The 56,846-nt window shown below is 36.0% G+C and carries 58 protein-coding genes and 4 pseudogenes; 24 read left to right on the top strand and 38 right to left on the bottom strand.

The window, feature by feature from the left end; translation table 11 throughout:
- The first annotated feature begins 47 nt into the window (after window positions 1–47).
- On the top strand, window positions 48–224 hold the full coding sequence (locus tag CN288_RS28955) for a hypothetical protein (RefSeq protein ID WP_176527714.1): 177 nt from the start codon (window positions 48–50) through the stop codon (window positions 222–224).
- A 26-nt stretch (window positions 225–250) separates the two neighbouring features.
- On the opposite strand, the gene CN288_RS21495 is transcribed toward CN288_RS28955, so the two are convergent.
- From CN288_RS21495 to CN288_RS21535, 8 genes are all read right to left on the bottom strand, one after another.
- A complete protein-coding gene (locus CN288_RS21495; protein WP_098303062.1) occupies window positions 251–997 on the bottom strand; it encodes a YjbA family protein in 747 nt (248 codons plus the stop codon).
- A gap of 434 nt (window positions 998–1,431) precedes the next feature.
- Window positions 1,432–2,220: a DUF2268 domain-containing protein gene (locus tag CN288_RS21500; protein ID WP_026590457.1), complete on the bottom strand. Its 789-nt coding sequence runs from the start codon at window positions 2,218–2,220 to the stop codon at window positions 1,432–1,434.
- A 254-nt stretch (window positions 2,221–2,474) separates the two neighbouring features.
- Window positions 2,475–2,978 carry an SMI1/KNR4 family protein gene (locus tag CN288_RS21505; RefSeq protein ID WP_026590458.1) on the bottom strand — a complete coding sequence of 168 codons (504 nt, stop codon included), beginning with the start codon at window positions 2,976–2,978 and terminating at the stop codon, window positions 2,475–2,477.
- 299 nt (window positions 2,979–3,277) lie between these two features.
- The gene (fabF, locus tag CN288_RS21515) at window positions 3,278–4,516 is read right to left on the bottom strand and encodes a beta-ketoacyl-ACP synthase II (RefSeq protein WP_026590459.1); all 1,239 of its coding nucleotides are present in this window, start codon (window positions 4,514–4,516) and stop codon (window positions 3,278–3,280) included.
- A gap of 30 nt (window positions 4,517–4,546) precedes the next feature.
- Window positions 4,547–5,479 (bottom strand): beta-ketoacyl-ACP synthase III, encoded by a 933-nt coding sequence (fabH, locus tag CN288_RS21520; RefSeq protein ID WP_026590460.1) that lies wholly within the window; start codon window positions 5,477–5,479, stop codon window positions 4,547–4,549.
- A gap of 118 nt (window positions 5,480–5,597) precedes the next feature.
- Entirely contained in the window at window positions 5,598–5,771 is a 174-nt protein-coding gene (locus CN288_RS21525; protein WP_026590461.1) for a ComZ family protein, read from the bottom strand.
- A 53-nt stretch (window positions 5,772–5,824) separates the two neighbouring features.
- Window positions 5,825–6,685: an NAD-dependent epimerase/dehydratase family protein gene (locus tag CN288_RS21530; RefSeq protein ID WP_026590462.1), complete on the bottom strand. Its 861-nt coding sequence runs from the start codon at window positions 6,683–6,685 to the stop codon at window positions 5,825–5,827.
- A gap of 57 nt (window positions 6,686–6,742) precedes the next feature.
- Window positions 6,743–7,477, bottom strand: coding sequence for an alpha/beta hydrolase (locus CN288_RS21535; RefSeq protein ID WP_098303063.1), 735 nt, complete (start codon window positions 7,475–7,477; stop codon window positions 6,743–6,745).
- A 157-nt stretch (window positions 7,478–7,634) separates the two neighbouring features.
- Between CN288_RS21535 and CN288_RS21540 the strand changes: the two genes are divergently transcribed.
- Entirely contained in the window at window positions 7,635–7,817 is a 183-nt protein-coding gene (locus CN288_RS21540; RefSeq protein WP_016113766.1) for a YjzD family protein, read from the top strand.
- Between the two features lie 36 nt (window positions 7,818–7,853).
- On the opposite strand, the gene clpB is transcribed toward CN288_RS21540, so the two are convergent.
- Together clpB and CN288_RS21550 are read right to left on the bottom strand one after the other, a co-directional pair.
- Entirely contained in the window at window positions 7,854–10,454 is a 2,601-nt protein-coding gene (gene clpB, locus CN288_RS21545) for an ATP-dependent chaperone ClpB (protein WP_098303064.1), read from the bottom strand.
- Window positions 10,455–10,631: 177 nt separating this feature from the next.
- On the bottom strand, window positions 10,632–10,811 hold the full coding sequence (locus CN288_RS21550; RefSeq protein WP_026590465.1) for a YjzC family protein: 180 nt from the start codon (window positions 10,809–10,811) through the stop codon (window positions 10,632–10,634).
- Between the two features lie 492 nt (window positions 10,812–11,303).
- Here CN288_RS21550 and CN288_RS21555 point away from each other — a divergent pair, with 492 nt between their 5' ends.
- The 3 genes from CN288_RS21555 to CN288_RS21565 all read left to right on the top strand — a co-directional run bounded on the left by CN288_RS21555 (window position 11,304) and on the right by CN288_RS21565 (window position 12,552).
- Window positions 11,304–12,113, top strand: a complete 810-nt coding sequence (locus tag CN288_RS21555; RefSeq protein ID WP_026590466.1) for a Cof-type HAD-IIB family hydrolase — start codon at window positions 11,304–11,306, stop codon at window positions 12,111–12,113.
- 100 nt (window positions 12,114–12,213) lie between these two features.
- Window positions 12,214–12,354, top strand: a complete 141-nt coding sequence (locus tag CN288_RS21560; protein WP_003195901.1) for a hypothetical protein — start codon at window positions 12,214–12,216, stop codon at window positions 12,352–12,354.
- Entirely contained in the window at window positions 12,355–12,552 is a 198-nt protein-coding gene (locus CN288_RS21565) for a DUF3813 domain-containing protein (RefSeq protein WP_026590467.1), read from the top strand. It abuts the gene before it with no gap.
- Window positions 12,553–12,579: 27 nt separating this feature from the next.
- Here CN288_RS21565 and CN288_RS21570 read toward each other — a convergent pair whose 3' ends face one another.
- On the bottom strand, window positions 12,580–13,437 hold the full coding sequence (locus CN288_RS21570; protein WP_090693300.1) for a YitT family protein: 858 nt from the start codon (window positions 13,435–13,437) through the stop codon (window positions 12,580–12,582).
- 109 nt (window positions 13,438–13,546) lie between these two features.
- On the opposite strand from CN288_RS21570, the gene CN288_RS21575 reads away from it, so the two are divergent.
- Window positions 13,547–13,678, top strand: a complete 132-nt coding sequence (locus tag CN288_RS21575; protein WP_081810956.1) for a DUF3941 domain-containing protein — start codon at window positions 13,547–13,549, stop codon at window positions 13,676–13,678.
- 124 nt (window positions 13,679–13,802) lie between these two features.
- Entirely contained in the window at window positions 13,803–14,657 is an 855-nt protein-coding gene (gene prsA, locus CN288_RS21580) for a peptidylprolyl isomerase PrsA (protein WP_026590469.1), read from the top strand.
- A gap of 118 nt (window positions 14,658–14,775) precedes the next feature.
- Here prsA and CN288_RS21585 read toward each other — a convergent pair whose 3' ends face one another.
- Entirely contained in the window at window positions 14,776–15,642 is an 867-nt protein-coding gene (locus tag CN288_RS21585; RefSeq protein ID WP_026590470.1) for a CvfB family protein, read from the bottom strand.
- 142 nt (window positions 15,643–15,784) lie between these two features.
- Between CN288_RS21585 and CN288_RS21590 the strand changes: the two genes are divergently transcribed.
- Window positions 15,785–16,276, top strand: coding sequence for a YajQ family cyclic di-GMP-binding protein (locus CN288_RS21590; protein WP_026590471.1), 492 nt, complete (start codon window positions 15,785–15,787; stop codon window positions 16,274–16,276).
- 226 nt (window positions 16,277–16,502) lie between these two features.
- On the opposite strand, the gene CN288_RS21595 is transcribed toward CN288_RS21590, so the two are convergent.
- The 3 genes from CN288_RS21595 to CN288_RS21605 form a co-directional block, all read right to left on the bottom strand.
- Window positions 16,503–16,859, bottom strand: a complete 357-nt coding sequence (locus tag CN288_RS21595; protein WP_026590472.1) for a hypothetical protein — start codon at window positions 16,857–16,859, stop codon at window positions 16,503–16,505.
- A gap of 78 nt (window positions 16,860–16,937) precedes the next feature.
- Window positions 16,938–17,294 carry a hypothetical protein gene (locus tag CN288_RS21600; RefSeq protein WP_026590473.1) on the bottom strand — a complete coding sequence of 119 codons (357 nt, stop codon included), beginning with the start codon at window positions 17,292–17,294 and terminating at the stop codon, window positions 16,938–16,940.
- Between the two features lie 385 nt (window positions 17,295–17,679).
- A complete protein-coding gene (locus CN288_RS21605; RefSeq protein WP_098303087.1) occupies window positions 17,680–18,960 on the bottom strand; it encodes an alpha-amylase family glycosyl hydrolase in 1,281 nt (426 codons plus the stop codon).
- Between the two features lie 237 nt (window positions 18,961–19,197).
- On the opposite strand from CN288_RS21605, the gene CN288_RS21610 reads away from it, so the two are divergent.
- Window positions 19,198–20,436, top strand: coding sequence for an ammonium transporter (locus CN288_RS21610; RefSeq protein ID WP_098303065.1), 1,239 nt, complete (start codon window positions 19,198–19,200; stop codon window positions 20,434–20,436).
- Window positions 20,437–21,201: 765 nt separating this feature from the next.
- Here the strand turns inward: CN288_RS21610 and CN288_RS21620 are convergent.
- The 8 genes and pseudogenes from CN288_RS21620 to CN288_RS21645 form a co-directional block, all read right to left on the bottom strand.
- Window positions 21,202–22,662 (bottom strand): flavin monoamine oxidase family protein, encoded by a 1,461-nt coding sequence (locus tag CN288_RS21620; protein ID WP_098303088.1) that lies wholly within the window; start codon window positions 22,660–22,662, stop codon window positions 21,202–21,204.
- 216 nt (window positions 22,663–22,878) lie between these two features.
- Entirely contained in the window at window positions 22,879–24,345 is a 1,467-nt protein-coding gene (locus CN288_RS21625) for a catalase (protein WP_098303067.1), read from the bottom strand.
- A 190-nt stretch (window positions 24,346–24,535) separates the two neighbouring features.
- Window positions 24,536–24,831 (bottom strand): annotated as a pseudogene (locus CN288_RS30100) (ferrochelatase); the annotation flags it as partial.
- A 353-nt stretch (window positions 24,832–25,184) separates the two neighbouring features.
- Window positions 25,185–25,265, bottom strand: a pseudogene (locus CN288_RS29780) (IS6 family transposase); the annotation flags it as partial.
- Between the two features lie 11 nt (window positions 25,266–25,276).
- The gene (locus CN288_RS21640; protein ID WP_026590479.1) at window positions 25,277–25,912 is read right to left on the bottom strand and encodes a hypothetical protein; all 636 of its coding nucleotides are present in this window, start codon (window positions 25,910–25,912) and stop codon (window positions 25,277–25,279) included.
- Window positions 25,913–26,158: 246 nt separating this feature from the next.
- Entirely contained in the window at window positions 26,159–26,302 is a 144-nt protein-coding gene (locus CN288_RS28960; protein WP_176527715.1) for a hypothetical protein, read from the bottom strand.
- A 313-nt stretch (window positions 26,303–26,615) separates the two neighbouring features.
- Window positions 26,616–26,759, bottom strand: coding sequence for a hypothetical protein (locus CN288_RS28965; RefSeq protein WP_176527716.1), 144 nt, complete (start codon window positions 26,757–26,759; stop codon window positions 26,616–26,618).
- A 364-nt stretch (window positions 26,760–27,123) separates the two neighbouring features.
- Window positions 27,124–28,392: a helix-turn-helix domain-containing protein gene (locus CN288_RS21645; protein ID WP_098303068.1), complete on the bottom strand. Its 1,269-nt coding sequence runs from the start codon at window positions 28,390–28,392 to the stop codon at window positions 27,124–27,126.
- A gap of 691 nt (window positions 28,393–29,083) precedes the next feature.
- Here CN288_RS21645 and CN288_RS21650 point away from each other — a divergent pair.
- Window positions 29,084–29,881, top strand: a complete 798-nt coding sequence (locus CN288_RS21650; RefSeq protein ID WP_098303069.1) for a LysM peptidoglycan-binding domain-containing protein — start codon at window positions 29,084–29,086, stop codon at window positions 29,879–29,881.
- A gap of 159 nt (window positions 29,882–30,040) precedes the next feature.
- Here CN288_RS21650 and colA read toward each other — a convergent pair whose 3' ends face one another.
- The 3 genes from colA to CN288_RS21665 all read right to left on the bottom strand — a co-directional run bounded on the left by colA (window position 30,041) and on the right by CN288_RS21665 (window position 34,003).
- Window positions 30,041–32,677, bottom strand: coding sequence for a collagenase ColA (gene colA, locus CN288_RS21655; RefSeq protein WP_026590482.1), 2,637 nt, complete (start codon window positions 32,675–32,677; stop codon window positions 30,041–30,043).
- Window positions 32,678–33,234: 557 nt separating this feature from the next.
- On the bottom strand, window positions 33,235–33,582 hold the full coding sequence (locus CN288_RS21660) for a hypothetical protein (RefSeq protein ID WP_026590483.1): 348 nt from the start codon (window positions 33,580–33,582) through the stop codon (window positions 33,235–33,237).
- A 196-nt stretch (window positions 33,583–33,778) separates the two neighbouring features.
- The gene (locus tag CN288_RS21665) at window positions 33,779–34,003 is read right to left on the bottom strand and encodes a DUF2187 family protein (protein ID WP_026590484.1); all 225 of its coding nucleotides are present in this window, start codon (window positions 34,001–34,003) and stop codon (window positions 33,779–33,781) included.
- 296 nt (window positions 34,004–34,299) lie between these two features.
- Between CN288_RS21665 and CN288_RS21670 the strand changes: the two genes are divergently transcribed.
- The gene (locus tag CN288_RS21670; protein WP_098303070.1) at window positions 34,300–35,547 is read left to right on the top strand and encodes a helix-turn-helix domain-containing protein; all 1,248 of its coding nucleotides are present in this window, start codon (window positions 34,300–34,302) and stop codon (window positions 35,545–35,547) included.
- Between the two features lie 136 nt (window positions 35,548–35,683).
- Here CN288_RS21670 and asnB read toward each other — a convergent pair whose 3' ends face one another.
- The gene (gene asnB / locus CN288_RS21675) at window positions 35,684–37,537 is read right to left on the bottom strand and encodes an asparagine synthase (glutamine-hydrolyzing) (protein ID WP_098303071.1); all 1,854 of its coding nucleotides are present in this window, start codon (window positions 37,535–37,537) and stop codon (window positions 35,684–35,686) included.
- Window positions 37,538–37,809: 272 nt separating this feature from the next.
- Between asnB and CN288_RS21680 the strand changes: the two genes are divergently transcribed.
- Entirely contained in the window at window positions 37,810–38,364 is a 555-nt protein-coding gene (locus tag CN288_RS21680; RefSeq protein WP_026590487.1) for a DUF2777 domain-containing protein, read from the top strand.
- A gap of 56 nt (window positions 38,365–38,420) precedes the next feature.
- On the opposite strand, the gene CN288_RS21685 is transcribed toward CN288_RS21680, so the two are convergent.
- Complete coding sequence (locus CN288_RS21685; RefSeq protein WP_026590488.1) at window positions 38,421–38,789, bottom strand: YisL family protein; 369 nt, start codon at window positions 38,787–38,789, stop codon at window positions 38,421–38,423.
- A gap of 148 nt (window positions 38,790–38,937) precedes the next feature.
- Between CN288_RS21685 and rocD the strand changes: the two genes are divergently transcribed.
- On the top strand, window positions 38,938–40,128 hold the full coding sequence (gene rocD, locus CN288_RS21690) for an ornithine aminotransferase (protein ID WP_026590489.1): 1,191 nt from the start codon (window positions 38,938–38,940) through the stop codon (window positions 40,126–40,128).
- A 34-nt stretch (window positions 40,129–40,162) separates the two neighbouring features.
- Here the strand turns inward: rocD and CN288_RS21695 are convergent, their stop codons facing one another.
- Together CN288_RS21695 and CN288_RS21700 are read right to left on the bottom strand one after the other, a co-directional pair.
- Window positions 40,163–40,666 carry an HXXEE domain-containing protein gene (locus CN288_RS21695; RefSeq protein ID WP_255260030.1) on the bottom strand — a complete coding sequence of 168 codons (504 nt, stop codon included), beginning with the start codon at window positions 40,664–40,666 and terminating at the stop codon, window positions 40,163–40,165.
- The gene (locus tag CN288_RS21700) at window positions 40,638–41,537 is read right to left on the bottom strand and encodes a fumarylacetoacetate hydrolase family protein (RefSeq protein ID WP_141527995.1); all 900 of its coding nucleotides are present in this window, start codon (window positions 41,535–41,537) and stop codon (window positions 40,638–40,640) included. Before CN288_RS21700 ends, CN288_RS21695 begins: the two co-directional genes overlap by 29 nt.
- Before the next feature lie 241 nt (window positions 41,538–41,778).
- Between CN288_RS21700 and CN288_RS21705 the strand changes: the two genes are divergently transcribed.
- From CN288_RS21705 to gerPF, 7 genes are all read left to right on the top strand, one after another.
- Window positions 41,779–41,958, top strand: coding sequence for an aspartyl-phosphate phosphatase Spo0E family protein (locus CN288_RS21705; RefSeq protein WP_026590492.1), 180 nt, complete (start codon window positions 41,779–41,781; stop codon window positions 41,956–41,958).
- Window positions 41,959–42,128: 170 nt separating this feature from the next.
- Window positions 42,129–42,350 carry a spore germination protein gene (locus CN288_RS21710; RefSeq protein WP_026590493.1) on the top strand — a complete coding sequence of 74 codons (222 nt, stop codon included), beginning with the start codon at window positions 42,129–42,131 and terminating at the stop codon, window positions 42,348–42,350.
- 16 nt (window positions 42,351–42,366) lie between these two features.
- Window positions 42,367–42,558, top strand: a complete 192-nt coding sequence (locus CN288_RS21715; protein ID WP_026590494.1) for a spore germination protein GerPB — start codon at window positions 42,367–42,369, stop codon at window positions 42,556–42,558.
- Between the two features lie 83 nt (window positions 42,559–42,641).
- Complete coding sequence (locus CN288_RS21720) at window positions 42,642–43,256, top strand: spore germination protein GerPC (RefSeq protein ID WP_098303074.1); 615 nt, start codon at window positions 42,642–42,644, stop codon at window positions 43,254–43,256.
- A 6-nt stretch (window positions 43,257–43,262) separates the two neighbouring features.
- A complete protein-coding gene (locus CN288_RS21725; RefSeq protein ID WP_098303075.1) occupies window positions 43,263–43,457 on the top strand; it encodes a spore gernimation protein GerPD in 195 nt (64 codons plus the stop codon).
- An 11-nt stretch (window positions 43,458–43,468) separates the two neighbouring features.
- A complete protein-coding gene (locus CN288_RS21730; protein ID WP_098303076.1) occupies window positions 43,469–43,855 on the top strand; it encodes a spore germination protein GerPE in 387 nt (128 codons plus the stop codon).
- 45 nt (window positions 43,856–43,900) lie between these two features.
- A complete protein-coding gene (gerPF, locus tag CN288_RS21735; protein ID WP_001141566.1) occupies window positions 43,901–44,116 on the top strand; it encodes a spore germination protein GerPF in 216 nt (71 codons plus the stop codon).
- 84 nt (window positions 44,117–44,200) lie between these two features.
- On the opposite strand, the gene CN288_RS21740 is transcribed toward gerPF, so the two are convergent.
- From CN288_RS21740 to CN288_RS21765, 6 genes and pseudogenes are all read right to left on the bottom strand, one after another.
- Window positions 44,201–44,494 carry an RNA polymerase alpha subunit C-terminal domain-containing protein gene (locus tag CN288_RS21740; RefSeq protein ID WP_098303077.1) on the bottom strand — a complete coding sequence of 98 codons (294 nt, stop codon included), beginning with the start codon at window positions 44,492–44,494 and terminating at the stop codon, window positions 44,201–44,203.
- Between the two features lie 76 nt (window positions 44,495–44,570).
- Window positions 44,571–48,296 carry a helicase-exonuclease AddAB subunit AddA gene (gene addA / locus CN288_RS21745; RefSeq protein WP_098303078.1) on the bottom strand — a complete coding sequence of 1,242 codons (3,726 nt, stop codon included), beginning with the start codon at window positions 48,294–48,296 and terminating at the stop codon, window positions 44,571–44,573.
- Window positions 48,293–51,805 (bottom strand): helicase-exonuclease AddAB subunit AddB, encoded by a 3,513-nt coding sequence (gene addB / locus CN288_RS21750; protein WP_098303079.1) that lies wholly within the window; start codon window positions 51,803–51,805, stop codon window positions 48,293–48,295. The genes addA and addB overlap by 4 nt, the downstream gene beginning before the upstream one ends.
- Before the next feature lie 122 nt (window positions 51,806–51,927).
- Window positions 51,928–52,491: a signal peptidase I gene (gene lepB / locus CN288_RS21755; protein WP_026590501.1), complete on the bottom strand. Its 564-nt coding sequence runs from the start codon at window positions 52,489–52,491 to the stop codon at window positions 51,928–51,930.
- Window positions 52,492–52,548: 57 nt separating this feature from the next.
- Window positions 52,549–53,142, bottom strand: a complete 594-nt coding sequence (locus tag CN288_RS21760; RefSeq protein WP_026590502.1) for a TVP38/TMEM64 family protein — start codon at window positions 53,140–53,142, stop codon at window positions 52,549–52,551.
- 224 nt (window positions 53,143–53,366) lie between these two features.
- Window positions 53,367–53,771, bottom strand: a pseudogene (locus CN288_RS21765) (competence protein ComK); the annotation flags it as partial.
- Between the two features lie 221 nt (window positions 53,772–53,992).
- Between CN288_RS21765 and CN288_RS21770 the strand changes: the two are divergent.
- From CN288_RS21770 to CN288_RS21785, 4 genes and pseudogenes are all read left to right on the top strand, one after another.
- Window positions 53,993–54,826, top strand: coding sequence for a cytosolic protein (locus CN288_RS21770; RefSeq protein WP_098303080.1), 834 nt, complete (start codon window positions 53,993–53,995; stop codon window positions 54,824–54,826).
- A 90-nt stretch (window positions 54,827–54,916) separates the two neighbouring features.
- Window positions 54,917–55,162 (top strand): annotated as a pseudogene (locus tag CN288_RS21775) (helix-turn-helix domain-containing protein); the annotation flags it as partial.
- Window positions 55,140–55,388 (top strand): hypothetical protein, encoded by a 249-nt coding sequence (locus CN288_RS21780; RefSeq protein ID WP_098303082.1) that lies wholly within the window; start codon window positions 55,140–55,142, stop codon window positions 55,386–55,388. The pseudogene CN288_RS21775 and the gene CN288_RS21780, both read left to right, overlap by 23 nt.
- Before the next feature lie 66 nt (window positions 55,389–55,454).
- The gene (locus CN288_RS21785; RefSeq protein WP_098303083.1) at window positions 55,455–55,790 is read left to right on the top strand and encodes a hypothetical protein; all 336 of its coding nucleotides are present in this window, start codon (window positions 55,455–55,457) and stop codon (window positions 55,788–55,790) included.
- Window positions 55,791–55,830: 40 nt separating this feature from the next.
- Here CN288_RS21785 and CN288_RS21790 read toward each other — a convergent pair whose 3' ends face one another.
- Window positions 55,831–56,034 (bottom strand): hypothetical protein, encoded by a 204-nt coding sequence (locus tag CN288_RS21790; protein WP_098303084.1) that lies wholly within the window; start codon window positions 56,032–56,034, stop codon window positions 55,831–55,833.
- Window positions 56,031–56,714 (bottom strand): AbiTii domain-containing protein, encoded by a 684-nt coding sequence (locus tag CN288_RS21795; protein WP_098303085.1) that lies wholly within the window; start codon window positions 56,712–56,714, stop codon window positions 56,031–56,033. Before CN288_RS21795 ends, CN288_RS21790 begins: the two co-directional genes overlap by 4 nt.
- Window positions 56,715–56,846 lie beyond the last annotated feature (132 nt).

Below are 56,846 nucleotides of genomic sequence, written 5' to 3' on the forward strand. Positions count from 1 at the left end.
TTTTCAGGGTTCACTTCATTCCCACAGAGGGTGCTTTTTACCTTCTCGTGGGGAAGGTTCTTAGACGCGAAGGGCTAGGAGCCGGAGCTAGATTACTACAAAAAGCGGAAGTGGCTCGTTTAAAATGTGAGGAGGATGGAGCTCCTGACGCAGGGGCGCTTTTTACCTCGCAGGAAGGCGCGAAGCCACTGAACATTCTTCCCACTGGAGCTCGACTAAATTAAAAAAACCGCCAAATTTGGCGGTTTTTTTAATTTACCTTTTGCTCATTTTCCATTTCCCATAGCTTTTCAAAGAATGGTTGCCCTTTTACAAGGCGTTCACATAGCTGTTCATGCTTCTCTGACCAGCCATATTGCGCTTCTTCATAAAGGCGCTCCCAAACATCTTCAAATTTCATATGTTGAACAGTTCCATATGCAGATGGATCCCATTCTGTATACCAATAGCGAATCTCAGCTGGATTTTTCGTTGTATGTAGTTGATCTAGCGCCATAAAAAGCAATTGTTTTAATTGTCTTTCTTTACGCGTTAAGCCATTCATAATATATGGCGATGGCGATAAAATATGATGTTCTTTTTGTGATTCTTCCATTTGAAACTCATAGTTTTCTGCTTGTACATTTTCTACCATCTCATATACCATCTGCTCTTGACGTGGAATAAGCCTACTTTTTCGAATCGGCACATTGTAGCCAATTGAATCCACTGCAATAATTCCTTTTCCATCTGTTACAACAAAACAATACTCCTGTTGCAAACGCTCATGATTTTTACGAATATACGCCTTATGATGTACGTCTTCCAATAATTTTTGCGGAAGTTCCAATAATTCGTTCTCGATGTAATGATATAATGTAGAATCTACTTTTAATAATGGCACTTGATCTAATAATTCGATCGTATCATCCTTCCGCCATTCGTAAAAATTACAAACGTTATACCCATTTTCTTCACCTTCAAACCAATTTACCCATACATCATGTAGATATAACATTTTCTACCCCTCACTTTATTACTGTTTGTACATCTCATTATGTTCAGTTTTTAAAAAATTTATTCCACTAAAGGAAATATATTCTATTCATATATCCATTTTGTTTTTTCGACATATAAGCCGTGGCTATAATAACAAAAAGCGGCAGCGGCTCGCTTAGAATGTGAGGAGGATGGAGCTCCTGACCTAGAGGCGATTTTTGCCTCGCTGGAAGGCGCGAAGCCACCAGAAGTGAAATTGTACTTTTATCTCCTTTTGTTTCACTCGGCACGAAGAGAAACAAGGCCTTAACCGCTTCTACGCATGATCGGACACTCTCTTCCACCTAGAAAGAAAGGCTTTCTTTCGTTTTATATTATTTCTCCACTGCTCCTTACTTCCATTTTCATCATGCAAAAAAACTTGGCAGCGCCAAGTTTCTTATTTATTCCTTATCAAGAAGTAAATGTTTTCGCTTTATTTAATATGCGGACTGCATCTAAAGACAATAAAGAAAGCGTATTATCTTTTTCAAGTTCCACACAATCTTTTACAATATGAAATCCGACGCCATATCCCAGCATCTTTGGGTACAGTTGCACTCCATTTAATAAATAATCATGCTCCCTTGTTCCTCTCTGAATATCTTTTCTGTTTTTTACAATCTTCTCCCAATAATGAATCGCTTCTTCTTTTGTAAAGTACGATGTCCATGGTGCATAACTCTTTTCTGAGTGCCTTTCATACACCGCTTGCTCTGCAAGCCCTTCCATTATCATCGTATCAAGTAATGTATAATCCTTTTCTGTCTTTTCAATTTGGTGTAACCGGCATATGTGATGATATTCATGTGTAAGTAAAGCTTTTAATTCCTCTACCGTATTTCGCCCACATACGAATAAGAAAATCACGTGACGCATTGTTAAGCCAGATTTTCCATTATATTCCGTTTGCACAGTGCGATTATATGAATCTGATAATAAAATAAAGACAGGGACATCCGGGCCTTGCAACCAGTTCTTAAGTTCTTCATACTCCTTGGCAAGCTCTTTCCAAATCTGTTTTTCCTCTAACTGCTCAATTTCCTTTTTTCCTTCCATCACTGGTCGATACATACCTTTAGAAATTAAAAAACGATATAATCTTTCTTTTGGCAATGGAATATATTTTGTAAACTTCTCACAAAGTTTTTCTGGGCGTCCATAATAAAGATGCAACCAATCTGCAGTTTGAATAATCCCCATCTTCACCTCTCCCCTCTCTTCTATACATATGCAAGAAAAGGAGCGAACGCGAAGTGATGAAGTGAAACTTTTGATTGGCTTTGATTTGTTTCGAATTGCACAGCTTCATCTTTCCTGCATGTGCTTGCTGAAGGGAACTTCTGTTGGAGCACTGTTAAACTGAAGGGAAAAGGCGGGTATAAGAATTATAATTTGGTTTTTGTTCATACAAGCAGGCCCTTCAAAAAAGAGCCTGTTTGTCGACAATCAAACATTTAATCCTTGTCAAAATGAGAGTACGGGAGTAACCCTTCTAAAAAAGTTTGGAAATCGTCCGCTAAGAACGTAATGATTGGATCTTGATAATTTTCTACATTCACATGAATTACTCTTGGTTCGCCTTGTTTTCCGCAATCGCTATAGTCTAACAAAACAGCATCGTGTCCAGCTGTAGGCGATTCTCCTACATATATACAAGAAGGTGGATATTCAAATTCCTCTATCATGTAAATTCCCTCCGTATCAATTCCATGCTCTCCACCAATGCCATAGAATCCTGCTACGTAAATATGATCCTCAGCCCAAGAGGTAGGTACGGTAGTAGGAAAACAATTCTGTACAGGTGTACCACCATTTTGCGATTTGATTAAGCAAATGTAGGAATCTGGTAATTTATAACCTAATTTTTCTTCTGCAATCCGAATCATTTCATCTGTAACTGGATTTGGGTTTACGAACTCATCAGAGTCCTCCCAAAAGGTATGCAATGTGTTCACCATGTGAGTTTCACTTCCTTTTCATCGTGTGCTTTTTCTTTATACCCCAACCTGATAACTAAAAGGAGCATCATGTTTTTGACATTTTTATAAAATTTAGAATGACTTCTGTTATATGTAACATAGGTATCTTGTTGTTTACTTCCATCATACCGTTCATTATAAAAAAAGAGAAGAATAAGATAAATGAAAAAAAGCCGATCGATTCTACGTATGATCGGACGATCTTTCCCACCTAAAAAAGGGTGTTTTAAGAAACAACCCCTTTGCTGCTTCTCAAAACACCCTCTTACTACAATATATTATTGATACTTTTTAAATACTAATACTGCGTTATGGCCACCGAATCCTAATGAGTTACTTAAAACCGTACGTACTTCTTGATGTCTCGCTTTGTTTGGTACGTAATCTAAATCACATTCTGGATCTGGTGTTTCATAGTTAATTGTTGGCGGAATTACGCCATCTGTAATCGATTTAACAGAGAAAATCGCTTCAACAGCACCAGCTGCTCCTAATAAGTGTCCAGTCATTGATTTTGTAGAGCTAATTGCTACTTTATATGCATGGTCACCAAATGTTTCTTTAATTGCCATCGTTTCGTATTTCTCATTCGCATCTGTACTTGTGCCATGGGCATTAATATAATCGATATCCTCCGGCTGAAGACCTGCATCTGCTAGTGCTTGACGCATCGCACGAACACCGCCCTCACCGCCAGGGGCAGGCATTGTAATATGGAACGCATCACCTGTTGCACCATATCCAGCAATTTCAGCATAAATATGCGCACCACGTGCTAATGCATGTTCTAACTCTTCAAGGATAAGAATACCTGATCCTTCTCCCATTACAAATCCACTTCTGTTTTTATCAAATGGACGACATGCTGTTGCTGGGTCTTCATTAAATGTTAATGCTTTAGCTGAACTGAATCCAGCAAACGCCATAGTTGTTAACGGCGCTTCTGCTCCACCTGTAATCATCGCATCTGCATCACCACGCTGAATCACTTTAAAAGCATCACCAATTGAGTTTGCACCTGATGCACAAGCTGTTACAGAGCAAGTATTAATTCCTTTTGCACCTGTTGCAATCGATACTTGACCAGCAGCCATATCAGGGATCATCATTGGTACGAAGAAAGGACTAACGCGGCGTGCCCCTTTTTCTGTATAGATTTTAAATTGCTCCTCGTATGTTTCCATACCACCGATTCCAGAACCAATCCATACCCCGATGCGCGGGCCGTTTTCTTCTGTAATTTCTAATTTCGCATCTGCAACAGCCATTTTTGCTGCTGCCACAGCATATTGTGTAAAGCGATCCATACGGCGTGCTTCTTTTTTATCTATATATTTCTCGACTTCAAAGTCGTTAATTTCCGCTGCTACTTTTGCAGGAAATTGTTCAGGATCTAAGCGTGTAATACGTCCGATTCCAGATACACCCTTTTTAATGTTATTCCAAGCTGTCTCAACATCTGTTCCAATCGGCGTAACAGCTCCTAATCCTGTAATTACAACACGCTTCTTTTCCATACAAAATACACTCCTTTTTTCTCTCAGTCCTTATTTACCCCAACGAAGAGCAACTGCTCCCCATGTTAATCCGCCACCAAAGCCAACTAATATGATTAAATCACCATCTTGAATACGTCCATTTTGCAATTCCTCTACGATCGCAATTGGAATTGAAGAAGCTGACGTATTTCCGAACTTTTCAATCGTTGTACTCATTTTCTCTTGTGGTAAATTTAATCGTTCCCTTGCCGATTCCATAATGCGAATATTCGCTTGGTGCGGAACTAAAAAGTCCACATCTTCTTTCGTAAGACCGGCTTTTTCAATAACGCGAAGACAAGAGTCACCAAGTTGACGAACAGCAAATTTAAAGACTTCTCTACCATTCATCATAACATATTCATCTTGATAAAGATGCTTGCCACCACTTCCATCTGCTCCTAATTCAAATGAAAGAACACCTTTCCCTTCTGAAACAGCTCCCATGACAACAGCACCTGCTCCATCTCCAAATAATACGGCTGTATTGCGGTCGTTCCAGTCAACAATTTTAGATAGTTTATCACTACCAACTACTAATATATTTTTGTAAGTTCCCGTTTGAATAAATTGCTGCGCTGTAATCATTCCGTACATAAATCCAGCACATGCCGCACTTAAATCCATCGCCGCTGCATGCTTAGCACCAATTTGTTCTTGAATCACGCAAGCAACTGCTGGGAAAGATTGATCTGGCGTTACCGTTGCCACCAAAATAAGATCAATTTGTTCTCCACTAATTCCTGCATCTTCAAGTGCTTTCTTGGCAGCTTCTACCGCCATATATGAAGTATCTATTGTATCATCGGCAATGCGTCTTTCTGCAATTCCCGTTCTCGTACGAATCCATTCATCTGATGTATCCATTATTTTCTCTAAATCCTGATTAGTGACTACTTTTTCTGGCACATATCTCCCAATTCCTAAAATGCCTACGTTCACATCGCAGCCCTCCGCTTTATATCAATTATTATGACTTGGTACTAATTCTAAAACATAAATGTTTATTTGTCTAGAATATATTTCTAAGTAAAAAAATAAGGCCGACATATTGTCGACCTTATTTTCCCGCTTTTCCAAGTTCATATGCTTCATCCATTACTTTCATTAATAGCTCTAGTACTGGTTGTGCTTTTTCCATATCAAGTGCAATCCCATTATCATCTAAAATTGCCTTTGCTTCTGGCAGGTGTTTCATAGCGATTTGTAAAAACTGCATATTTTTTTCATTCATAGTTCTTCATCCTTTCCATAAAGGAGTAACAAACTCCTTATTTCTACACTAGTTTACCATGTGTTTTGTCCTTCGTATAACTCTTTATATCGTTTTAAATGTGCCAGTTGTTTATTTAAACCGAATTCTAACGGTGTGTTTTTCTCAATACAAATACTCTTTATCGCTTCTCTACTTTCCTCTTTAACAGTTTTCTTCACTTTATCCTCGGCATTTAAAAGCATAATTCCTTTTTCCCATAAATTCTTTTTACCACTGACCATATTATATACCCCTAAATTTTCTACACTTTTGCCTTTTTCCCATAAATATTCACACACATCTTCTACATAAAGAAGATCCGCTCCATTTTCATTTTGGGCAAGTTGATATTCCTTTTCCATAATTTCAGAAAGAATGAGCCTATGGTACGTCATAAAAGAAGGTTGCCATGGGCCATATAAAACTGGAACACGTAGAATACTATAATGGATATTTCCCTTTTCTACCTCTTCCTCTACTTTCATAAATAACCGTTTATTTTCAGATTCATCTTCCATATTTGCTACTTCAATAGAAGAAAGTAGATTTAGCTTCACTTTCTTTCTCTCGCACATATGGATAACACGTTTCAAATATTGTAAAATGATTCGTTCATTCCGAAATCCATTTTGCTGATTCGGTTCACATAAGCAAAAGTAAGCCGCATCAAAATGGTCGGTTTCTATCGTCTTCCATCCATTTTCACCTCTTATAGACGAATACACAAACAGAGCATTCCGCCCAATTAAATATAACTTTTCTTCACTTACCTTTGACATACTTTCTAGATCAGCAAAATCAAGGCCATACACTTCCACTTCTTCCGCAAGCATTTTATTTACAAGATGAAAGCCTACAAACGAAAGTGCCCCTATAATCAGTACGCGCTTCATGTCACCAATCCTTTCCCTCTCTAAACAAATAGCTCCTCATCTATGTATATTGGAGCTTCATAAATCTTCCTCATACTTTTTAAAGAAACGACATGTATGTTGAACCATTTTATATTTTACATCTTGTAAATGAAACGATAATGATGTCTCACAATTTTCATTTATTCGCTTTTTTTCATATTCTCGTACCAACTGCTTACGCGCTTTTTTTTCTTGGGTCGGTACAAATATTTTTACAGGTACACAAGAAGGTAAATAAGAAAAGGACTTCTTGGAAATTTTCGCTTCTAACAAAGCTTCCTTCACATCATACGCAAGTGATAACTCTCTCACTAGCCTTTTATAGAAAAATTTGTGCTCTTTCTCAAATTCCACATGTGCAGGCAAATCTAAGCATGGAGTAAGCATCACCACAGATCGGATACACTCTGGGTACCGATTCATCATTTCAAGAGCCACAAGTGCTCCCATTCCATCTGCAATGATATGAATTTGTTCGTTTAGTGTTTCTTTCTTCATCACAACATGATACAATCGCTTCGCTAAACGAACCGATTGATCATTCCCCCAATGTCTTCCGTATAAATTAGATGAAAAAACCGTATATCCATTCTCTATGAGCCCATTTAAAAAATGAGCGCGCCCCGCATGCTGCATCCATAAACTTGTACCATTCTCAATAAAATAATTGTAATCACCAAGTAGCATGACACCGAATCCATTTGGCTTCTCTGGCAAATAAATTACACACGGTTCTTGCTCTAAGTAAAAAAAACGTTCCGTAACACTCATTATTCTCCCGCCTTATTTTCTAAACATAAAAAACTACTCTTTTATAATGTATGAACAGAATCCGAATTTGCGTTGAAAAATCCACAAATATTTTTCTATATTCTGTTTTCAATTGTGTTACAATAAGGACAGATTGAACGAATAGGGGTGTGAAAAGATGCGTGTAATTTGGGCCTTTATTTGGTCGTTTATGCTTGTACATATGATGAGCTACGTAATTAGCTCTATGACTGGCGGTGTATACGATTTCGCGCTAGCGTCTAAATTCTCAATTGTTCTTGCTGTACTTGTAATGGCAATTGCTGCTGCAATTCCAAACGAACCAGTAGAACAACACTAATAAAAAGAGAGTCCGGATTACATCCGAACTCTTTTTTTACTCTACATGAATAACTAATTCATTGTTCCCTACATCAACAACGACATGACTATTATCTGTAATCGTTCCTGCAATTAATTCTCTTGCTAATTTCGTTTCAATTTGACGCTGTACATATCGTTTTAACGGGCGTGCGCCATACATTGGATCAAATCCAGATTCTACAACAAATTCTTTTGCAGCTTCTGTCAATTCCACCGTGATATGACGATCTACTAAACGTCCTTGCAATTCTTTCACAATTTTATCAACGATGCCTTTAATTTCATTTGTTGTAAGTGGTTTAAATAAAATAATTTCATCCACACGGTTTAAAAATTCAGGGCGGAAATGTCCTCTAAGCTGCCCCATAACAAGCTCTCTCGATTCTTCTTTAATCGCACCATCTTCTTGTAAACCTTCTAGTAAATAGCCTGAACCAATATTTGATGTCATAATAATAACTGTATTTTTGAAATCTACAGTTCGTCCTTGTGAATCTGTAATACGCCCATCATCTAACATTTGTAATAAAATGTTGAATACTTCTGGATGCGCTTTTTCAATTTCATCTAATAAAATAACGGAATACGGTTTACGACGCACTGCCTCTGTTAATTGTCCACCTTCCTCATAACCTACATATCCAGGAGGAGCCCCAATCAAGCGAGACACAGCATGTTTCTCCATATACTCAGACATATCAATACGAATCATTTGTTCTTCACTATCAAATAAAGATTGTGCTAATGTTTTGGCAAGCTCTGTTTTCCCTACACCTGTAGGGCCTAAGAAGATAAATGAACCGATTGGACGATTTGGATCTTTAATACCCGCGCGAGCACGAAGAACTGCATCTGCCACAAGACTCACTGCTTCCTCCTGTCCAATCACGCGTTCTGATAAAATTTGCTCTAAGCGCAGCAGTTTTTCACGTTCCCCTTCTACAAGCTTGGCAACTGGAATTCCTGTCCAGCGTGAAACAATATTTGCAATTTCTTCTTCACTAACTTCCTCACGAAGCAGTCGGTTTTCTTGTTCATTTCCTGCTCCATTTTCTTCCGCTTCTCTTAATTCTTTTTCCACCGCTGGAATCTTACCATGACGAAGCTCTGCTGCTTTATTTAAATCATAATTCCCTTCTGCTTCTTCTAGTTCACGACGTAAACGTTCCAGGTGTTCTCTTAAGTCACGAACCTTATGGATTTCTTCTTTTTCTTTTTGCCACTGCGCTCGCATCCCATTTGCAACTTCTTTTAAATCAGATAATTCACGTTGCAATGTTTTTAATCTTTCTTGACTACCACGGTCTGTTTCTTTTCCTAAAGCAGCTTCTTCAATTTCTAACTGCATAATGCGGCGCGTTACTTCATCTAATTCTGTTGGCATGGAATCAATTTCTGTTCGAATTGTTGCGCACGCTTCATCGACAAGATCAATTGCTTTATCTGGTAAAAAGCGATCGGATATATATCGATCGGACAATACAGACGCCGCTACAATCGCACGGTCATGAATATTTACACCATGATAAATTTCAAAACGCTCTTTTAAACCACGTAAAATAGAAATCGTATCTTCTACTGTTGGCTCTTCTGCTAACACTTGTTGGAAGCGACGTTCTAACGCCGGATCTTTCTCAATATATTTTCGGTACTCATCTAAAGTAGTCGCTCCAATACAGTGCAGTTCACCACGGGCAAGCATTGGTTTTAGCATATTCCCTGCATCCATGGCTCCTTCTGTTTTACCCGCACCGACAATTGTATGAAGCTCATCAATGAATAAAAGAATGCGTCCTTCACTTTTTTTAATTTCATTTAAAACAGCTTGCAAACGCTCTTCAAATTCACCGCGGAACTTGGCACCTGCCACAAGTGCACTCATATCTAATGCAAAGATTGTTCTATCTTTCAATCCTTCTGGTACATCTTTTCGCACAATTCGTTGTGCCAATCCTTCAACAATCGCTGTTTTACCAACCCCAGGTTCACCAATTAAAACAGGGTTGTTTTTCGTTTTACGAGAAAGGATACGGATGACGCGGCGGATTTCGCTATCACGCCCAATGACAGGATCAATTTTCCCCTGTTTTACTTCAGCTACTAAATCACGACCATACTTTTCTAATGCTTCATATGTTACTTCTGGATTTTGACTAGTCACTCTTTGGTTCCCCCTAACTTCCATTAAAGACTGTAACAATATACCCTTTGTAATATGGAACTTTGTAAATAGCTGATGTATATCACCTTTTTCCTCGCAAAATGCGAGCAATACATGTTCCACTGAAATATAATCATCTTGCAGTTTTTTCGCTTCAGACTCCGCCCTTACAAGTAGTTGCTGCAATAAGCTCGTCACATATAATTTCCCTGCTTCTGCTCCGCTTCCAGTTACAGAAGGCTTCTTCTTAATTAAACTTTCTACACCTTTCGTTAACTCTTCTATATTAACATTCATTTTTTGAAAGATACGCACCGCTAATCCATCTTGTTGTTTGAGTAATGCAAGTAATAGATGCACAGTATCTACTTCTTGATGATGATGGGATAACGCTAAAGACTGGGCACTCATAATCGCTTCTTGTGTTTTTGTCGTCATTTGATTTAAGTCCATTTTCACAAACCTCCAAACATTTCAACCTTCTTGATGTTTGACCTTTTTTGATTTTTTGACTTTATTTGACCTTTAACTTTATTATACTCCTGTTCCCTTTTTTATACAATAAATTTAACTCTATATTTCATTTTTTGAAAAACATATAAAAACCGCAGCTTATCACTGCGGTTTTCTTTACGGTTTTCTTTTATATGTCCACTGACGATTTTGATTCGAATTCTCAGGAAACCTTTCACCAGCAGTTAATTTTACCATTTGTGGATCTTTCACCATACTTCCTGTTTCACCAATTTCTACATAAATCCCATCATTCGGTGCCTTCTGTCCAGAACGAAACCTACGATTTTGTCCCATCTTCATTCTCCTTCCATGACATCCTTACACCGTTAGTATGTCCATTTTCGGAAAAGCTTTTCTGTTATGTTTAGGAAACGAGTCATATTTTTGATTACCGTTCATATGTATGAATTTACACATGAACGCAGGAGAACAAGCATCATTCGTTGAAAAAAAAGAAACCGACCTATTCCAGGCCAGTTCCAAAGGAGAGTCAAACATATACGAGAAGATTACGTTTTCATTATACGTCTTGCTTCACGGACAATGTAACCCCTTTCACAAATTGTACAAAATGTAAGAAACATTATTTGAACTTTCGAAAAAATCATTGACTTTTCTAGTTTTTAATAGGAAATAGTGGACACTACCCTGTTTTGCGACGTAAGATGAATATATAAAGAAACTTCCTTTCACGGTTGTTTCTCTATACACTTTCCAACCTCTTATTTCTGCATATTAAAACGGAAATACAGATAGATACAAAAATTTTTCATAAGAGGTGAAAACATGAAAAAACAACATTTAATCGCATTAGATTTAGACGGCACTTTACTTACAGACAATAAAATCATTTCCGCACGAACAAAGAAGACAATTGAAAAAGCGAAAGAACAAGGACATGTTGTTGTCATTTCAACAGGACGTCCATTTCGTGCCAGTCACGCTTATTATAAAGAACTTGGTTTAAATACGCCTATCGTTAACTTTAACGGTGCTTACGTTCATCACCCGCTCGATGCAAATTGGGGAACGCACCATTCTCCTCTCGAACTTTCCACTGCACAAGAAATCGTTCGCGCTTGCTTCGATTTTGGTGTTAAAAACATTTACGCTGAAGTGATGGATGATGTATATGTTCGCGAAATTGATGAAGATAAAAAACATATCTTTGAATTCGGATCTCCCAATATTTTCACAGGAGACTTGCTAAACATTTTACAAGATCATCCAACCTGCTTATTAATTGATGCACTTGATGAACATTCAACTGCTATTCGCAGGCATTTAACTGATATGCATGCTGAAGTGATTGATCACCGCAAATGGGGTGCTCCTTGGCCGATTATTGAAATCGTGAAAAGCGGCCTCAATAAAGCAGTTGGGCTCCAAAAGATTTCCCGTCATTATAACATCCCAAGAGAACGTATTATTGCCTTTGGTGACGAAGATAATGACTTTGAAATGATTGAATACGCAGGTCATGGAATTGCAATGGGCAATGCGATTCCTGAATTAAAAACATTAGCCAATCACACAACATTAACAAATGAAGAAGACGGAATTGCCCTTTATTTAGAAGAGGTTCTTGGATTGTAATCTAAAAATTCCCTACTTATAGTTTCCCGCAAAACGCCCATACTATAACTAGACACAGCGATGTGTCAGTTATTTTCTGCTAAATAAGGGGGAATTACGAATGGGTAAAAAGAACAAGTCAAAACGTTTCACCCAACAAGGGGCCGATGCTGTTATGAAGCACGCTGAAAGATTCCCTTACCGCGGTACATTAGCTGATGCAGAAAAAGAACGAAACAACTCTTCTCTCGGAGGGGTTTAAATGGGCAACCTACTATTTCAGCAAGCGCGAGATGCTGTTTCAGATGCTGTTTCTTGTTCAAGCAGCACCGAACAGCAGGAACTCGTTTATAAAGCAAAAAATGCTTTGCAATCCGCTTACGCCAATTCTTCAACTGCTGAGAAGGTACAATTGCGCGAGATGCAACAGCAATTGCAAAACATCACTAACGCACATTAAAATAAGAGGACCGATTCCCGGTCCTCTTTAATCTTTCCGAAACAATCCAAATACGCCGACTGTTTGAACTACATTTGTAAATGCACCAGGATCTACTTGTTTAATAATTCGCTCTAGTTCATATAGCTCATAACGGGTAATTACAATCATTATCATTTCTTTATTTTCATTTGTATACGCTCCTGTAGCTGGTACAGTTGTAATTCCCCTTACTAAACGAGATTGAATCGCTTGTCGTACATCTTTACCATTTTTTGTAACGATAAATGCTGTAATTTTCACATGACGGGTATGAATCGCATCAATAATTCTGGATGATACATACAATGTTACTAACGTGTATAACGCCTTTTCCCATCCATACAAATAACCAGCTGCAATAATGATAATCGCATTAAAGAAAAAGAAATATGTTCCGACAGGCTTATCTTTTATTTTCGACAAAATCATTGCGATAATGTCTAAACCACCTGTGGAAGCTCCCCATTTCAAAGCAATTCCTACTCCTATCGCCGAAATGAGACCACCAAAAATAGCATTCAATATAATATCATTAGAAACTGCCTTTACTGGTATGATTTCTAAAAACAGTGTCATAAATACAACGCATAGAAAACTAAATAACGTAAAAGCTTTTCCAACCTTTTTCCACGCTAAAATAACAACTGGAATATTAAATAAAGCAAAAAGTACCCCTGTTGATATGTGAATCGATGCAAAATCACCTAATACTTGCGAAAGTAATTGAGATAATCCCGCGAAACCACTCGCATATACTTTTGCTGGTGTTAAGAACAAGTTCATTCCAATTGCATTTAATAAACCGGCAATGATAACAACAATGAGTTTTTTCGTTAATTCAGCATAATTTAATTTGAAATCCATCTCCCAGCCCACCTTTATAGATAATGCGTTTACGATTACATTGTATACATAGTCTTTACGAAAATGGAAATGATAAACATACAACTGTTTAGAAATGGAGTTGATATGTATGCCACATACGAGCGATAATGACAAAAAAGCACGCGATAACAACGCAAAACGCACAGAAAAAAACGAGCAAGAACAAAAAAACATCTCACAAGGAAAGCGTGCATATTCTAAAAAAACAGATCACCTTTAATTATTTTGTACATCAACAATCTTGTTGATGTACTTTTTCATTTCATAAAAAAACATCTCAATTTCACTTCTTGTTCACTTCTCTATTTTACAATAATAACAACATAATTAGATGAGGTGTTAGTATGAAAAGAAAACAACTATGGATAGCAACAGCTGCGCTCGGAACGTTAATGCTGTCTGCTTGCGGCCCAAAAGATAACTCAGAGGCGATTGCAACATCAAAAGTCTCGACCATTACAAAAGGTGATTTTGACAAGCAGTTAAAAGAACGGTACGGAAAAGATATGTTATATGAAATGATGGCACAAGATATCATGACAAAAAAATATAAAGTATCCGATGACGAAGTCGATAAAGAATTTAAAAAAGCAAAAGACCAGTTTGGTGATCAATTCAAAACGGTACTAGAAAGTAACCGTCTAAAAGATGAAGATGACTTTAAAAATCAAATTAGATTCAAATTAGCGATGGAAAAAGCTATTAAGGAAAGCATTACAGAGAAAGATGTAAAAGCAAACTATAAGCCTGAAATTAAAGCTAGTCAAATTCTAGTAAATGATGAAAAAACAGCAAATGACATTAAGAAACAACTGGATGAAGGTGCTTCATTTGAAGAGTTAGCAAAACAACAGTCACAAGACCCTAGTTCAAAAGATAATGGCGGAGATCTAGGATACTTCGGTCCAGGTAAAAAGGTATCTGAATTTGAAGAAGCTGCTTACAAATTAAATGTCGGTGAAATTAGCAAACCTATTAAATCATCACAAGGTTACCACATTATTAAGCTTACCGATAAAAAAGAATTAAAACCATATGACGAAGTAAAAGATTCCATCCGTAAAAATCTAGAAGAAGAGCGGTTAGCAGATCAAACTACTGGCCAAAAAATATTATTAGACGAATTCAAAAAAGCTGATATTAAAGTAAAAGATAGTGATTTGAAAGATACATTCTCTCGCCTTTTTGGACAACAATAAAAAAGGGCGATAGAGTGAGTTGATAGAAAAACACAAGGACAAAAAACAGGAGCCTACTGACTCCTGTTTCCAAACACTCTGAAAATCCGAACAAGTTACACGCTTGTTCGGATTTTTTTTATTTCTTAAAGTACGTCCAACCGTCTTCTTGATAAACTTTTTCTTCTTTCATCAACTTACCAAGTGCACGTTTAAATGCTGCTTTACTCATATTAAAACGTTCTTTAATGTCTTCTGGATGACTCTTATCCCAAAACGGCATTGCCCCGCCGCGGCTCTCCATATACTCATAAATCACCGCTGCATCATCTTCCATTCCCTCTTCTTTACGCGGAAGAAGTGAAATATTAATCGTACCATCATCTTTCACATCAATAATACGGCCTGTTACGCGCTCACCAATACGAACTTGCTCTTTTCTTTCTGTATGATGTAAAAAGGCGCGGAAATGTTCATCTGTTAATACAAATGAACCGACTTGAAGTGAGCGATACACACGTCCGTTCACATTTTTATTACGCATAGATGGCGTTGCATCTACAATAATCTCTTGCATATCTGAGTCTCTTGCTGGAAGAGCAATTAGGCGGCCACGATTTGTTAATTTTAATGTACAATACAATTCGTCGCCCTCTTCTGGCCAAACTGGTGTATAAATCGGGAACTCATCAGCTGGGATCAAGATATCTTTAGAAACACCGATATCAACAAACACACCTAAATCAGGTTTTACGTCTACAACTTTTACCCAGTTCCAATCATGTACTGTAATTACCGGCGTCTTCATTGTTGCAGAAATTCGCTCTTTATGATCAAGGTATAAAAATACATCAATCGTATCGCCTTCTTCGATTTCTCCTGCTACTTCATTCTTATGTAGGAATACTTCTTCATAACCATCCTCATCGTCAAATCCGACCATATATCCTATTTCCGTTTCTCGTAAAACAGTTACCTGTTCAATCGCTCCTGGCTCTAAATACATATATTTTAATTCCCTTCTATATATAAAGTTATATTTTTATCATTCCAAAGAAACTTCATTATAACACGATTTTTCCTTTATTTGTCCAACTGACCAAAATTCACTATAATAGAAGATGGAATTTAATTTGGAGGTGCTTACTATGGCAAAAGATAGTTCTTTTGACATCGTTTCAAAAGTAGAATTACCAGAAGTAACAAATGCTATTAACATCGCATTAAAAGAAATTCAAAATCGATATGATTTTAAAGGAAGCAAAAGTGATATTAAATTAGAAAAAGAAGTAATCGTTTTAACTTCTGATGATGAATTTAAATTAGAGCAAGTAAAAGACGTTCTTATTTCAAAACTAGTTAAACGCGAAGTACCAATCAAAAACTTAGACTACGGAAAAGTAGAAAACGCTGCTGGTAACACAGTACGTCAACGTGCAACGTTGCAACAAGGTATCGATAAAGAGAACGCTAAAAAAATTAATAACATTATTAAAGATTTAAAATTAAAAGTAAAAACACAAGTACAAGATGATCAAGTACGTGTTACTGGAAAAAGCCGTGATGACTTACAAGCAGTCATTGCAGCAATTCGCGGTGCCGATTTACCAATCGATGTACAATTCATTAACTATCGCTAACAAAACAACTCCATAAGAGTGCGATCATCATGAAATAATAACAATAGGTTCTGGTTGGAAATAAAAAACACATCCCAACCAGAACAACTACAATAGATGAAGACTGCATTTATGAAATAAAATTCATTACTTTCATCGGCCGATTTCTCTTATACATTCATAAATAGCACAGAAAAAGAATCTAAGTTTAATCTTACAGAGAGTGTTTATTAATCAGGAATAGTTACTATAGAATTTGCGTTAATTCTGTATTCAAAACTCGTTGTGCAGTAATAATAACATCCTGAGGAGTTACTCCATAAACACTGTATAAGCCACCGTTTTGATTAGGAACAATTTCAACTTCATATTGAGCTGCTCGCCCCGAAGTAGAGTGAACTAAACTTAGATTTATAAAAGTAGAAGCATTAGCAGGTACAGAAAAGTTTCTCTGTTCAATTAATGCTCTTGTACCATTAAGCTTAAAAGATCGAACTACCCCAGTAAGTGTACCTCCAGTACGATTGAGGATTTTAACCCTAGCTTCATTTGCATCATTAGGCTGATTTCCTACGTTTTCAATTGGCCCAGTAGTGAAAGGCATTTTAAATCCACCTCCTATTAGCTAAAAAGATTCATAACCTGCAGATTACAGAAAATTTTTATTAATCAGGAATAGTTACTACAGAATTTGCGTTAATTCTGTATTCAAAACTCGTTGCGCAGTAATAATAACACCCTGAGGAGTTACTCCATAAACACTGTATAAGCCACCGTTTTGATTAGGAACAATTTCAACTTCATATTGATCCGCTTGTCCCGAAGCAAAGTGAACTAAACTTAGAACTACAAGAGTAGAAGCATTAGAAGCTACAGAAAAGTTTCTCTGTTCGATTAATTCTCTTGTACCATTAAGCCTAAAAGATCGGAGTACCCCAGTAAGTGTACCTCCAGTACGATTGAGGATTTTAACCCTAGCTTTCCTTGCATCATTAGGCTGATTTCCTACGTTTTCAATTGGCCCAGTAGAGAAAGGCATTTTAAATCCACCTCCTATTAACTAAAAAGATTCGTAACATGCAGATTACATATTCATACTATTCAATGTCACATTAGAATGTTTTAAACGAATTAATCAATTCTTTAAAAAGATACATCCACATATTTTTTCGCTGTAGGAAATCTTACAAATACCTTTCCTGCTTCTATATACGCTATCAATCTGATCCGCAAACGCTAAAACAATTCCACCTTCATTCATCCTACATTACTACTAAAAAACATATATTCTCGTCATAATGTCCACTGTCGCATTTGTAATAGAATAAATGAAAAAGTGCACTACTCATGAATTAGTAGTGCACTAGAGAATATATATTATCCATGAATAGAAGAGATATGCCATCACTCTATCCACTTTCACTTTACAGCGTAGAAGATTTTTTCTTCTTTACAGCAATTAAAAAAGCAAGAAACAACACATTTACACCAACTAATAAAGAGATAAAAAGCCAATTGACCCCTGTTTTTTCTCTAACTTGATATACATTCGCTTCTTCTCGCTTCAATACGAGATAATACTTCCCATCTTCTTCTCTAATAATCTCATCTTCCAATAATCCCTTTAATTCTTGATTTTCTCCTATCTCCTTTGCCGTAAGCGAGACTTTTTGCGTCCATTTTGTGTTGTTAATTGCAACAAGTGTTACTTCATCTTTATACTTCCTTTTCAGCACACTCATTCCAGCCTTATCATATAACAACTCAAACGTACCATGACGGAGAGATGGCAACTTTTGACGCAACTCTCCTAATCTTGTTATATACTGTAAAAATTTTTCATCAGTTTTAAAATCCATTAACCTATGATTATCTGGTACTCCCCCGCCATCAAGCGCAATCTCTGTACCGTAGTAAACAATCGGCACCCCTGGTGATGTATATAAATAAGCAAGAGCTAATTTTAAACGTGTTGGCGGATAATATGCGTTCTCTTTCGCGATTCTGATAAATCGCTTTGTGTCTTGACTATCTAAAAAAGCACCTGTTACTTTACCATTTTCTATTAAACTAGCATCATAAAGTGGTTTAATAGATGTATCTGGTTTCGTAAAGATATCCGTTATGTACTCATAGTATCCACTATGTATATTCTCTTCCCCATCAGTCATAAAGAGGAAATCTTTTTTCATTCCTCGAACACTTTGTTCTACTTCATTTAAAAAGGTACGAGATATTTCTTTACTATGCATAAGATAAATTCCATCTATGTTCGCTTCTTTCATCCACCATTTTATCGAATCAATAAGCGTTTCCTGCTCTTTTTCTACAGCAAATTGAAAGACCACTTTCATATCTCGCTTATGCGCTTCTTGCATAAGCTGTTTCACATCTTGCAGTGATCCAAAATGCTCATTCACTTTTTGAAAATCAACCGCACCACGCCCATCATACGTTTCGCTTTTAAAAATTGGCGAAAGCATAATCGTGGTAAATCCCATATCCTTTATATAATCCATTCGCTTTATTATTCCTTGTATGTCTCCCCCTTGATATCCTTCTAAATTCCCTACATTAAGCTCTTTATCATTTTTTGCATCTCCATTATTAAAACGATCAATCATAATAGAGTAAATCACTTCATCTTGCCACTCTCTTTTTTCTTCCGCCAATGCGTACATAGGCGCTAAAAAGACCAATACCATACAAAAACAAATGAACATTCCTCTTTTCCACATAATATCCCCCAACTTCTTTCTAATTGTAAGAATAGTATATCAACTTTCCAAACAAACCGCACTTACACAAATAACATGTTAGGTTTTCTTACATAATAATTTAAAATTTTCTGAAAAATACGTTGATTTTTTATTGATTATTGAATATGATATGAAAAATAACATCATACGTAATATTTTATAACATTACAGGAGGGACAAAGAATGAATATGGGAGATACTGTGTTTTTATTTTTAGCGACGGTAATGGTAATGATCATGACGCCAGGTCTAGCACTTTTTTATGGCGGAATGGTTCGTAGCAAAAACGTACTGAGCACAACGATGCATAGCTATAGCGCAATGGCAATCGTTTCTATCCAATGGATTTTTATCGGTTATTCTTTATCATTCGGCCCAGATTGGAACGGCATCATCGGTTCGCTCGATTGGTTCGGTTTACAAAACGTCACCTACACACCAAATCCAGACTACTCCACTACTATTCCACACAATTTATTTATGATGTTTCAACTTATGTTTGCAATCTTAACACCAGCATTAATTTCAGGAGCATTTGCTGAACGAATGCGTTTTTCCGCTTTTCTCATTTTCATTCTTCTTTGGACTACAATTGTTTACAACCCTGTTGCCCACTGGGTATGGGGCGTTGGCGGATGGCTTCGCGAACTTGGAGCATTAGATTTCGCTGGCGGTAACGTTGTTCATATCACATCCGGCGTTGCCGGGCTTGTACTAGCGATTTTTCTCGGCAAGAGAAAAGACATAAACGGACCTTCTCCTCACCATCTACCCTTTACACTTTTAGGCGCAGGCTTACTATGGTTTGGATGGTTCGGATTTAACGTTGGCAGTGCCCTTACACTAAACGATGTAGCACTGACTGCATTCATTAATACAAATACAGCTGCTGCTGCTTCAGCCTTAACATGGATCCTAGCAGAGTGGTGCTTTCAATCAAAACCAACTGTAATGGGCGCAGCTTGCGGTGCTGTATCAGGTCTCGTTGCTATTACACCAGCTTGCGGATTCGTCACTCCACTTTCCGCTCTTTTAATCGGAGCAATCGGGGGCGTCCTTTGCTTCACAGCCGTTTTCTTTTTAAAACATAAACTTGGATATGACGATGCACTTGATGCATTCGGCTGTCACGGCATCGGCGGAACATGGGGCGGTATTGCAACTGGACTATTTGCAACGACTTCTGTAAATAGCAGTGGTGCTGATGGATTATTTTACGGAAATGCCGCACTTCTCTTTAAACAACTGATCGCAATTGGAACGACTTATACTTTTACAATTGTAATGACGTACACCATTATTAAAGGAATTAGTTTCTTCCTTCCCGTCCGCGTGCATGAGCATGAAGAGCAAATGGGACTAGACATTTCGATGCACGGAGAGAAGGCATATGAATATACCGAAGAATCGGTAAGTCAGTAATAAATATACGAAAAAGAGATATATCTTTTTTAAAATAGGATATATCTCTTTTTCAGCTATAACTACATAAGTTATAACATTCTAATTCCTCTAAAAAACTTATCTATCATCCTCCCTGCTTCTAAATTAAATAGTTTATATAGTTTTTCCTACCAATTACATATATCCCCAATATTAGCAAACCAGCCAGATGGATTGCGGATTTTTCAAAAACATTGGACAAGTACACTTCCTTATTTTCTCTTCTTACATAGATTGATAGTAACAAAAGAAAAGGAGGGATATGAATATGGGATACTATTATAAAAAACACGATGATGAGTGTCATAAACATTTCGAGTTTGAATGCAAATGCCGTAAAAAATACTACGATAAATACGAAGACGATTACAAGAAAAAGTGCCACGACAAATACGAAGACAAGTATGAGAAAAAGTACGAAGATAAGTACGAAGACGACTATTACTTCAAATGTCGTTGTCACAAGAAAAAATACTACAAAAAGCAAGAAAAATACTAGAGAACAAACCAAAAGACGACTGGTTTACAGTCGTCTTTTGGTTTGTCATAGACTGAACAATTGGTGATCCAACAAATATACTTTTTTCGTAATTAAAATTAACACATAAGTTTTTGTCTATGAAGAGAAACAAGAATAGAACTTTCTTCCTTGTTTATTCTCACTTCTTTATCACTCACAAAAACTCTTTTAGTTATGAAAACGGAATTTAAAATTTTCTTTTTTCGACCTACCGATAATTCAGGTTATGGTACGTTTGGCAAGTTATTCACTTCATATGCAACCCGTATTCCCGATTCAATCGCCCCTTGCATCCACCCGTGGGTAAGTGTAGTATGTTCACCAGCAAAGTGCACTTTTCCTTCAGGCATAATCATATATGGGTATAATTCTAATTCCTGTCCCGGTTCGAAAGCCGCGAAAGCTCCACAAGAGTAAGGATTTTGTCCCCAACTAAAGGAAGAACCTGATACGAATTCAAAATAGACTTGATTCCCGTAAATTTCTGCCAAATTCATCAAGGCGTATTGAATTCGCTCTTTTTCGGATAAGCTGTCCCATGTTAAAGCCTCATCTGCCCATGTATAACTTACCAAGACCATCGCATGCCCTTTTGTACCAATCCCATAACTTGGATAATAGGTAAATCGAATGGGTAGATCAGTGATAGATTTACCACCATATTGGCCTTCTCTTTCCCAAAACCTACTCTTAAACTCGATTGCAATTTTTGTTGAGGCTATATAGTTAAGTTCCCGAATTGCTTTTCGCTTATTATAGGAAAAAGAATCAAACGGTTCGACTTTCACAAATCGTAAAGCTGAAAAAGGAATGGTTATGATGGCGAGATCACCTGTTATTGTGAAATACTCTGAGGTTTGTTTATGAATAGAATGGATGGTTACACTGTTTTTCTCCTGAACGATTTGTGTCATTTTTTGATGGAACAGTATATTTTCTTTTAATTGCGGTAGAAATGCTTGAGGTAATTGATCCGTGCCGCCCGTTATCTCATAAAAATGAGTTGTTGATGTGAAAAATATAGATTCCCGTAAAACTTCAATAAAGGACATTCCCATATACGCCTCCATATCAAGGAGTACACCAATCATATCAATTGCACCATCTGAAAAATAAGTGTTTAACACAAAACCCAACGAATAGGTTCTAAATTGTTTTTCTAAAAGAGACCAATTTTTCTCCGGATTTTGTTTAATAAAATCAATAAGGGGTTGCATGACTAAAAGCAACAGTTCCTCAGCTGTCTTCCCTCTTTCATTAGGGGCAACTGGATATTTTAAAATACTTGGACTGCGTTCAAATATGCCGAGGCGTGTTTGAATGCCATTTACGTAAATGATATCCATTGGAGTTCGATTAATAAATACATTTGTCGGCAACATAAACTTTTTAATATACTCTAAAGTTAAAGTATGTGTATTAGGAATTCGCATTGGTCCTGCGTTAAAGTATAACCCATCACTAAAGGGAGAGCGCAAGGTATGAACACGCCCACCTATCCTATCATTCGCTTCAAGAATTGTGACTTTATGCCCAGTTCCTTTTAATAAAGAGGCAGCAACAAGACCAGCCATTCCCGCCCCAACAACAAGAATATGTTTAGGAGATTGCGAATTTACAAGACCATTTCTAATAATACGAATCATTTGCTCCGTTGTTAATGGATTGTTCACATTCTCAGGCATCTCTTCGCTCCTCTGCAAAAGTATTCCTTGCATTATATTCCTCCGTAGAGATGCCTATGTATTTTTAACATTTAATGTATATAATTCCTATTCATAGAACAAGAAATTCTTCTCACTATTTCAAAACAAAAGACGACCGAAAAAAATCAGTCGCCTTTTCTATTTATTATAGACACATATAGCAGTTTCAATTTGAGAATACAATCAAGAATCTTATTACTTCGCAGGTTTTCCTACATACGCCGAAATATCAACGTTTAATGCTTGCGCTAAGCGCATACCGTAATCACGGTCTGCACGGAAGAAGTTACAGATTGCAAGTAACTTCGTTTGTTCATGCACATCTTTTAAATCATTTGTTAAGTTTGCAAGTAAGTTATCTTGTTCTTCTTTAGAGAATGAACGGTAGCGCTCACCCGCTTGCTGGAAGTCGTTTGGTTTGTCAATTTTTTCACGAGATACATAACCTTCAAGCTTCATAGTTGAATCACGGTATACCGGATCCTCAACTGGGTTTTCCACATGACGACTTGGCTCATAGTTAATTGTTGAAGGTTGTTGATTCATTTGCATTGCACCATCGCGTTGTTGATTGTGAACAGCTGCATATGGACAGTTTACAGGAATTTGTAAGTAGTTCGCACCAAGACGATAGCGCTGTGTATCTGGGTAAGAGAATAAACGCCCTTGTAATAATTTATCTTCAGACGGTTCAATACCAGGTACAGTTGCACTTGGTGAGAATGCTGCTTGTTCTACTTCTGCGAAGAAGTTTTGTGGGTTACGATTCAACGTCATTGTCCCTACTTCCATTAGCGGGAAGCTATCTTCTGGCCATACTTTCGTTGGATCTAACGGATCAAAGTCTAAAGAATCCATTTCATCAAGTTGCATGACTTGTACGTGAAGATCCCATTTCGGATAATTTCCGTGCTTGATTGCATCAAATAAATCACGAGTAGCATGGTTGAAGTCTTTTCCTTGCACTTGTTCTACTTCTTTTGTATTTAAGTTACGCACGCCTTGCTGTGGTTTCCAGTGATATTTAATATAAACAATTTTGCCTTCTGCATTAATCCACTTAAACGAATGAACACCAAACCCTTCCATTTGACGGTAGTTTGCCGGAGTACCGTAATCAGAGAATACCCAAGTTAACATATGAGTAGATTCTGGTGATAACGTCATGAAATCCCAGTAACGATCTGGTGTTTGAATATTTGTATCCGGTGCTGGTTTTAAAGAGTGTACCATGTCAGGGAATTTAATTGCATCACGAATGAAGAAAACAGGTAAATGGTTACCAACGATATCATAGTTTCCTTCTTCTGTATAAAATTTCACAGCGAACCCACGTGGATCACGCGCTGTTTCTGGAGAACCTTGCCCATGAATAACCGTTGAGAAGCGAACGAATACAGGTGTTTCTGTTCCCGCATTTTGCAAAAATGCTGCTTTTGTATATTTTTTCATGCTATTTTTCGTTACGAAAACACCATGAGCACCCGCGCCACGCGCATGTACCACACGCTCCGGAATACGTTCACGATCAAAATGAGCAAGCTTTTCTACTAAATGATAATCTTCTAATAATACCGGCCCACGGCGACCAGCTGTACGAGAATTTTGGTTATCTCCTACTGGAGCACCTTGGTTTGTTGTTAAGCGATTATTTGGATTCATCAAAGGGGACCTCCTATTTTTCGTGATAATAATTACTTATTTAAAATTACTATAATCTAATTATTATTCAAATTTACTTTTTTGTCAATTATTTTATTCGCTATTTTGGAAACAATTTCTACTAGGCAATCAATAAATGAATCTTGCGCATTCCGCATAGATGCTCCGAAATAGAGTACACCTAGTTCCTCTCTTCCACCGCATCTTCAATAAATGGAGCGATGCGCTTTAAGCCTAGATAGCATACAAATTCATATTCTAAAAAACGTCTATTCACTTCCTACGTTAATTTATCAGCTTGTTCATTTGGAATTTTCGCAAGTGGCGAAATACCACTAATTACTTTATAGCCGACAATTAGATCATCAAGCGCTTCTTGAAATTGCTTACGTCAGTGATGGATATGCGTATGATATGCTTCCACATCTGTTAATGACTCTGGGTCCTGTATACCATCTCAAGTAAACCTATTTTCTTCTTAGTCATCTATATGCATCTCAATTTTGAAAATGAGAATCTTTTTCAAGGATATTTGGTTCCAGTATACCAATTGATAATAAGTTCGTCAAAATAATAATTATAAATAAGTACTATTTATAATATGATTTTTAATTTTATTTGATAATTTATTTTCTACCATTGCTTTATATTCAGCGGTTCTGTTGCAAAATTGATTAAAGAATAAAAGAGTTCCGCCAAAAGCGCTTCCTTTTATGCCATCGTTAATAAATTTTGTAATTCATCGTAAATCAAAAAACCGAAATCTGGGTTCAGATTTCGGTTCCGTTTGTGTAAAATGTGCACCCTTCTTTATCGATTGCACGATATAGGTAACATCATTCCCCTTTGAATTTGATATAAGTCTCATCCAATTTCCAAGATAAATATACATGCTTATTTTCCCAAAAGCTTAGGTTACCTTTAAAAAACTTCACAACGGGATCGTTGTCTGTTTAATCCATTGTAAGATAATTAAAGGTATCATTATTTTCTTGAAATCAAATGATAACTGAATTTGCTCTTCTAACTCTCCATGTATGTGCAATTGCTTTTGTAAAGCTAACATACACTCTGTAGTTTGGTCCTGTAACTTTTGATGCATAAATTCTTTTGAATGCTGAATGCTTTCGTTTTGGTTTATCATATATCCAATAGCTATAGATCCTTTTTTTTCACCTATTCCTGCTGTAAATTCTTGAATATTGATGTCTTTTAAATGAACAAAATAATCATTGTACAAATCTATTGAATAAGCACCCGGGTTAGATATACCGGTTACAATATTCGGTTGAAAAACAAATAAAATAGGTACCAAAGCTGTAAATGTTTGATCATGAAATGCTTCATATAGAATTTGCGCTAAGGTATTAATATGAATAAATGGTTGAGCTAGACTCATCGATTCTTTTTGCGATGCTTGTTTATTCAATGGGTGTTTGTAAACATGATATGGTAATACGCCATGTTCATTTGAAAAGGTTTTTAAATGATGATTGTTGTGCCTACCAAGATCCAAATGATAATTTATATTGTTTATCATATCTATAGAATTTTTTGTCTCTAGCATCAGACTAACTCCCTCCTTGCGGTTTGGCTTTCTGTACCTAAAATATACTCGTTAATTTATGTTAATAACAATCAGTAAAATTCCATTAAAAATATCGTGAATTATTGTTTATTTTTTCTTCTTTTTTTACTAATAGAATAGCCAGTAATCTAATAACCCGTCTCACTGTATAGGGACAGTTCATTTGTTGTTCACCTATTTTGTTATATATGTATGTTTTTGATCCTAGTTTAGGCGCACACTTTATTATTTTCCAGGAGGTAGAATATCATTATAGAAGATCGGCGTATCGTCGGCATTAGATTGGGAGATTGAATATTGCGGAGTAGTATCTGCATGAACTGCATTACCAAATAAAGAGAAACCAAAAAATGCCGTAGCCATAACCATAATTGAAAAGAATTTTTTAATGTTCATCATTGAACCTCCATTAATAGTTGTTTTGTTAATTCAAATACTACTAGAGGTTCAATGTTAAAAAATAGAAGTAAAAAATTCGAATTTATCAGTCAATTTTCCGAAGAAAAACAGTCAAAAATTTAACTAATCACATTAAACTTTTGATTTTTATAGATGGTTAGTGTAGTTAAATTGATATTTGAGGTATCAGTTATGAAACCTTAACATAAAAACAGGTGAATAATAAAATTCACCTGTTTTGTTATATATGTATTTTTTAATTCTAGTTTAGGCGCACACTTTATTATTTTCCAGGAGGTAGAATATCATTATAGAAGATTGGAGTATCGTCGGCATTAGATTGAGAGATTGAATATTGCGGAGTAGTATCTGCATGAACTGCATTACCAAATAAAGAGAAACCAGAAAATACAGTAGCCATAACCATAATTGAAAAGAATTTTTTAATGTTCATCATTGAACCTCCATTAATAGTTGTTTTGTTAATTCAAATACTACTAGAGGTTCAATGTTAAAAAATAGAAGTAAAAAATTCGAATTTATCAGTCAATTTCCCAAAGAGAAACAGTCAAAAATTTAACTAATCACATTAAACTTTTGATTTTTATAGATAATCAGTGTAGTTAAATTGATATTTGGGATACCGGTTATAAAATCTTATCCAAACAGAAACACTACTGACTAGAAATTTATATTAACAGCAAAATGATAACTGCGCTACAGGTTGAGTTTTTGTAATTTAATAGAAATGATAATAAATTATGGGCTGTTTATATAACAAATTTTCAAGTTTAATTTAGAGAATTTTCAACTGATATTTTTAAATACTTTGCTGACATTTTATAAGCACGATTATCATAAAAATGGTTCCCTAGTTCAGTAGAAAGTTCTCGAACTAACGTATATTGTTTCTTTTCTAACCCCATTTCAATAGCTTTTTGCATTTCTTTCTCATATCCATAATAATCACCACGTAATTTGAATATAGTCGCTTTGAAGCTATATAGCTGAACATGTGCGTAAGGGACATCTTGAACTGCTAAGATTTTAAATGCGTCATCCATAAGTCTATTAACCGTTTCCCAGTCTTTAAATTCTATGTAAATTTCTATTAAGCTACGTAATGTATAAACTTTGTCTGCTTCGTTAGGAAGAAACTCGCTAAGTTGTAAGCTTTTTTCATAATATTTTATGGCATTGGTATAGTCTTTTAAACCTTGATATATTTTCGCATAATTATATAAAATTATAGGGAAATACATGGAATTATTAATAGCTTCCGCTCCAAGTTCTGCCTGTTTCAAAGTTTCAAGTGCTTTATCATGTAGCTTATCTAAATGATATTGCAAGGCCAGAATTATTAGAACATCTATAACTCGGTCTTCCATATTTAATTTTTTATACAATTTGTATGCTTTGGTAGAGTACAAACGACTAATATTTTGATCTTGATAAAGACGTTGTTTTATTATACTTAAATTATAATATACATCAGCGTGTTGTACACTTTCTTCTCCACCTAGTAAACTCTCTATTTGAACATAAATTTCTTGGGCTGTAATATTATCTTGTTTGTTATAGTAATAAAGACCACGGGCCATTAAGTAGTATATGAAATCATCATTATGTTTGGTTTCGACTTGATTGGGAATTAATTGTGAAGCCCGTTCTACAATAGATTCTATATATGTTAAGTTATTATTTCGAGCATGATAGTATATTAAAGTACCATAAGCCTTAAGCAGTAAGGGAATTGAGGTTGTTTCACGAACATAAAGTTCTAATAATGATAAATCTTTTTCAGATATAATTTTTTCATTTTTATACTTTTCACATATATGAAGAAGTTTAGGTTCTACATCCTCATGATCCGCATCTACAAGAAATTTATAATCAACATCTAGCTTTTGAGAAATCTTTTCTAAAAAAGAAGTTGAAGGTTTAATTTGTCCATTTTCAATTCTACTTAAATAAGTTATAGAACATATCCCTGATACTAATTCTCCCTGCGTGAATTTTTTATGTATACGTATTTGTCTAATACGTTCACCTATGTTCATATCTATATCTTCACTCCTCTTTTCGCATAACCTGATCTGATTCTTTTCGGGCGCTATTATATGTGTCATTCATTATAATATATGCAGTGTTTTATCTGCAGATAGAGAAATAACATTATATATTTCCTTATACTTATCAGTCTAACTATGAAGGAAAGCTTGAATACAACGCAACTGTAACTAATTACTTTAATTATTAATACCTATTTGAATGTATATAGAATTCACATGCCCTATTTACTACCATCATTTCTCTCCCCCACTCATATTACTATATTATACCAATTTACTGATGCTCACGCCTAACAAAATTCATCTTCCACCAATCTAATTTTATATAATCATTGTTTTACTTGTTTAGGTTCTGTTGCAAAATTCCTTAACATCAAACTAGACGAGGAATTTGTGACTAACTATTATGCAACTATAAATATTTTTTCAATTCATTTAGCATCCTAAAATCACAATAAAATGAATAATAAATGAATAAAACTAATTTGTATTATATAAATTCATCGCAATATTCGACTTCACAAAGACCGCTTAAATGTTGATATACAATTAATGACGATACTCATTCAATTTGTTAGTATATAGAGGACTTAACCATGGATAAATAATAAATAATCTCATTTTTGAATTTATATTCATAACTAAGTATATCTCAACTATTTTCAGGAGGTTTTTTCGAATGAAGTTACATACGGTGAAAAATTTGCTACCTATATCTGCTGCAACAATTACACTAGTATCTAATCAAGGAACGGCTGATGCCGCAACGATTTATACTGTTAAAAAAAATGACACTCTCTCGGATATTAGCATCCGCTATGGAGTTTCAGTTCAAGCAATTAAACAAGCTAATAATAAGATGAATGATCAAATTTATATTGGTGAACATTTAACTATCCCAGTCTCATCTCCATCAAGCGAGCCTACACCTCAAAAAGAGTTAGCAGCTTCAAATCATTCAGCTCAAGCTGTTTATCAGGTTCAACGGGGGGATACATTAGAAGCTATCGCAAAACGATACAATGTATCCGTACAATCAATTAGACAAGCTAACAATACAAACGGTGACCGAATTTATGCGGGTCAACACTTAATCATTACAACGGGCATTTCAGAACAAGAAGTAGACTTAATGGCTCGTTTAGTGACTGCAGAAGCAGGAGGGGAACCTTACGCTGGAAAAGTTGCAGTAGCAAAAGTTGTATTAAATCGTGTTGGTGCCACAGGATTTCCAAATACAATTACAGATGTTATTTATGAACCAATTAAATATGGCTATGCATTTACACCTGTTACAGATGGAAGAATTAATCAACCAGCAACTCACGAAGCGAAGATGGCGGTTGAAGAAGCAATTTCTACTAAAGGAACTAATTCTGATTGGCTTTATTTTTATAATCCAAAAACCTCTACTGATAAATGGATTACCACACGCCAAACTGTTGCAGTAATCGGTAATCATGTGTTTGCTAAATAAAGAAATTTGTTTTTCTAGATTTGGCGTAACAAGTACATCATTTTAAAGAGGAAATAGAAACTTCGTGCTGTGCACGACCAACATTCATCCCCTTCCTACCGCATGGACTATGTCCTGCACGCGCCCTAGGAAGGGGATTTCTGTTGGATTTCTGTTAAATTATTTTACCTCTACTGTATAATTCCCTGATCCACCGCCATATTTATATACACTTAAATAATATTTTCCTGGCTTCGCATTATAATTCCCGAGCAATTTATTTCCGTCACGTTTTGTTGGATAAGCGGCATAATTATTAAGATCTGACTCAGAATATAATACCCAGTTTAGCCCAATGTTTTGTTCATTCGTAACAGTAATCTGCAAGTCTTTCGGATCCTTTACATCAATAACAAACCGATCCGCTTGATCTTGATCACTTAGGCTACCTCGTAATACTGTGTTCAAAGATAGTGGATTCGCTGTATTAAATTCATTATTCGGTTCTTTTTCTACAGTAGTATCTTCTTCTGTATTCACTCCGCTAAACACAACGTCATATTCAAATTGTCCAGCGCTATTAACGCGGTAATTCACGAAATAAGCAGTCAATGTTTTGTATCCGCTCCACTCTTTTTCAGAAAGATGTTTCAGCATATCATTCGTTGCTTGATTCATCGTTTTCCAGTCCTCTATTTCTCCTTTTGACGTACTTCCTGTATATGTTCCTTGCAGTGTAAATGTATTAAAGAATTGTGATTTATTCTTTGTTACCTTCACATCTTTTAACTTCGCTTCATTTGTGATATCCGCTGTGACATCAGAAAGCGCTTTCGTTTTATGCTCCGCTAAATAATCATCTGATACTTGTGGAATTGTATACTTATCACGATTATCAATCAGCATTTGCATATAAGATTGGTAGTCTTCATTTAATTTACTATCTTTACTTAATGCAGAGCGGTACGCATCGTAATTTGTTACATCATTTGCACGAATTAAATCATGCACTTTATCGAACATCTCAGGGCGATTATTGTACATATAAGATTGCAATGCAAATGAATAGTTATAAAAATCCCATGTTCCATACTTCGCATTTAATGTTTGCTCTGCTGTGTATCGCTTAGCTGGATCATTAGATAATCCGCCAATTATACTTTTTCGTGGTACAACGCTATCTAATCGAGTTGAGCCTGCAAAGAACTCCGCATTTCCTTCTTCAAACCAAGTTAAGCGTTCATTTTGATACATATCACCTTGTCCCCATAATCCAGGAACTTCGTATCTTCCCTGTAAATAGTGTGTAAATTCATGACGGAATAATTCTTCTAAACTATAAATACTTTGCTGTGGTGTACGTTCATATGTAAAGAACGTTCCTGTTCCTTCAATGTAAATTCCACCATTATTCGTTTCATAGCCGTACAATTGACGGTTAAATTGATATTCGTCCGGACTATTGTAAATGACCATCGTTAACACATCATCAGCATGTCCGTTTTCAAGCGGCTTATCACTACCAACTGTACGATAAAATTGAGAGCGTACTTCTTTTGCCGCCCAGTATAAACGTTTAATTTTCTCTTCACTAACTTTATCTCCCGCCTTAAAAACGATTGCCCCATCATCAAACGTATACGTTTTCGGTAAATATTTCTTCTTGCCATCTTCTCGAATTTGATCTAAATTTACTGTTTTTCCGTTCGCATCGACTCCGCCGTAATTTGTAGTAATTTGTTCTGCCGCAACAAAATATTGCTCCCCTAAATATGGATAAATCCGCATCGCTTCTGTAACAACTTGCTGTCCTTTTGCCTGTGTACTATGAAACTTTCCAAGCCGGCCAGCATAGTAAATTCCATTATTAATTAACCATCCGTTTTTGTCTGTTACCGTACCAATCAGTGCAAAGCGATTGATTTCATTAATAAAGTTATCGATGTTTCGATACCACATCGTATCTTTTGGTTCCTTGCCCGTAGCATACATATACGACTGAACTTCATAATCAATCCCTTTCATCAACTCATATACAGCATCGCCTTTTGTTCTATCTTCAATGAAAGTTGTAAGATTATCGTTATATTGTTTGAAGATTTCACCCGCATATTGAATAACTTCAACATCAGCTGATGCATTTCCAATCAGCTTTCCATACGATGAAATAACTTTGTTTTGTTCTGGTGTACCAAGTTTAAAATTCGGATTTTTTGCAATCGCTTTTAAAGCTGGTAAACATTTATCGTGATAGCTGCGCTCGTTTAGTTTGCTTAATTCATCATTATAAAAACCTAAATAAAATGCCGCACGTAGAGCTTCTGATAATGTCTCAATTCCTTTTGAATCATCTTTCGTATAAGCTTGTCCTTGTTCTGCTAGTTTATCAATGATCGCTTGCATCCGGCTATCATCTTGATAGAATTTCAAACTATCATTATTAAACTGAAATAATTCCGGAATTTGATACCATTTGATTGTCACAAGAAGGTCCGTTAATTCTTTGTTGCTTAATTGATTCAATTCAGCCATTGAATATTTTTTTTCTTCAACTAGTTGTTTAGCATTCTCTTTTGGCGCTGGCGGACGCTGCGATAAGTCTGCTGACTTTAATCGTTTTGTGAAAGATGCATTTTCCTGTATGTTCGAAGGATGTGCCAACTCATCAACGGATTTCTGTATTCCTACCGGCTCCATTTGTAATACATTCTTCATATTATTCTCTTTTGTTTCTGCTTGAATTTGCATTCCATTACAGGATATCGTAACAATCCCAACCCCAAGCATCAGTTTATAAAATTTCGAGTTTTTCGCCATACTATTGCCCCCTTTAATATTTTAAAAATTCAGTTTTTTTAGGATGAATCATTCAATCTGTCTATATTAAACAGTTTCCTATTAATACTAGTAAAAGTAGTGAGATAATGGTAAGTCACTTTTTTACTGTTAATAATACACCCTACTTATTTCTTAGAGCCCTTCCCCCTTCCTTACATTTAATACAAGCAAAAACTGTGCCAATGTTGTATCTTATGATTAAGAAACAATCCTTTATTAAGACTGTATAATAAATTATACACAAACAATTTAGTAATGTATAAATTGTTTGACATGAAATCCCCCTTTATAAGAACGCTTCTGATAAAAGATTCATTTTGTTTATATTCAAGTGAAATAATAGTGAAAAGCAGCTCACAAATTGTAAGCCGCTTTTCACTATTCCTTCATATTCCCGACTAAAAATCGGATCAATTCGTTATACTTCCCCTTGGATAGACTTCTTCTTTTAGAGGGCCTGCCTCTATTAATTTGAATATAAATAACTCTATAGGGATATATCAAAAAGTAAGTGGTAATGAATCCTACAATAAAAATCACGCACTCTTATATTCTTCAACAATTTTATTTAGTTTTTCTATATCATTTATTAATTGATCTCTCAAGCCAGATTCCGCTGATTGCATAACGAGTTTTGATTGTACAGTTAGATCTTTTAATACTTCGCGGTCCTTTTCTTTTATGTTTTTGTTTCTGTATAATTCTTGTTTAATAGATTCCATTTTCTTATAGTATGCTTTCATACTATTAGATTCAGGAAACATTGAAGTAGCCTCTTTTAAAAGTCCTTGCATTTCAGCATCGAAAGCATTAATTTGTTTTGATGTTTTTGAACATCCAGTAACAAATAAAATAGTAAACATGATTAACAATATTTTCTTCATTGTCATACCTCCGAAATTAACTAAAATAGTCTACTGTACCCTTTTTGAAGAAATCATCTTCCAGTAATATGAACGACTAGTATTTAGTTATTGTTTACTCTTAACTTATATAACATGTTAGAAAAGTTGATTTTATATAAAGTAGATGCGAAAAAATGACCTTTCCAATCTATTGTACAAATCATTATGTTTGTTATCATTTTTTATCTGTATGCATGTCGATTTTTTCATAGCAGCCATGCTTGACAACTTGACGAGATTCTATTTCTTCATATCCTTTAAGTTGCAAATCCTCTGAGATATCGACAATAATTGTATTGTTCAGAACACTAACTACATATCCAGTAAATTTTAAAGAAGCATCATCGCGATACGAAAAATGAACAAACTCCCCTTTTTTTACTGTTACTACTTTATCCATAATAAAGCCTCCTTACTCCCCTTCATCTATTGCATTAACATGAATCGTTTCATTTGTTATGTTATATACTACATGAAACTTACTCATATCTTCTACTACAAAGCCCCACCAAATTACTCTAGTTCTTTTTGCTATTTTTACATAATAAAACTTCCATATAATAGCACGTGAAAATTACTTTCCTGTAAGTATTATATTTTATTACTATAAAATTTATGGTATATTCTAAAGAAAAATAGTATTTTTAGAAAAAAATTCTATTTTTTAACTTTTATAAAAGAGGCGATCATTACAATATGGCATTCACAAATCTAGTAGATTTAGAATATATTTGCAATCTTATTTTCAATCTATATGAATTATCCGTTTTATTTATAGATAGCAAAAAAAAGCTAAAATTAGAATTCTCCACAAATTCATTAAGTCATCCGCTTTATTCTAGGAAAGAAGAATTATTGAATCAATTCTTCTCTGATCATGCTCCACACCAATTTCCAATTTTCCAAACCACAACTTCTCTGGAAAACTTCTTTTCAATAAACCTTTACACAGATAAGGGATTTAGCGGTGTAATCATTGTTGGTCCTTTCCTTTATTTCGAACTAACAGATAAATCAATTCATGGAATTCTTAATGACTTTAATATTTATAAAGGGCGAAACAAAATCGTTCAATACTATCATTCTTTACCTGTAGTAAGTAGAGTGAAGATGATAAATATGAGTGCAATCTTTTATTACATGCTTTACCATCAAAAATTAGACATAGTCGATATCCTACAACAAAATATATTACTTGTGGAAAGAAAAATTAGACTTGAATCACCTGATATACGTATATCAGAAACTCAAGAAAATGATGAAAATAACGAAACGCCTGCTCCTCTTTTACTAGAAAAGACACTTCTGCAATTTATTAAGGAAGGAAAAAAGGATGAATTCCTAAAACATGCACAAGCATTATTTGAAACTGGAGAACTGAGAATACTATCTAAAACGAGTCAATTAAGAAGTCGAAAAAACCATGCTATCGCAGCTATAACACTTGGAACAAGAGCTGCTATAGAAGGTGGCATTTCTCCTGAAACTGCCTACACCCTCAGCAAGTTATATATTCAAAACCTTGAAGAGCTGAAAGAGAGCAAAGCTATTTATCAATTCATGATCCAAGCTTTATGTGATCTAATAGAAGAAGTCGAAAAAGGGAATGAGCTCAAGTACTCAAAAACAATCAATGCTTGCCGAAACTATATTTTCACACATCTTTATGAGGAAATTACTCTCTCACAATTAGCAGAGTTCGTCTCTATGCATCCCAACTATTTATCCGTCCTTTTTAAAAAAGAAGTTGGAGTATCACTACGTGAATATATCCAGCGTGAAAAGATTGAAGAAGCAAAAAAGTTAATATTCTATACAAAACATTCCATGTCCGAAATCTATACCTTATTACATTTTTATGATCAAAGTTATTTTATAAAAGTATTCAAAAAGTTCACAGGCATGACACCGAGACAGTTTAAAAACAAGGGAGTTAAAATGTAGACAAAACTTAAAATTCCTCATATTACAATATCCCACACAATTAGTCCATATAGACTGTAATAAGGTGCATATCCATTTCAAAAAAGAGAAACACATTTATTAAAAAGCGGCTCACAAGTTGTAAGCCGCTTTTCCCCTATTCTTTAATATTTACCCCATATTCCTTAAACCACACATGAATTTGCGCTAAATGTGCCAATAGCTGCGGTCCCGTCATCAGCTGGCCAAACCATGGTGTTTGAAATGCACTACCTCCTGATTGAGTTAATCCTTGCAGTTGTTCTTTATCAAATAACTCATGTAAAATAGAATTTCTATCTGTTAGTAAATCCTCCAGCCACACAGTTATCGCTTTTGTATAATACGGGTTATGTGTTTTCGGATACGGACTTTTCTTTCGATATAATATGTCGTTTGGTAAGACTCCCTCTAACGCTTTACGCAATAGACCTTTTTCACGGTTTTTATACATTTTCATTTCCCAAGGAATATTCCACGCATATTCGACAAGACGGTGATCTGCAAATGGAACACGTACTTCTAGGCTCGCTCCCATACTCATCCGATCTTTTCTGTCTAATAATGTTGTCATAAACCAAACCATATTCAGATAAAATAATTGTCGTCTTTTTGCTTCAATTGCACTTTCTCCTTCTAAAATTGGTACTTCCTGTATAGACTCTTCATAGCGCTGCTGTACATATTCCCCTAGTTTCAACTTATTACGCCATTCTTTCTTCAGAAGTTGTTCACGTGCCTCTGTCGAACGCATCCACGGAAATGCACTTGATTGCAAATCATCCTCTCGATAAAACCACGGATAGCCGCCAAAGATTTCATCAGCACATTCGCCTGACAAACCAACGACGAAATCTTGTTTAATTTCTCGGCAAAACCATAATAATGAAGAGTCGATATCAGCCATACCAGGTAAATCGCGAACGAGTACCGCTTCTGTTAAATATTCTGCTAACTGTTCATTGGAAATTATACAACGGTGATGAATCGTACCAAATGTTTCTGTCATCAAATCAATAAACGGTGCATCTGAGTTTGGTTGAAATACATTTGCTTTAAAATATTTTTCATTATCTTCGTAATCAATCGAATACGTGTGTAGCTTCCCTTTTCCTTCTCTTTCATATGCTTTTGCTGCAAATGCGGTAATCGCGCTTGAATCTACCCCGCCCGACAAAAATGTACATAACGGTACATCCGAAACCAATTGTCTTGTAATTGCATCCTTAAGCAAAAAACGCACTTGTTCTACTGTTTCTTCAAATGAGTGTTCATGTTTTTTACTCTCAACATTCCAATAGCGCCATATGCATAATCCATCTTTTGAAAATGTAAGAGCATGCCCCGGGCGAAGTTCTTGAATTCCCGCATAAATGCCATGCCCAGGCGTTCGAGATGGGCCTAATCCAAATACTTCTGACAGACCTTCTGTTGTTACTTCTGTCTTTACACCAGGATGGGCTAAAATAGCTTTTAACTCTGAAGCAAACAATAATCTTCCATTATCATATTTATAAAATAATGGTTTTACACCTAAGCGATCTCGCGCAATAAACACTTGTTCTTTTTTCTCATCCCAAACCGCAAAAGCATATATCCCATTTAAATGATTGACACATTCTTCTTTCCATTCAATATAAGACGCTAACAGTACTTCCGTATCAGAATGTCCTTTAAATGTATAACCTCTTTGCAGTAATTCTTTACGAATATCTTCTGTATTATAGAGTTCCCCATTATAACAAATGGTGTAGTTCCCTTCCTCTTTCATACATGTACATGTCATTGGCTGTTTCCCGCCTTCAGGATCAACTACAATTAAGCGTTTATGTCCGAAAGCAACGTGCCTTTTCACCCAAACATTTGTATCATCTGGCCCCCTCTTTGCAAGCGTTTCTGCCATCTTCGTAACCGTTTCTCTTTCATTTTCTAACGACCGCTTATAATCAATCCATCCTGTAATCCCGCACATACAAATCATCCTTCCTATCCTATATCCGTATAACTTTACTCCGTTCAAAACCCAAATAGAACCAAAAAGGCTGAGCTGAAACAACTGCGCGTAAAATCCTAATTGGTGAGCGCTAACGATCCAGACAGTCTTTCTCCTTCGGGATAAAAAATTCACTGTATGAAGCATGTGCTTATTCTATGCCCAACTTTCTTTAGGTGTTCCATAGTTATAAAGAACGACTGAACTGTCCATAACAATAATAACCACTTTGATAAAAGGAGAGGTCACGAATGAAACAACGCAAACATATTTTGTATAATCAACCACGTGCTCATACAATTGGGAATGTGGAATATATAAACAGTGAATGGGTATTCTTTGACGATGAAAATGATGAAGCATTTTTATTAGAGGATATCATTGAAGACGGATTTGAAGTTTTATATAACAATAATTGGCTACCGGCAAGATTCTACGAACAAAATATATTACAAATTGCCGATGAACATCATCCACTTCAAAATGGTGAGATAATACGAATTCGTAAAAAATTGCTACTCAGTTATCATGAATGGTTAGAAGAACTACCTGATTCCGCTTTTGCATTCTTTGCGGAAACATTGCAGTCATTTAATTATTCTTTATATGACTGTATCTATTGTCATAATTTCTTATCGTTCCAGCCGAAAGACGGGCCTTGTGAAGGCGTAAACCTTCTATTATTTGATAACGAAGAAATGATTTGCTCATTGCACCATCATTATGTTCGTTTTTCTACTTGTAATAAAAATATATTTAAGTTTATAAAAGCAAATGGCGAAGAATTACATGTAGAATCTATGTGAATACAAATAGAAAAGCCACCTTATTTTTACTAAAAAAATAAGGTGGCTTCTCTTTACTAAAATAGGTCAAATCCCATCGGTAAACGTAATCCAAGATACAATACAATAACAAGCGCAATAATGAATTGACCCCAAAACGCCCCTGCTGGTTTATTCTTGCTTGTTTTTACAAGAACCATTTCCATTGCAGCAATAACCCAAACACCAACTAACATTTTTAGGCCATACCACATGTGAATGTTTCCTGTCGCAGTTTTCATAATGCTTTGATACAATAAGAAACCTGTTACAATAATGATAATATACACAAGACGAAGCCCCATATGTACGCCTTTACCTTTTCTTCCTGCCGTATACATGGAATACGCCACAAAGAATAAAATGAGCCCTAGTGCCCACGCTGTAATATGCATGTGTGTTGTCATATTATCCCCCCTCTTCTTTTCACACTTTTTCACTTTATATGATACCATGTCTATTTCTTTTCAGGAAATGTTTCGCTTTTCCCAATTTAAATGATATAATATTTAGAGTATTTATAAACTTCTTGTAATAACAAAAGGGGGAACAATCATGATTCAAACAAAAGATATTATCGAACTAACAGACACATACGGTGCAAATAACTATCATCCACTTCCAATCGTTATTTCTAAAGCAGAAGGTGTTTGGGTAGAAGATCCTGAAGGAAATCGCTATATGGACTTACTTAGTGCATATTCTGCGGTAAACCAGGGACATCGCCATCCGAAAATTATTAATGCGTTAATCGATCAAGCAAACCGTGTTACGTTAACTTCTCGTGCTTTCCATAGCGATCAATTAGGTCCTTGGTACGAAAAAGTTGCGAAATTAACACATAAAAATATGGTACTCCCAATGAATACAGGTGCGGAAGCTGTTGAGACTGCAATCAAAACAGCTCGTCGCTGGGCATATGACGTGAAAAAGGTAGAAGAAAATAGAGCTGAAATTATCGTTTGTGAAGATAACTTCCATGGTCGTACAATGGGTGCTGTTTCTATGTCATCCAACGAAGAATACAAACGTGGATTCGGACCAATGCTTCCTGGTATTGTTGTGATTCCTTACGGTGATTTAGAAGCATTAAAAGCAGCGATTACACCAAATACAGCTGCATTTATTTTAGAGCCAATTCAAGGAGAAGCAGGTATTAACATTCCACCAGCTGGATTCTTAGAAGAAGCTTACAATGTATGTAAAAAAGAAAACGTTTTATTTGTAGCTGATGAAATCCAAACTGGTTTAGGTCGTACAGGTAAATTATTTGCATGTGATTGGGATAACGTAATTCCTGACATGTACATACTTGGTAAAGCACTTGGCGGCGGTGTATTCCCAATCTCTTGCGTTGCTGCAAACAGCGACATTTTAGGCGTATTCGAGCCAGGTTCTCACGGTTCTACGTTCGGTGGTAATCCACTTGCATGTGCTGTTTCTATCGCATCTCTTGATGTATTACTAGATGAGAAACTAACAGAGCGTTCTCTTCAATTAGGTGAAAAATTAGTAGGACAATTAAAAGAAATTGATAATCCGATGATCACAGAAATTCGAGGCAGAGGATTATTTATCGGAATCGAATTGAACGAGCCTGCTCGTCCATATTGCGAAAAGTTAAAAGCAGCTGGCCTTTTATGTAAAGAAACACATGAAAATGTAATCCGTATTGCACCACCTCTTGTAATCTCTGAAGAAGATTTAGAGTGGGCATTCCAAAAAATTAAAGCGGTATTATCTTAATCAAAACAAGCTGCCTTTTACGAGGCAGCTTGTTTTATGAAACAATCATTCTTGAGAAAAGTAATATCCCAACGATAACTGGAAATAGAAGCAACATACCTGCTATACAGGAGACAACCACATGTTTTAATTTCCACCAATCACTTCTTATCCCTTTCCGAAACCAAAACAATGAAAACGGTATAATGAATATTACTGCCGTTACCAATCCTGGAACATATCTTTCTGCCAAGATTGTTCCGCCAATGTGAAACAATCCATTCATAAATATCATTGCTTGTATAACGAGCAATGTATAAAGCGTAAATTTCTTTCTAACTATCAAATGAGCATATGCACATAAAAAAACAATACTTGTTAGTAAACATACTGCTATCAAAAAATGTTGTTTCTGCATCATATTTTCTTCCATATGAATCGGTTGGATATATTTCATTTCCGGGAAAAAATAATATTCCTCAGCATTATGAAATGCAAATAATATAGGGATGAGCCAAATGGATAAACGGCTATTTAACTTCGTTTTGAAGTGTTCCAATATGTTGTACTGTAACCGTTACTTCATCACCAGCATGTAAAAACTTGGGTGGTGTAAATCCCTTCCCAACTCCCGCTGGTGTTCCAGTCGCGATTATGTCCCCAGGCTCTAACGTCATCCCTTTACTTACAATAGAAATAATATCTTCTATTGTAAATATCATATTTACTGTATTTGAAATTTGGCGAAATTCCCCGTTCACTTTTGTCTCAATGTTTAATTTGTTTGGATTTTCAATTGCATCCTTATGAACTAGATACGGCCCCATTGGGCAAAATGTATCAAAACTTTTCCCTAAGAAAAATTGTTTATGTTTTCTTTGAATATCTCGAGCAGTTACATCATTTACAATTGTATAACCAAAAACATGTTCAAGCGCCTTCTCTTTTGCGATTTGCTTTCCACGTTTTCCAATTACAATTGCTAGTTCCCCTTCATAATCTAGTTCATTCGTTGCATGCGGATGACTGTGGATCTTCTCTTCATTCCCAATAACCGTCGTCGGTGCCTTGGTAAAAATCATAATATCCTTTGGAACAGATTCCTCTCCGTCCATTTCTATCGCATGATCACGGTAATTTTTTCCGACGCAAAGAATATTTTTTCTCGGCCTTGGAATAGGTGCCAATAGCTTCACATCTTGTAGAGGGTAATACGCCGTTGTTTCATTCTCCTTTGCCCAGTTTACAATTTCTTTTACTTTTTTAATAAAAGCATTTCCCTTTTCGATACACTCTAACATTGTAATAGGAATTGTAATTTTTTCGCCTTTTTGCCGTTGCACTTCTCGAATATGCAGCACTGTTTCTTCATGCTCATCCACAATACCAACAAATACCTTCTCTTCCTTCTTCACTGTAACAAACCGCATTATTTCCACTCTCCATCCTAAAACTCATACAATGTAATTGTATTCGCATTCCTTTAAAAAAAACCTGCCAATACATTTTAATTTTTACAAAACTCCCTACTCTTCACACCGCTCAATGCTATTTTGGAATAAAATGTAGAATTTTTACCTTTTTTATCGAAGTTGTTTCTTTTTTATGGAATTTTTGTATAATATGTACTACATATATAGTCAAAATTTATAAAGAGATGGAGCCGATTCTATGTTTGAGCAAGCGATTGAAAAAAAACGTGAAAAAATGATATACTTTGCTGAACGCTACGGAATAACTTCTCAAAAAACAGTGGATTGTAGCCAAGAACTGGACAGGCTCTTAAATGTTGTTTGGCTGATGAAAGTAGATTTCGTCCAAACGCATACTATAGACAGACACACACAATAAAGTGTGTGTCTTTTGTTTGAAAAAAGACACATTTTAATGAAAACGCCCATACAATAATAGAAAAGAATATTTATCCTGCCTTAAGGGGCAGTAAAACCTCCACCGATTAAAGTTTCACTTTATCGTTTCTTTAACAGCAAGAAAAATATTATCTATGAAAGGTGTTTGCTATGCCAGCAATGGTTGGACATATTCATATCGTTAACATTGGATCGAGTGGTATTTTTCACATTGGAGATGTATTTGCAATCAGGCCGATTAGTTACTCTCGTGCTTTTGCAGGAGCTGGTTCTTTTAATGTAGGAGAAAGTATCTCTGTATACAATTATCAAAATACAACAACCGTCAATGATACTGACGTGATTGATCAAGCTATAATCGGATCCAACTAAAGGAGGCGATTCGTAAGTGAACTTTTATGTACAACAAAGTATTATCATTAACAAAATAAGAATTGATAGTATTACAACATCATCCGTTTTTCAAATTGGAAGTTCCGGTAGCATTAAAGCATTATCTAAATTTTCTAATACCGGCGGATTTACAGCGCCACTTCGTCCCTTGAAATCAAAAGGACAAATTCTTTCTATTAAACCATGATGGGTTCTTCTTAGGCTCTTTATGTCATAAACATATAGAGCAAGCATACACACCCCTCCCTATTGAAAAGGAGGTTTCATACAGTGAATCAAGATATATACATTTACCTACAACAATTTCAACAAGTTCTTCAAAAACAACAAGAAACAATCCATGCATTAGAAGAACAAGTACGTAGACTAACAGAAGAACTTGATGAACTAAAAAGCCGGCCCTCCTCTTCTATAGGAAAAGTAGAATATAAATTCGATCAATTAAAAGTAGAAAACTTAAATGGTACGTTAAATATCGGCTTAAATCCATTCTCAACCAAAGGACAACAAATTGAAGATTTTGAGGTAGATACAGAAACATTAAAAGTAAATCCAGAGACACAAACAAACCCTGATTTTTATCAAGGCATTATTCAAGAGATGCATCGCTATTTAGACGAAGAAGCATATAGCAGAATCCTTCATTTTGAACAAGAACAGCGGACGCCGCTCGATGATATGTATCGACAAATGATGATTGATGATATAAAAAAGCAAATGGAACATCGCCTTCCTTATTATTTATCACAAGTACAGCCGTATGAGGACATTACATCAAACCCCGAGTATATGAAAGACGTAATTATTCAGGCTATGAAGCAAGATATCGATAAAGCGTTCCTTTCCTTTATTCAGCACATACCGAATAATTTTCGAAAGGAGTAAATTCATATGAATTTTACCGTTGTCAATCGTGAAATAAAAGTTGGGCAGGTTAAAACGAATGGGGTATCTTCAGCTGCACTTTTTTTAATCGGTGATGCGAGTCTCCTAATTCTCTCTTCTATTCTCGATACACCTTTCGAGTCAGTGACTGAAGGTCCATTTGTACCTCTCGTAACTGCCGTACCTTCTACTCCAGGTTAAGGAGGGGCTTCATGCTTCGACACATTTCAATTGTTCATCAACCAAAAGTTATTTCTATGGGGAATGCTGGTATTTTTCAAGTTGGTGATGCGAACCAGATGGAATTAAAAACCCGAGCTCTTATCGTACACCGTGAAATTCCTTACTATTTAAAAAGCGAAGGAAGATTCGAGGATTTTAAAATCTTTACAGATGAGTACATTACAATTCCCAAAAGATCGACAGATGTCAAAATGAATATTATAAATGAATGCCCCTTTATTGAAGTAAATGCTGTTACGATTCGTACTTTATTAAATTCTGGCTGCTTTCAAATCGGTTCAGTTGATTATGTATTTAGTAATTCACGTATTCACCAAATGCGCCAATATATTTCAGATGAACATTTCAACAAATAAATCATATAGTGATGTTAAAGAAGACTGCTGAAGTAGGTGAATAATATGCCCTCTGTCGTTGGCAACCTCGTTGTTCAAAATAGTAATGGCTCTTTTAACTTAGGTGATTTCTATAATGTATCTCCAAAAGAAAATACAAAGGCATATAACGGGTCAGGAGCATCAAACGTTGGTTTTGTAGTCAATACATTTAACGGTGTCAGTGCAACGAATACATTTGATTCAGATGTTGCGGATCAAGATCAAATTGGAACAGCTTAAAAAAAGTAGGAGAAAAGTCTCCTACTTTTTTCGTTCTTTTGCTTTTCATGTTCTCACTTCATTAAGTGTAATCATTCTTATTGTTTAGTCTTTGAATGATAATCCTTGTTCCTTCAAAGCAGTTCTAAGTTTAGGTAAAGATGCTGGTCCCATACCGTGCAGTTGTAAAATCTCTTTCTCACTATATTTTGAGAGCCGCTGCAAAGAAGTTATTTCCTTGTGTTGGAGCGCTCTTCTCGCTGGTGCCGAGAGAAGTGAAAGAAATCCACTTTCTGGTTTTCGTTCCTTCTCACAGATTGGGCAAGAAGGACAGTCGCTACTTTTATAGTATTGATGTCCACTGTCACAAGTCCTTAAACTTTTTTTGGATGCTACCATTTTACATAGCTCCTTTCTAAAGTTACATCTTTCCTCTTTTCATATTTATACTTTGCTGTATATTTCACTCACTTTTTTAATCAACATGTACTATGTGATTCCCATCAAAGAAGTATAAATATTTCCCCTTCACAGGATGATGTAAGCTTTTCTCTAGCGCTTTCGCATATAGATTAATTTGCACTTTATAACGGTCTTCTAAAATAGGTCGCGCTTGATCGTATCCACCCGGAAAACGCCCTTCAATTGTATCTGTTTTAAAATCAATTAATACAATCCCATCTTCCTCTTCTATCATACAATCAATAACCCCTTGGACAAGTATAGATTCTTTGCTCTGACCTTCCCACTCTTGATATGCCTCTTTTGCTGAAAGCATCATCGTAAAGGGCACTTCACGCTCTACACTCTTCGCAGCTAACACACGTTTACCAAGATCCGTATCAAAAAATGCTACAATTCGATCAATCGCAATTTCTTCTGCTTGCTCAAATGTTAGTAATTCTTTATTTACCATTTCCGCAATTTGTTCTTTGATTGTTTCTGGTGTAATCGTTTTTTGTAAATTAACATGCTGCATGACGGCGTGGACAGCTGTCCCTCGTTCAGCGTAGGTCAACCCCTTTTTCTCCATAAAGCGAGGTCGCGTTTTTATAGGAGCACGAAGTTTTTTAATAAAAGCATGATCACTTCCATCTTCTGACTGATAATTCCGCTTTATTTCCGTAACAGATTGCTTCGCCCGGTGCATTGTTGCACCTTCATGCGCATACTCCCATGTTAAACGAGCATACACTTCTTCTTTTCGTTCACTTTCTAGCGGAACAGTTTTTTTCTCACGAAGTGCTTCTAACAATTCTTGCTTCTCTTCTTGTACTGGTTCAGGTGCAAGTAAAGTGCTACCATCAACGACTTCCACTTTCCAGCTCGCATCGTATTCATAAATTTCATTTGGTATATTTCCTTGTCCAAGTTCAAGAAGCATTTCACTATCACGATGTCTATATAGTGACGGCGCAATCCAATCTAAGTAACAAGATGCACCCGCACGAAGATAATCTGGTAATAACCAATCTGTATGCTCTCTTGCATCAAGCCACTTTTCCATTTCTTTTGCTTTATCTTTCACTGTACCAATTAAAATTAACTTCTCTTTCGCACGCGTTAAAGCAACATATAATACGCGCATCTCTTCCGCAATAAGTTCCATCTTCATTTTACGTTTAATGGCCAATTGCGATAGCGTCGTATATTTAATTCGCTTACGAGGATCAATAAACTGTGATCCAAAACCGAAATCCTTGTGTAATAAGAATCGTTTCATTAAATCTTGTGTATTAAAACGGCGTCCAAGTCCCGCTACAAATACAACCGGGAACTCTAACCCCTTACTTTTATGAATCGTCATAATTCGCACAACATCTTCTTGCTCGCCAAGCGCTCTCGCTGTTCCCATATCATCCCCGCGCTCTAAAATCCGCTCAATAAAGCGAAGGAAACGGAATAACCCGCGGAAAGATGTTGCTTCATACTGCCTTGCCCGGTCGTATAATACGCGTAAGTTAGCCTGGCGCTGTTTTCCTGCTGGAAGACCACCAACAAAGTCATAATAACCTGTCTCACGATATACTTTCCAAATCAAATCAGAAAGTGATTGCTGGCGTGCAAATTCACGCCATCCTTGCAGAAGGTTATAGAACCATTGTAGTTTTCCGTGTAATTCCGCCTCTTCCTCAAGTGGCGCTCCTTGTAAGAAGGAACGCATCACTTCATAAAACGAACCTTTCTTTTCATGAGCACGAAGCATCGCAAGCTCCTCATCATGTAACCCAACAATTGGGGAACGTAGTACAGCGGCAAGCGGAATGTCTTGCATCGGATTATCGATTACGCGAAATACATTCATCATAACGGTCACTTCTGTTGCTTCAAAATAACCCGTTGCAAGCTCAGCGTAAACAGGAATACCTTGCAACTTTAATTCTTCCATAATTTGAGGAGCCCACGGCATCGAGCGAAGTAAAATAACAAAGTCACGATATTTCACCGGGCGCATGCTATCTGTTTTACGATCGTATACTTCATAACCCGAATCCACCATCGCTTTAATTCTCCCGGCCATTAAACGCGCTTCCAGCTGTGCTTTTTCTACTTCGACACCGTCTTCTCCCTCTGCCGATTCTTCACCCTCAGACTGATGAATACATAATAGCTCAGCCGCTACATCTTCCCCTTCTGGATACCTTGCACCTAACTTTAGTTCAGCATCGGCGTCATACTCAATTTCCCCGACCGTTTCGCCCATAATTTGTTTAAAAATAAAGTTCGTACCGGCTAACACTTCGTGACGACTACGGAAGTTTTTCGCTAAATCAATCTTCATACCGCCGTCTATTCCTTCAGCCGTAAAACGTTTATATTTCCCTAGGAAAAGGCTCGGTTCTGCTAGTCGGAATCGATAAATCGATTGTTTTACGTCGCCAACCATAAACAGATTGCCTTCTTGCTCAGAGTCTTTCGTTACAAACTTAATAATCGACTCCTGGACAAAGTTTGTATCTTGATATTCGTCGACAAGTACTTCAGTAAATTTATTGCGATATTGAAGCGCAACCGGTGACGGACGAAGCTCACCATTTTCTGTACGTTCACTTAAAATTTGTAAGCAAAAATGCTCTAAATCTGTGAAATCAACCATTCCTTTATCACGCTTGATCGCTTGGAATCGCTCCGTAAATACTTTTACAATCTGAACAAGCTTTTCTAGTACAGGATGCATTTCCTTAAAATCACGTAAAAAACTTTCTGGTTTTCGGCTAAACAACTCTTCTTGTAACTTCTTCACTTCATCTTTTGCTTTATTTCGAAGTGAATCTACTTGTTTTACAATCTCTTCATTGTAGTCACTCTTCTTAATACGCTTTAGCGTTTGCCACGAAACATTTTGCATCGCTTCATAGACACTTGTCCAAGACTGATGTGCTGCACTAGATAACGTTCCGAGTAACACCAAATCTGCTTGTAATGTCTCCATGCGGGGGGCTGGCCCATCTGGAAGCATAGTAAGTTCAATTGCTTTTTGAACATGCTTTTCGGCAGTTTCTAGCTGAAACTTCACATCTTCTAATAAGTAAGAAGCATACGTTAAATCCTCAATTGATTTTCCTTCCACATCATATGCTTCCACTAGCTTATCAAGCCATTTCTCTGGATCTGGATGTGCTCTTGATTCTGTATGAAGCGCTAAAATCATGCGCTGCAAGTCATCATCACTTCGGTCACTCGTATAGCGATCAACAAGCTCAAAGAAAATATCATTTCCCTCTGTGCCATATTCCTCTTCTAATATGTCATCTAATACTTCTTCTTTTAATAATTCATTTTCTGTCTGGTTTGCAATGCGAAAACGGGGATCAACGTCGAGCATATAGTAGTACGTTCGAATAACTTGTAAACAGAACGAGTGAATCGTTGAAATCGATGCTTTATTCAATAAGCTGAGCTGCTTACGAATATGCCCTGATCCTGGATCATCAATTAATACTTTTTCTAACGCTTCGCCAATTCTGTTCTTCATCTCTTGCGCTGCTGCATTTGTAAATGTTACGACAAGCAGACGATCTACATCAACTGGATTCTCAGCATTAATAATTTTGCGAATCATTCTTTCTACAAGTACAGCTGTCTTTCCTGACCCAGCTGCCGCCGCCACTAAAATATCACGGCCATCTCTGACAACTGCCTTCCATTGATCATCTGTCCATTGACTACCATCAGGTTTCTGTGGCCAATTCTCTATCATTCGCCAACCTCCTCTCTCATTTTCTCCATCGCTTCACTATCTTTCATATCTTTTAACGTACGGAACTCATTATCTTCAAGCGATTCATCAAACTGACAAACAGAGCGGAAATTACAGAACGTACAAGCAGCCTTATTCCCCATTTTATACGGTGCAATATCAATCACACCTTCTGTAATGTCTTTCCCGATGTTTTCAAATGTATGATGCACATATTGCTGTAAAGTTGTAAATTCTTGTTCACTTGCAATGCTAGAACGCGCGCTAAAACTACCATCTTTTTTCAGACCAGCAGAAATAATGTCTGAACTTCCCGTACTTAACTTATTGTCCATCAATCGAACAACATCCGCATCTCCTAACACGAGACCTTTCATTTTAAATTTCTTTAAAATTTCTTTTTCAATTTCTTCTTCCGAAGCATCGCCTTTCATTTCCACAATCGGGTTATGAATATGGAAATATAGAACACCAGCAGGTGATGCCGCCTGTCCCTTTTTCATCCACGTATTTGCATTTGAAATGACCACGTCTAAATACGTTAACATTTGAAGTGCTAAACCATAATATACTTCTGTTAAATCTAACGCTTTCGTGCTTGATTTATAATCAATAATCCGCAGGAACGTACCGTTTTCATCTTCCGCTTTATCTACGCGGTCAATCCGGCCAACAACTTCCATTTTCACACCGTTTGCGAGTGTAAACTCCATCGGCGGAAGTGAACCTGTCCCGCCCATACCGAATGGAACCTCTAAGTCAACTGGCACGAATCCACTAGACTTCGCATGTTCACGAAGGATAAGTGACGTACGGAAAATAATTTGCTGCAGTTTTTGTTTTAAATAATGATTCCGATTTGAACTTAATAAAATTTGCCTTTGCAGAAGCGGTGCGATTTCTTCAATTACTGCCGCAGACAAATGCTCACACTCTTTAATCGATAAATCAGCCCAAGTGCGATTTTCCCTAAGTAACTTATCTGCAATTTTCTTTAGTGCCGCATGGAATAATTCACCGATATCCGGTGCATCTAATTTGAAAATATCACGCTCTCTTAGTGATAATCCATGCTGTGCAAAATGAGCATACGCGCAGCGATTAAATAGTTCCATACGAGAGACGCTTCCTTTAATTGTATCTCCGTATAGATTTCTACTTACAACTGGGCTGAGTTTCTGTGCACGGTTTCGATAAAATAAACTAGATAATACCCGACTACTTTTTTGTTTCCACTCGGGCGATGTAACATAGAAGTTATATACATCCCACCAAAAATCAAGATTTCCTTCAAAACCGTATCGTTTCCAGTTTTGTAATTGTTGCGTCACATATGACAAGGTAACTTCTGGCGTTGCTACATACGAAATTTGCGCCTGACGAGACAAGTCATTCACATCATTCGTTACAAATACTTCTTTAATAGAAGGGAACATTCTTTTCACTTTCTTAATAAAGCTAGATGAAAGTAACGTTTTTCCTTCTTCATCCGCGAGTGGACAAGAAATGTATAGCTTCTCAGAAGCACGAGTTACGGTTTGATAAATCACAAATTGCTCTTCTAATAAAGTCTGCCTTGTTGTCGGCGCTAATTCTACACCAGCTGTGGTGAGAAGCTCTCTTTCTTCATCTGATAACATGCCTTCATTTGAAGGGGCTGCTGGAATGATTCCTTCATTCGCACCAATTACAAAAGTTGCACGAACATTCGATAACCTTGATCGATCAATATTTGCAATAAGCACTTGGTCTAAAGAAGGCGGGATATTTGCAAATTGAAGTGCCTCAAGCCCAGTTGTCATTACATCGATAAACATCGAAAGAGACATCTTTTCTTCACCAAGCATCTCTACAAATGTATCAAGAAGGTTCATGACTTCTTCCCAAACTTGATCATGGTCACTTGCAAATAAGAAATTCCCCTCTGCCTCAGCACGCATACGCAAATCTTCTAGTTTTTTAGGAACATCTAATTCTTCTAAAAACAAATATACCGCTTCACACATCTGTACAATTGAACCGGAACGTTTTAAGCGTTTCTGCAAACGAATAATCGGTGTTCGTACCACATCACGAAGGCGGTTTATTTTCTCTTCCATTTCACGTTCACTATCTGTTTGCGCTCCAAATGCCCCATCTAACGAACGATAACGGCGATATGTCCACGGTTCATCTGCCGTCCATCTCTTTCCTTGTACGCCATATGCTAAACAGTAATTTTCAAACGCGTCCATTTCTTCACGCATTGATTCTTTTCTTACATCTAACGGATATAGCAGTTCCGTTTTTATACAGCGGAATATCGCATCATAACGCCAATTTCCGCTAATAATTTCTAGCGCAGAACGAATACATTCAATTAATGGATGATGTGACATCGGGCGCTTCTCATCGATAAAATGCGGAATATCATAATCCGTAAACAATGTTTTCATTACATCATAATAGCTTTCTCCGTTTCGAAGAAGAACCGCAATATCTCTGTAGCGATACTCCCCTTCTGCAACAAGTCTGCGAATTTCTCTAGCTACACCTTCAACTTCTGCTCGCAAATTTGCCGCTGTATATAATGTAATATCTGGTTCACCTTGAAACTTCTTAGCAGGACGAGATTCAAACTCAGCTTCTAAATGTGCTAGTGCTGGTGAGCAAAAACGCGGCTGTTCTCTCAGCGAAATCGTATTTTCAATTGCAATTTTCTCCTCACGTGCTAACTGTTTCACTTTTTCATACGTAAGCACGGTTTGATAAAACAAATCTAATTCACTTACTGGCTGTGCTAACGTTTTTTCATCTACTGTTAACGTAACTGTAATTCTTGCTCCGCAAAGCATAAGCCTTCTAATAATTTCTAATTCCCCAGGTGAAAAGGAATGGAACCCATCTATATAAATTTCTGCACCTTTTACATAGTCCGAACCAGGAAGCTTTTCTACAAGTAACTGTAAATAATCTTCTGAATCTAAATATTTACCAATTAAAGCCCGTTCAAAATCATCATATAAAAGCTGAAGATCGTACATTTTATTTGCTAATAATTTTTGTTCATCACCACTTGAATGAGTATCTAATTGTTGCCACATCTCATATACATTCGATGGCGTTACATTATAGCGTTTAAACTCGGAAATCATACTGCCTAAGTGCTCAAAAAAGCCATTTTGTTCTGCTGCTTTTTGAAACACATATAATCCTTCCTTACGCGATTCTACAATTTTGCGCAGTAGCATATGTACGCCTGCCTCATCAATATGAAGACGGCTTGCGCCACCAACTTCTTGCAGAACCTTCCATGCTAACCTTGAAAAACTAAACACTTGCGCCCTGATCGAGCCGCTAACTTCTTCATTTCCTATTAATGCTTGCTGCGTTTGGAACGTCATTTGTTCCGGTACAAGATATAAAATGGTTTCGCCTCTTGGACGCTGTCTTAATTCTTCTTGTACTTCGTGTAAACAAAATGTACTTTTTCCACTTCCAGCCCGTCCAATCACAAATCGTAGCGACATGTAATCCCCACCTTCCACTGACATAACGAACGTTAGTTTGATATCATCCTTGTATTATAGCACAAAAAAAGACAAACACCCTTTGTTTGTCTTTCACATTCCTTTCTTATAAAAACTTTCCATTACCCCTTTGAAAAGTTCGTTTGTACTTCTTTAATTGGCCAATAGCGTAAATCTACTTTCCCGACCACAGTATCTGCTTTCACAAAGCCAAAATGTCTACTATCCCAGCTGCCGAGACGATTATCACCAATTACAAAAATATGCCCCTTTGGAACTACCTTTTCTCTCGTTAATTCTTCTAATTTAAAGTCACCCGTCAGCTGTCTTCCTTCCGCTTGCCTCTTATATGTTTCTAAATAAGGCTCATCAATAAATTGACCGTTTATATACAATTTGTCATGCTTATACTCGATGTGATCTCCTGGTAAACCGATAATTCGCTTTACATAGTCTTCTTTTTTATTCGCATGAAACACGACAACATCAAATCGGTTTAAATCCCCAACTTGATAGCTAACCTTATTCACAACAAGCATGTTCCCATCTTGAAGTGTCGGCATCATTGACTTCCCCTCTACAACATACGTGGAAAAGAAAAACGTTCGAAAAAAAACTGCCAATAGCACACCTATAAAGATTGTTCTCATCCATTCTAGGCCTTCTTTTTTCAAAGCACGCTTCATCTGCCTCTCCCCTCACCCTTCTCTATAATAGAGCCTTACTCACAGCGAAGACTAGTCTCAATGTAGTTCAAGTTTTACTTCAATTTTCTTACCGACATACCATAAAGTAAAAATGACACCTATGACAATAATTGTTTTTACAGGCTTATGGATAAAAGAAGTTAAATCAGATCCGATATAACTTAAAATAAAAATCATAACTAATTTTCCAAGCGCTAGCGCTAACACAAACTGTCTTATACTAATGCGGGATAAACCGGCCACAACATTAATCAGTGCAGACGGTGTAAAAGGAAAACAAAATAAGATAAAAATAGGTGCAAATCCTTTCCTTTCAATCCATCCCATCGCTTTGCGTACTTTCGGATGTTTATTCACAAACGAGAAGAATCGACTCCTTCCAAAACGTCGAATAACCGAAAATACAATTAATGCACCAAGAACCGACCCAATCCATGAATACAAAAAACCAAACCATAACCCGAAGGCAACTGCATTCGCCATCACAAACACAATAAGTGGCAATGCCGGGATCAGTGCCTCCACCATCGGCAGGCCAATACCAAGGAGCGGCCCAAATGCCCGATAACTTTCTACAAGTTGATTCATATTTTCCGCAGAAAAATACTCTTTGATTGTTTGAAAATCCATTCTACAAATTACCCCTTTACTATATTCCTACCTCTACTTTATCATCGCTTATTGTAAAGAGGAAATGGTAGATACGACATATGGAGATGTATTTATTAAAGTTCCATAGTTTTATGTAAAAATCCTTCATTATTATTGTATGATAATCTATCAATATTTGACAGGATACTACATATTGAGAAATAAAAAAGGATGGTTGTCCCATCCTTTCTGCTTATCAGTCATTATTCATTTATGTCCTCTTCTTTCACAAGATACGCTTGTTCATATGCAGGCTTTAATTTAGATTCATCTTCTTTATCCACTTGCTTAAAATGAAGCTTTCCTTGTTTATTCTTACGATCCTCGTACTCTGTTCGCAGCTTTGCAGTGCGATTTTGCTGATTCTCAAAACTGCTCCTTGACATTTCTAGTTTCACTGCGAAACCGTTAATGAATCGAATAATTAAGTTACCATCTGCTGACTCTTTATTGTTTGCAATGTGAAAATGAGACAACCAGGCACATTCTTTTCTAGAATAAGAATACGTAGGAAAAAAGTAAAGCTGATCTGTTGGGCTAATTGCAATGGGTGCTTTATGCGTAATCTTTGTTAACTCTTTTGTACCGTCTTTTCTGCCGACAAAACTCCTGTAATACATAAAAAAAATAAACATTGTATTACAAAAAAAACAAAAGAGCACAGCGTGTATAAGTAGTGCTGGTAACACTCTTATACCGTCAACCTGATTACGCCAGGTAAACACTTGCTATACTCTCATGTGTTATTTTACATTATGTAGGGTCTATTAAGCAACGTTTACCAAATTGGTGACGTTGCTTTTTTGTTTCCACAAAGGAGACATGTAATATGGAAAGAAAACGTATAGAGGTTATAGCAAGTGAAGAATCCTTCCACAACTTATCATCATTCACAGAAGTAGAAGCATTAAATAAAACTATTCGTACATACAGAGACACAATCCGTATGTCTATTAAACGTACCGATGTACAGTCTAAACTAATTGAATTACTTGAAATTTTAAAGCGCCATAGTTGTAAATATGTAGGTGTTAGTTTCCTATGCAAAAATACAATTGCTGACATGATGGAAGTGTCTTATAAAACTATACAACGTTTAATGAAGAAACTTGTAGAACTGAACATGATTAACCAAGTATCTATGAAACGTAAATCTGATATGTTGCAAACAGCTAATGCAATTATTATTCAACCTATTATGGAAGAAGTGTCCGACAAGGTACCAGGTAAAAGTCCTACAAAGTGTCCTACCATTAAAACAACACCTGTTTTCTTAAAACAAAATATAAAAGATATAAACAAACGTAATAATAATGATAATAGCAATACTACTGAAGAGAATATTAAACAAGTTGATTTTGTTGCTCATTGGGTACCAGAACGTTTTGCTTCTTTAACTAGCTCTTTTTATTCTGAATCTAAAACAATTCAAGAACTGTGGAAGGTCGTAAGACAATGTAATAGAATCGTTAACCATTTAACAGGAGATAAAGCATTTACTAAAGACCAGGAACTTACTATTGGCTTAAAAGCTATCAAAGAGTTTGTTATGAAAATTAAATCTGGAACAAAAATGAAGAATGGTAAATTCGCTTATTTCAACGGGATTGTAAATAACTTAATGGACAAGTTCTATTTTGATAAGGAATTTATGGGAGCATAATCCCTCTGAAAAACACGAACAAACGTTTGATTAGTTCTCAACAACTTGTTATTATATTAGATATTCCATACATAAAGTGAGGTATACATTATGAAACCATTAACCAATAGACAAGCTCAAATACTAACTTTCATCCAAGAAAAAGTCATAGAAAACGGATATCCTCCAACTGTTAGGGAAATTGGCAAAGCGACTGGTCTTGCTTCTAGCTCCACAGTGCATGGACATTTACTGCACCTAGAAGAGAAAGGATATATTCAGCGTGATCCATCCAAACCACGAACAATTAAAATTTTAATAGGAGGAAACATATATGATAACCAATCCAATAGCATTTGAAAAAGACAAATTGATTAGAGATATTTATACGAACCAAAAACAAGTTGCTGAATTATTATTACTACAAGATGACCAACAAAAAATTGCACAACTTATTTATGATTGGCATTCGCATAAAAACTTTTTTATACAAAATGCTGGCATAACAAAAATCTCTTTAGAAGAATTAAAAGAGAAACACACACAAATAATTGATTTACTTGAACGAGTTAAAGACCTCTAAAGTAATATTTACAGTTATTATGTAAAATTGGTATGATTTAGGTATTAATTCAAGGAGGTTTTTTTCATGAGTTATGATACAGTCGGTTCGTTGCAACGTATGCAACAATTGGAACAAGCAGAAGCTGCAGCCGGAAATAGATTAGTTTTAAAAAGAGCTAACACAACTTTAGATACATGGTTGGCAGTTATTGCAGTTATTTTATTCATTCCTACTTTCACTTTTTCTTTAGTAGCATTAGTGATTTATTATTTTACAAAGGAATTTTTCGCTAAAACATGCTTAGTAAAAAACATAGCAACTGGTGAAAAATTTCACGTTGATAAACAAGAATTTAAGAAGTACAAGAAGGATTTTAAAAAGAAGGAAAAACAAGTTAGAAGGATATCTGATTTGAAGTAACTAAAAAAAAAGCCGACTTATATAAGTTGGCTTTTAAAAATCAAAAAAGGTTTTCTATCCATTCTACAATAGGTTTCCAAAAAGAAAAAAGTAAAATAAATCCTACAACTATGGAAACTAAGAATGAAATAATAATAGGATGTCTTTCTGCAAAAGATTTTTTCTCGGGCGGCGTTGTAGCATTAAATTGATGACCAATAGAAGAATTTTTGATTTTGTTCTTATTGCCAAGTTTTATACTCATTTTCGCCCTCCAAACCAATGACCCAATTTAGAACCAGTAACTTTATTTTCATCTCCCATTTTTATGGATTCATCAAAAATTATATTTTCTATGTTGAAAATAACTTGTTCTTTTTTATTCTCATCCATTTCTACCTGCGACTTTATATCTAGGTCATCCAGGTTTTCATATTGTTTTTCCAGTTCCAAAATTACATCTACGAGTTTAGATTTTACATTAGCAACTATTTTGCTTAGTACATTTGAAGAACATTTTATACTCATCCCAGCAATTTGCAATTCTTCTGTTGAGATAGCGTGACACAAAGCAGTTGGTACAACTTTTGCATAATTTACGGCATCATCTTTGTCTATTACTTCCTGAAGCGTATTAATACTGTCATTTATGTACATTGTAGTAAGCTGATCAATCCGTTCTTGCGGTATCAATGCTTCTAATGGGACTTGAGCATTTGTATATTTAGTTGAATAGTTTACAAGAAATGTACCTACAGGTGCCCCTTTTATTATTCTATATGTAGGAATATCTTCCTTTGTATCAAATCCCTTTAACTCCCCTTGAATCCAATTCATAATTAATTCGTTATCAAGGTCTGATAGTATAACTTTTAACCTCAAGAGAATATTTTCAAGTGTTTCTTGACCATTAACCAAGTCTTTTAAAAGTTGACTTCTTGCCATATTATCACTCCGTTACTATTAAATTACTTTTTAGTCTACTAGAATTAAAAATCACACGCAATTAATTCAACATCTTAAAATAAAAAAAGCCGACTCAATTAAGAGCCGGCACTTTTTTATCGAATCCATTTA

It is taken from the genome of Bacillus sp. AFS023182, assembly GCF_002560575.1.
In the GTDB taxonomy this organism is placed as follows: Bacteria; Bacillota; Bacilli; order Bacillales; family Bacillaceae_G; genus Bacillus_A; species Bacillus_A arachidis.

Bases quoted from the DNA above. Each gene is read 5' to 3' on its own strand.
- CN288_RS21530 (WP_026590462.1), bottom strand. From the start codon at position 6,685: ATGAAGCGCGTACTGATTATAGGGGCACTTTCGTTTGTAGGCTTTCAT.
- CN288_RS21640 (WP_026590479.1), bottom strand. From the start codon at position 25,912: ATGCTAGAGACAAAAAATTCTATAGATATGATAAACAATATAAATTAT.
- CN288_RS21495 (WP_098303062.1), bottom strand. From the start codon at position 997: ATGTTATATCTACATGATGTATGGGTAAATTGGTTTGAAGGTGAAGAA.
- CN288_RS21620 (WP_098303088.1), bottom strand. From the start codon at position 22,662: ATGCCTGAGAATGTGAACAATCCATTAACAACGGAGCAAATGATTCGT.
- CN288_RS21650 (WP_098303069.1), top strand. From the start codon at position 29,084: ATGAAGTTACATACGGTGAAAAATTTGCTACCTATATCTGCTGCAACA.
- CN288_RS21780 (WP_098303082.1), top strand. From the start codon at position 55,140: ATGATAACCAATCCAATAGCATTTGAAAAAGACAAATTGATTAGAGAT.
- CN288_RS21670 (WP_098303070.1), top strand. From the start codon at position 34,300: ATGGCATTCACAAATCTAGTAGATTTAGAATATATTTGCAATCTTATT.
- prsA (WP_026590469.1), top strand. From the start codon at position 13,803: ATGAAAAGAAAACAACTATGGATAGCAACAGCTGCGCTCGGAACGTTA.
- CN288_RS21535 (WP_098303063.1), bottom strand. From the start codon at position 7,477: ATGAGTGTTACGGAACGTTTTTTTTACTTAGAGCAAGAACCGTGTGTA.
- CN288_RS21555 (WP_026590466.1), top strand. From the start codon at position 11,304: ATGAAAAAACAACATTTAATCGCATTAGATTTAGACGGCACTTTACTT.
- lepB (WP_026590501.1), bottom strand. From the start codon at position 52,491: ATGAAGCGTGCTTTGAAAAAAGAAGGCCTAGAATGGATGAGAACAATC.
- CN288_RS21550 (WP_026590465.1), bottom strand. From the start codon at position 10,811: ATGGGACAAAATCGTAGGTTTCGTTCTGGACAGAAGGCACCGAATGAT.
- CN288_RS21500 (WP_026590457.1), bottom strand. From the start codon at position 2,220: ATGGGGATTATTCAAACTGCAGATTGGTTGCATCTTTATTATGGACGC.
- rocD (WP_026590489.1), top strand. From the start codon at position 38,938: ATGATTCAAACAAAAGATATTATCGAACTAACAGACACATACGGTGCA.
- colA (WP_026590482.1), bottom strand. From the start codon at position 32,677: ATGGCGAAAAACTCGAAATTTTATAAACTGATGCTTGGGGTTGGGATT.
- CN288_RS21685 (WP_026590488.1), bottom strand. From the start codon at position 38,789: ATGACAACACACATGCATATTACAGCGTGGGCACTAGGGCTCATTTTA.
- CN288_RS21680 (WP_026590487.1), top strand. From the start codon at position 37,810: ATGAAACAACGCAAACATATTTTGTATAATCAACCACGTGCTCATACA.
- asnB (WP_098303071.1), bottom strand. From the start codon at position 37,537: ATGTGCGGGATTACAGGATGGATTGATTATAAGCGGTCGTTAGAAAAT.
- CN288_RS21730 (WP_098303076.1), top strand. From the start codon at position 43,469: ATGCTTCGACACATTTCAATTGTTCATCAACCAAAAGTTATTTCTATG.
- CN288_RS21560 (WP_003195901.1), top strand. From the start codon at position 12,214: ATGGGTAAAAAGAACAAGTCAAAACGTTTCACCCAACAAGGGGCCGAT.
- CN288_RS21540 (WP_016113766.1), top strand. From the start codon at position 7,635: ATGCGTGTAATTTGGGCCTTTATTTGGTCGTTTATGCTTGTACATATG.
- CN288_RS21795 (WP_098303085.1), bottom strand. From the start codon at position 56,714: ATGGCAAGAAGTCAACTTTTAAAAGACTTGGTTAATGGTCAAGAAACA.
- CN288_RS21770 (WP_098303080.1), top strand. From the start codon at position 53,993: ATGGAAAGAAAACGTATAGAGGTTATAGCAAGTGAAGAATCCTTCCAC.
- CN288_RS21785 (WP_098303083.1), top strand. From the start codon at position 55,455: ATGAGTTATGATACAGTCGGTTCGTTGCAACGTATGCAACAATTGGAA.
- CN288_RS21725 (WP_098303075.1), top strand. From the start codon at position 43,263: ATGAATTTTACCGTTGTCAATCGTGAAATAAAAGTTGGGCAGGTTAAA.
- CN288_RS21740 (WP_098303077.1), bottom strand. From the start codon at position 44,494: ATGGTAGCATCCAAAAAAAGTTTAAGGACTTGTGACAGTGGACATCAA.
- CN288_RS21565 (WP_026590467.1), top strand. From the start codon at position 12,355: ATGGGCAACCTACTATTTCAGCAAGCGCGAGATGCTGTTTCAGATGCT.
- addA (WP_098303078.1), bottom strand. From the start codon at position 48,296: ATGATAGAGAATTGGCCACAGAAACCTGATGGTAGTCAATGGACAGAT.
- CN288_RS21595 (WP_026590472.1), bottom strand. From the start codon at position 16,859: ATGCCTTTCACTACTGGGCCAATTGAAAACGTAGGAAATCAGCCTAAT.
- CN288_RS21585 (WP_026590470.1), bottom strand. From the start codon at position 15,642: ATGTATTTAGAGCCAGGAGCGATTGAACAGGTAACTGTTTTACGAGAA.
- CN288_RS28960 (WP_176527715.1), bottom strand. From the start codon at position 26,302: ATGGTTATGGCTACGGCATTTTTTGGTTTCTCTTTATTTGGTAATGCA.
- CN288_RS21790 (WP_098303084.1), bottom strand. From the start codon at position 56,034: ATGAGTATAAAACTTGGCAATAAGAACAAAATCAAAAATTCTTCTATT.
- CN288_RS21605 (WP_098303087.1), bottom strand. From the start codon at position 18,960: ATGGTATTGGTCTTTTTAGCGCCTATGTACGCATTGGCGGAAGAAAAA.
- CN288_RS21600 (WP_026590473.1), bottom strand. From the start codon at position 17,294: ATGCCTTTCTCTACTGGGCCAATTGAAAACGTAGGAAATCAGCCTAAT.
- addB (WP_098303079.1), bottom strand. From the start codon at position 51,805: ATGTCGCTACGATTTGTGATTGGACGGGCTGGAAGTGGAAAAAGTACA.
- CN288_RS21575 (WP_081810956.1), top strand. From the start codon at position 13,547: ATGCCACATACGAGCGATAATGACAAAAAAGCACGCGATAACAACGCA.
- CN288_RS21710 (WP_026590493.1), top strand. From the start codon at position 42,129: ATGCCAGCAATGGTTGGACATATTCATATCGTTAACATTGGATCGAGT.
- CN288_RS21590 (WP_026590471.1), top strand. From the start codon at position 15,785: ATGGCAAAAGATAGTTCTTTTGACATCGTTTCAAAAGTAGAATTACCA.
- gerPF (WP_001141566.1), top strand. From the start codon at position 43,901: ATGCCCTCTGTCGTTGGCAACCTCGTTGTTCAAAATAGTAATGGCTCT.
- CN288_RS21645 (WP_098303068.1), bottom strand. From the start codon at position 28,392: ATGAACATAGGTGAACGTATTAGACAAATACGTATACATAAAAAATTC.
- CN288_RS28965 (WP_176527716.1), bottom strand. From the start codon at position 26,759: ATGGTTATGGCTACTGTATTTTCTGGTTTCTCTTTATTTGGTAATGCA.
- clpB (WP_098303064.1), bottom strand. From the start codon at position 10,454: ATGGACTTAAATCAAATGACGACAAAAACACAAGAAGCGATTATGAGT.
- CN288_RS21505 (WP_026590458.1), bottom strand. From the start codon at position 2,978: ATGGTGAACACATTGCATACCTTTTGGGAGGACTCTGATGAGTTCGTA.
- CN288_RS21665 (WP_026590484.1), bottom strand. From the start codon at position 34,003: ATGGATAAAGTAGTAACAGTAAAAAAAGGGGAGTTTGTTCATTTTTCG.
- CN288_RS21705 (WP_026590492.1), top strand. From the start codon at position 41,779: ATGTTTGAGCAAGCGATTGAAAAAAAACGTGAAAAAATGATATACTTT.
- CN288_RS21625 (WP_098303067.1), bottom strand. From the start codon at position 24,345: ATGAATCCAAATAATCGCTTAACAACAAACCAAGGTGCTCCAGTAGGA.
- CN288_RS21570 (WP_090693300.1), bottom strand. From the start codon at position 13,437: ATGGATTTCAAATTAAATTATGCTGAATTAACGAAAAAACTCATTGTT.
- CN288_RS21760 (WP_026590502.1), bottom strand. From the start codon at position 53,142: ATGGATTTTCAAACAATCAAAGAGTATTTTTCTGCGGAAAATATGAAT.
- CN288_RS21660 (WP_026590483.1), bottom strand. From the start codon at position 33,582: ATGAAGAAAATATTGTTAATCATGTTTACTATTTTATTTGTTACTGGA.
- CN288_RS21700 (WP_141527995.1), bottom strand. From the start codon at position 41,537: ATGCGGTTTGTTACAGTGAAGAAGGAAGAGAAGGTATTTGTTGGTATT.
- CN288_RS21525 (WP_026590461.1), bottom strand. From the start codon at position 5,771: ATGAATGAAAAAAATATGCAGTTTTTACAAATCGCTATGAAACACCTG.
- CN288_RS21610 (WP_098303065.1), top strand. From the start codon at position 19,198: ATGAATATGGGAGATACTGTGTTTTTATTTTTAGCGACGGTAATGGTA.
- fabF (WP_026590459.1), bottom strand. From the start codon at position 4,516: ATGGAAAAGAAGCGTGTTGTAATTACAGGATTAGGAGCTGTTACGCCG.